This is a genomic window from uncultured Polaribacter sp. (assembly GCF_947503875.1).
Lineage (GTDB): Bacteria > Bacteroidota > Bacteroidia > Flavobacteriales > Flavobacteriaceae > Polaribacter.
Genome location: NZ_CANNFH010000006.1, coordinates 1 through 57,671 on the forward strand (window position 1 = coordinate 1; position 57,671 = coordinate 57,671).

The 57,671-nt window shown below is 29.1% G+C and carries 54 protein-coding genes and 1 tRNA gene (1 of these 55 running past the window's edge); 32 read left to right on the top strand and 23 right to left on the bottom strand.

All coding sequences use genetic code 11. The features are described 5' to 3' along the window. Nucleotides 1-286 precede the first annotated feature (286 nt). Together porQ and cmk are read left to right on the top strand one after the other, a co-directional pair. Nucleotides 287-1,360: a type IX secretion system protein PorQ gene (gene porQ, locus Q0684_RS10665; protein WP_299016435.1), complete on the top strand. Its 1,074-nt coding sequence runs from the start codon at nt 287-289 to the stop codon at nt 1,358-1,360. A gap of 2 nt (nt 1,361-1,362) precedes the next feature. Next, on the top strand, nt 1,363-2,055 hold the full coding sequence (gene cmk, locus Q0684_RS10670) for a (d)CMP kinase (RefSeq protein WP_299016437.1): 693 nt from the start codon (nt 1,363-1,365) through the stop codon (nt 2,053-2,055). Nucleotides 2,056-2,252: 197 nt separating this feature from the next. Here the strand turns inward: cmk and Q0684_RS10675 are convergent, their stop codons facing one another. Further along, complete coding sequence (locus Q0684_RS10675; RefSeq protein WP_299016439.1) at nt 2,253-2,882, bottom strand: 7-carboxy-7-deazaguanine synthase QueE; 630 nt, start codon at nt 2,880-2,882, stop codon at nt 2,253-2,255. A gap of 3 nt (nt 2,883-2,885) precedes the next feature. Then, nucleotides 2,886-3,338: a Rid family detoxifying hydrolase gene (locus tag Q0684_RS10680; RefSeq protein ID WP_299016440.1), complete on the bottom strand. Its 453-nt coding sequence runs from the start codon at nt 3,336-3,338 to the stop codon at nt 2,886-2,888. A gap of 216 nt (nt 3,339-3,554) precedes the next feature. Here Q0684_RS10680 and rpsA point away from each other — a divergent pair, with 216 nt between their 5' ends. The 4 genes from rpsA to Q0684_RS10700 all read left to right on the top strand — a co-directional run bounded on the left by rpsA (nt 3,555) and on the right by Q0684_RS10700 (nt 9,472). Continuing rightward, nucleotides 3,555-5,366 carry a 30S ribosomal protein S1 gene (gene rpsA, locus Q0684_RS10685; protein WP_299016442.1) on the top strand — a complete coding sequence of 604 codons (1,812 nt, stop codon included), beginning with the start codon at nt 3,555-3,557 and terminating at the stop codon, nt 5,364-5,366. A 546-nt stretch (nt 5,367-5,912) separates the two neighbouring features. Beyond that, the gene (locus tag Q0684_RS10690) at nt 5,913-6,464 is read left to right on the top strand and encodes a hypothetical protein (RefSeq protein ID WP_299016444.1); all 552 of its coding nucleotides are present in this window, start codon (nt 5,913-5,915) and stop codon (nt 6,462-6,464) included. 142 nt (nt 6,465-6,606) lie between these two features. After that, entirely contained in the window at nt 6,607-7,995 is a 1,389-nt protein-coding gene (gene glmM, locus Q0684_RS10695; protein ID WP_299016445.1) for a phosphoglucosamine mutase, read from the top strand. A gap of 10 nt (nt 7,996-8,005) precedes the next feature. Continuing rightward, nucleotides 8,006-9,472 (top strand): aminotransferase class V-fold PLP-dependent enzyme, encoded by a 1,467-nt coding sequence (locus tag Q0684_RS10700; protein WP_299016447.1) that lies wholly within the window; start codon nt 8,006-8,008, stop codon nt 9,470-9,472. Here Q0684_RS10700 and Q0684_RS10705 read toward each other — a convergent pair. Continuing rightward, a complete protein-coding gene (locus Q0684_RS10705) occupies nt 9,450-10,361 on the bottom strand; it encodes a lysophospholipid acyltransferase family protein (RefSeq protein WP_299016449.1) in 912 nt (303 codons plus the stop codon). The genes Q0684_RS10700 and Q0684_RS10705 overlap by 23 nt on opposite strands. Before the next feature lie 83 nt (nt 10,362-10,444). Here Q0684_RS10705 and Q0684_RS10710 point away from each other — a divergent pair, with 83 nt between their 5' ends. Further along, complete coding sequence (locus tag Q0684_RS10710) at nt 10,445-11,101, top strand: rhomboid family intramembrane serine protease (RefSeq protein WP_299016451.1); 657 nt, start codon at nt 10,445-10,447, stop codon at nt 11,099-11,101. Between the two features lie 473 nt (nt 11,102-11,574). Here Q0684_RS10710 and Q0684_RS10715 read toward each other — a convergent pair. The 4 genes from Q0684_RS10715 to gcvT form a co-directional block, all read right to left on the bottom strand. Next, nucleotides 11,575-11,647: transfer RNA gene (locus Q0684_RS10715), tRNA-Gly, on the bottom strand. A gap of 154 nt (nt 11,648-11,801) precedes the next feature. Next, nucleotides 11,802-12,800: a metal-dependent hydrolase gene (locus Q0684_RS10720; protein WP_299016453.1), complete on the bottom strand. Its 999-nt coding sequence runs from the start codon at nt 12,798-12,800 to the stop codon at nt 11,802-11,804. A 15-nt stretch (nt 12,801-12,815) separates the two neighbouring features. Further along, a complete protein-coding gene (locus Q0684_RS10725) occupies nt 12,816-13,931 on the bottom strand; it encodes an SDR family oxidoreductase (protein WP_299016455.1) in 1,116 nt (371 codons plus the stop codon). Between the two features lie 110 nt (nt 13,932-14,041). Continuing rightward, nucleotides 14,042-15,127 (bottom strand): glycine cleavage system aminomethyltransferase GcvT, encoded by a 1,086-nt coding sequence (gcvT, locus tag Q0684_RS10730; RefSeq protein WP_299016457.1) that lies wholly within the window; start codon nt 15,125-15,127, stop codon nt 14,042-14,044. 134 nt (nt 15,128-15,261) lie between these two features. Here gcvT and Q0684_RS10735 point away from each other — a divergent pair, with 134 nt between their 5' ends. Together Q0684_RS10735 and Q0684_RS10740 are read left to right on the top strand one after the other, a co-directional pair. Further along, the gene (locus Q0684_RS10735; protein ID WP_299016459.1) at nt 15,262-16,890 is read left to right on the top strand and encodes an aminopeptidase P N-terminal domain-containing protein; all 1,629 of its coding nucleotides are present in this window, start codon (nt 15,262-15,264) and stop codon (nt 16,888-16,890) included. Nucleotides 16,891-16,892: 2 nt separating this feature from the next. Continuing rightward, a complete protein-coding gene (locus Q0684_RS10740) occupies nt 16,893-17,114 on the top strand; it encodes a VF530 family protein (RefSeq protein ID WP_299016461.1) in 222 nt (73 codons plus the stop codon). A gap of 611 nt (nt 17,115-17,725) precedes the next feature. Here the strand turns inward: Q0684_RS10740 and yiaK are convergent. After that, nucleotides 17,726-18,733, bottom strand: coding sequence for a 3-dehydro-L-gulonate 2-dehydrogenase (gene yiaK / locus Q0684_RS10745; protein WP_299016463.1), 1,008 nt, complete (start codon nt 18,731-18,733; stop codon nt 17,726-17,728). Nucleotides 18,734-18,991: 258 nt separating this feature from the next. On the opposite strand from yiaK, the gene Q0684_RS10750 reads away from it, so the two are divergent. From Q0684_RS10750 to Q0684_RS10820, 16 genes are all read left to right on the top strand, one after another. Continuing rightward, on the top strand, nt 18,992-19,987 hold the full coding sequence (locus Q0684_RS10750) for an IS110 family transposase (protein ID WP_299016465.1): 996 nt from the start codon (nt 18,992-18,994) through the stop codon (nt 19,985-19,987). 158 nt (nt 19,988-20,145) lie between these two features. Beyond that, on the top strand, nt 20,146-20,934 hold the full coding sequence (locus Q0684_RS10755; protein ID WP_299016466.1) for a tetratricopeptide repeat protein: 789 nt from the start codon (nt 20,146-20,148) through the stop codon (nt 20,932-20,934). 139 nt (nt 20,935-21,073) lie between these two features. Then, on the top strand, nt 21,074-21,640 hold the full coding sequence (locus tag Q0684_RS10760) for a DUF4274 domain-containing protein (RefSeq protein ID WP_299016468.1): 567 nt from the start codon (nt 21,074-21,076) through the stop codon (nt 21,638-21,640). A gap of 287 nt (nt 21,641-21,927) precedes the next feature. Further along, on the top strand, nt 21,928-22,926 hold the full coding sequence (locus tag Q0684_RS10765; RefSeq protein ID WP_299016469.1) for a Fic/DOC family N-terminal domain-containing protein: 999 nt from the start codon (nt 21,928-21,930) through the stop codon (nt 22,924-22,926). Nucleotides 22,927-23,069: 143 nt separating this feature from the next. After that, the gene (locus tag Q0684_RS10770) at nt 23,070-23,630 is read left to right on the top strand and encodes a hypothetical protein (RefSeq protein ID WP_299016472.1); all 561 of its coding nucleotides are present in this window, start codon (nt 23,070-23,072) and stop codon (nt 23,628-23,630) included. Between the two features lie 5 nt (nt 23,631-23,635). Beyond that, nucleotides 23,636-24,046: a hypothetical protein gene (locus Q0684_RS10775; protein ID WP_299016473.1), complete on the top strand. Its 411-nt coding sequence runs from the start codon at nt 23,636-23,638 to the stop codon at nt 24,044-24,046. 95 nt (nt 24,047-24,141) lie between these two features. Further along, nucleotides 24,142-24,423 (top strand): type II toxin-antitoxin system RelE/ParE family toxin, encoded by a 282-nt coding sequence (locus Q0684_RS10780; RefSeq protein WP_260584645.1) that lies wholly within the window; start codon nt 24,142-24,144, stop codon nt 24,421-24,423. Nucleotides 24,424-24,434: 11 nt separating this feature from the next. Beyond that, on the top strand, nt 24,435-24,737 hold the full coding sequence (locus Q0684_RS10785; protein WP_299016479.1) for a HigA family addiction module antitoxin: 303 nt from the start codon (nt 24,435-24,437) through the stop codon (nt 24,735-24,737). A 697-nt stretch (nt 24,738-25,434) separates the two neighbouring features. Next, the gene (locus Q0684_RS10790) at nt 25,435-26,658 is read left to right on the top strand and encodes a hypothetical protein (RefSeq protein ID WP_299016480.1); all 1,224 of its coding nucleotides are present in this window, start codon (nt 25,435-25,437) and stop codon (nt 26,656-26,658) included. A 294-nt stretch (nt 26,659-26,952) separates the two neighbouring features. Next, the gene (locus Q0684_RS10795) at nt 26,953-27,225 is read left to right on the top strand and encodes a hypothetical protein (protein WP_299016481.1); all 273 of its coding nucleotides are present in this window, start codon (nt 26,953-26,955) and stop codon (nt 27,223-27,225) included. Between the two features lie 268 nt (nt 27,226-27,493). Further along, nucleotides 27,494-27,955 carry a DDE-type integrase/transposase/recombinase gene (locus Q0684_RS10800; protein ID WP_299016482.1) on the top strand — a complete coding sequence of 154 codons (462 nt, stop codon included), beginning with the start codon at nt 27,494-27,496 and terminating at the stop codon, nt 27,953-27,955. Next, nucleotides 27,940-28,194, top strand: coding sequence for a hypothetical protein (locus Q0684_RS13530; RefSeq protein WP_366140209.1), 255 nt, complete (start codon nt 27,940-27,942; stop codon nt 28,192-28,194). Before Q0684_RS10800 ends, Q0684_RS13530 begins: the two co-directional genes overlap by 16 nt. Nucleotides 28,195-28,296: 102 nt before the next feature. Beyond that, on the top strand, nt 28,297-29,664 hold the full coding sequence (locus Q0684_RS10805; RefSeq protein WP_299016484.1) for a dihydroorotase: 1,368 nt from the start codon (nt 28,297-28,299) through the stop codon (nt 29,662-29,664). A 214-nt stretch (nt 29,665-29,878) separates the two neighbouring features. Then, on the top strand, nt 29,879-30,400 hold the full coding sequence (locus Q0684_RS10810; RefSeq protein ID WP_299016486.1) for a hypothetical protein: 522 nt from the start codon (nt 29,879-29,881) through the stop codon (nt 30,398-30,400). Between the two features lie 295 nt (nt 30,401-30,695). Next, nucleotides 30,696-31,970 carry an ornithine--oxo-acid transaminase gene (rocD, locus tag Q0684_RS10815; protein WP_299016488.1) on the top strand — a complete coding sequence of 425 codons (1,275 nt, stop codon included), beginning with the start codon at nt 30,696-30,698 and terminating at the stop codon, nt 31,968-31,970. 120 nt (nt 31,971-32,090) lie between these two features. Then, nucleotides 32,091-32,534: a DUF5362 family protein gene (locus tag Q0684_RS10820; RefSeq protein ID WP_299016490.1), complete on the top strand. Its 444-nt coding sequence runs from the start codon at nt 32,091-32,093 to the stop codon at nt 32,532-32,534. Between the two features lie 9 nt (nt 32,535-32,543). Here Q0684_RS10820 and Q0684_RS10825 read toward each other — a convergent pair whose 3' ends face one another. From Q0684_RS10825 to Q0684_RS10835, 3 genes are all read right to left on the bottom strand, one after another. Further along, nucleotides 32,544-33,263, bottom strand: coding sequence for a MauE/DoxX family redox-associated membrane protein (locus tag Q0684_RS10825; protein WP_299016492.1), 720 nt, complete (start codon nt 33,261-33,263; stop codon nt 32,544-32,546). Between the two features lie 4 nt (nt 33,264-33,267). After that, nucleotides 33,268-35,883 (bottom strand): AsmA-like C-terminal region-containing protein, encoded by a 2,616-nt coding sequence (locus tag Q0684_RS10830; RefSeq protein WP_299016495.1) that lies wholly within the window; start codon nt 35,881-35,883, stop codon nt 33,268-33,270. Between the two features lie 84 nt (nt 35,884-35,967). Next, a complete protein-coding gene (locus Q0684_RS10835; protein WP_299016497.1) occupies nt 35,968-36,291 on the bottom strand; it encodes a YbaB/EbfC family nucleoid-associated protein in 324 nt (107 codons plus the stop codon). A 129-nt stretch (nt 36,292-36,420) separates the two neighbouring features. On the opposite strand from Q0684_RS10835, the gene Q0684_RS10840 reads away from it, so the two are divergent. The 3 genes from Q0684_RS10840 (at nt 36,421) to Q0684_RS10850 (ending at nt 40,963) form a co-directional block, all read left to right on the top strand. Next, nucleotides 36,421-38,517, top strand: a complete 2,097-nt coding sequence (locus Q0684_RS10840; protein ID WP_299016499.1) for a S9 family peptidase — start codon at nt 36,421-36,423, stop codon at nt 38,515-38,517. A gap of 113 nt (nt 38,518-38,630) precedes the next feature. Beyond that, the gene (locus Q0684_RS10845; protein WP_299016501.1) at nt 38,631-39,629 is read left to right on the top strand and encodes a pyridoxal-phosphate dependent enzyme; all 999 of its coding nucleotides are present in this window, start codon (nt 38,631-38,633) and stop codon (nt 39,627-39,629) included. An 83-nt stretch (nt 39,630-39,712) separates the two neighbouring features. After that, the gene (locus Q0684_RS10850; protein WP_299016504.1) at nt 39,713-40,963 is read left to right on the top strand and encodes an aminotransferase class I/II-fold pyridoxal phosphate-dependent enzyme; all 1,251 of its coding nucleotides are present in this window, start codon (nt 39,713-39,715) and stop codon (nt 40,961-40,963) included. Between the two features lie 179 nt (nt 40,964-41,142). Here the strand turns inward: Q0684_RS10850 and arsB are convergent, their stop codons facing one another. From arsB to Q0684_RS10865, 3 genes are read right to left on the bottom strand one after another with little or no spacing between them, the layout of a single operon-like run. Continuing rightward, nucleotides 41,143-42,183, bottom strand: coding sequence for an ACR3 family arsenite efflux transporter (gene arsB / locus Q0684_RS10855; RefSeq protein WP_299016506.1), 1,041 nt, complete (start codon nt 42,181-42,183; stop codon nt 41,143-41,145). Between the two features lie 7 nt (nt 42,184-42,190). Next, the gene (locus Q0684_RS10860) at nt 42,191-42,658 is read right to left on the bottom strand and encodes a DUF6428 family protein (protein WP_299016508.1); all 468 of its coding nucleotides are present in this window, start codon (nt 42,656-42,658) and stop codon (nt 42,191-42,193) included. Between the two features lie 43 nt (nt 42,659-42,701). Beyond that, on the bottom strand, nt 42,702-43,031 hold the full coding sequence (locus Q0684_RS10865; protein WP_299016510.1) for a metalloregulator ArsR/SmtB family transcription factor: 330 nt from the start codon (nt 43,029-43,031) through the stop codon (nt 42,702-42,704). Between the two features lie 248 nt (nt 43,032-43,279). Between Q0684_RS10865 and Q0684_RS10870 the strand changes: the two genes are divergently transcribed. Next, entirely contained in the window at nt 43,280-43,639 is a 360-nt protein-coding gene (locus tag Q0684_RS10870; protein WP_299016512.1) for an SdpI family protein, read from the top strand. Between the two features lie 23 nt (nt 43,640-43,662). On the opposite strand, the gene Q0684_RS10875 is transcribed toward Q0684_RS10870, so the two are convergent. The 7 genes from Q0684_RS10875 to Q0684_RS10905 all read right to left on the bottom strand — a co-directional run bounded on the left by Q0684_RS10875 (nt 43,663) and on the right by Q0684_RS10905 (nt 50,017). After that, nucleotides 43,663-44,295 carry a phospholipase gene (locus Q0684_RS10875; RefSeq protein WP_299016514.1) on the bottom strand — a complete coding sequence of 211 codons (633 nt, stop codon included), beginning with the start codon at nt 44,293-44,295 and terminating at the stop codon, nt 43,663-43,665. Between the two features lie 15 nt (nt 44,296-44,310). Further along, entirely contained in the window at nt 44,311-44,637 is a 327-nt protein-coding gene (locus tag Q0684_RS10880) for a hypothetical protein (protein WP_299016516.1), read from the bottom strand. A 5-nt stretch (nt 44,638-44,642) separates the two neighbouring features. After that, on the bottom strand, nt 44,643-45,902 hold the full coding sequence (locus Q0684_RS10885) for a dihydroorotase (RefSeq protein ID WP_299016518.1): 1,260 nt from the start codon (nt 45,900-45,902) through the stop codon (nt 44,643-44,645). After that, on the bottom strand, nt 45,899-47,836 hold the full coding sequence (locus Q0684_RS10890; protein ID WP_299016520.1) for a BatA domain-containing protein: 1,938 nt from the start codon (nt 47,834-47,836) through the stop codon (nt 45,899-45,901). Before Q0684_RS10890 ends, Q0684_RS10885 begins: the two co-directional genes overlap by 4 nt. A 192-nt stretch (nt 47,837-48,028) precedes the next feature. Continuing rightward, complete coding sequence (locus tag Q0684_RS10895; protein ID WP_299016522.1) at nt 48,029-48,793, bottom strand: TIGR02757 family protein; 765 nt, start codon at nt 48,791-48,793, stop codon at nt 48,029-48,031. Between the two features lie 6 nt (nt 48,794-48,799). Beyond that, nucleotides 48,800-49,342, bottom strand: a complete 543-nt coding sequence (locus Q0684_RS10900) for a CPBP family intramembrane glutamic endopeptidase (protein ID WP_299016524.1) — start codon at nt 49,340-49,342, stop codon at nt 48,800-48,802. Between the two features lie 9 nt (nt 49,343-49,351). Next, entirely contained in the window at nt 49,352-50,017 is a 666-nt protein-coding gene (locus tag Q0684_RS10905; protein ID WP_299016526.1) for an ABC transporter ATP-binding protein, read from the bottom strand. Between the two features lie 376 nt (nt 50,018-50,393). Between Q0684_RS10905 and sucC the strand changes: the two genes are divergently transcribed. Beyond that, a complete protein-coding gene (gene sucC / locus Q0684_RS10910) occupies nt 50,394-51,587 on the top strand; it encodes an ADP-forming succinate--CoA ligase subunit beta (RefSeq protein WP_299016528.1) in 1,194 nt (397 codons plus the stop codon). A gap of 261 nt (nt 51,588-51,848) precedes the next feature. Then, nucleotides 51,849-52,802, top strand: a complete 954-nt coding sequence (locus tag Q0684_RS10915; RefSeq protein ID WP_299016530.1) for a hypothetical protein — start codon at nt 51,849-51,851, stop codon at nt 52,800-52,802. A gap of 275 nt (nt 52,803-53,077) precedes the next feature. Here Q0684_RS10915 and Q0684_RS10920 read toward each other — a convergent pair whose 3' ends face one another. Continuing rightward, nucleotides 53,078-55,987, bottom strand: coding sequence for a hypothetical protein (locus tag Q0684_RS10920; RefSeq protein WP_299016532.1), 2,910 nt, complete (start codon nt 55,985-55,987; stop codon nt 53,078-53,080). Between the two features lie 504 nt (nt 55,988-56,491). Between Q0684_RS10920 and Q0684_RS10925 the strand changes: the two genes are divergently transcribed. Further along, complete coding sequence (locus Q0684_RS10925) at nt 56,492-56,842, top strand: hypothetical protein (protein WP_299016534.1); 351 nt, start codon at nt 56,492-56,494, stop codon at nt 56,840-56,842. Between the two features lie 591 nt (nt 56,843-57,433). Here the strand turns inward: Q0684_RS10925 and Q0684_RS10930 are convergent. Further along, nucleotides 57,434-57,671: the end of a peptidylprolyl isomerase gene (locus Q0684_RS10930; protein WP_299016536.1), read on the bottom strand. It continues 695 nt past the right edge of the window; the window shows 238 of its 933 coding nt (coding positions 696-933); its start codon lies beyond the right edge, outside the window; it ends in the stop codon at nt 57,434-57,436.

The window sequence follows — 57,671 nt, forward strand, 5'->3', positions numbered from 1 at the left end:
TTTATGTGGGAGAGTAGGTCGCCGCCTTTCTTAAACTAAAGTCTCAATTCTTATGAATTGAGACTTTTTTTTTACACTAAAGCTAAATAAAAATTACAAAAACCTACATAAAACTAGAAAATACCATAATTTAAAGTACAATGAATAATTTAAATTTTCTAAGTTAAATTGTTTTGAGATTTTTTACGTTTCATACGATTTTTTTCAAATTTGAACTGACACTTTTCAAAAATAAAATTGATTTAAAGCTTATTTTAAATAAGATATATTCATTTATTTTATAATATTGAACTATTTTTACGTTATTATAATAGATGTAGTTTTAGGCATTTTTATGAAGCACTTACTATTTATACTTTTTATTTTTTGCTCTTTTTTTGGGTATTCTCAAGTTGGTGGGCAGTCTGTTTACCAGTTTTTGAATGTTCCTACATCTGCCAGACAAATTGCATTAGGTGGAGATATTTTTAATACAACAAATGATATTAATCAGCCTATTTGGAATCCTGCTACAGTTGATAACAGCTTAGACCGTAAAATTGGTGTTAATTATTCTAACTATTTGGCTGATATAAACATAGGTTCTTTGGCTTATGCAACTGAACTTTCTAGAAGATTTGGTACTATTTATGCAAACATTACTTATTTGGATTATGGTAACCTCATAGGAGCAGATGAAGACGGTAACGAAACAGGAGATTTTGGAGCAAAGGACATTGCTGTTGCAATTGGCTACGGATATAATGTGCCAAATACTAATTTTTATTTTGGTACGAATATTAAATTTATTTCTTCTAATATTAATACGTTTAGTTCTTTTGGATTGGCTTTAGATTTAGCACTAATGTATAGAAGTGAATACAAACCATACACTTTTACATTGGTTGCAAGAAATATAGGTACACAATTGCGATCTTTTAATGGAGTTATTGAAAAATTACCTTTAGAAATTGCTTTAGGAGGGAGTTATCAATTGGAATATGTGCCTTTAAAATGGTATGCTACAATTGATAATTTACAGCAATGGGATATTTCTGTTGCTAATCCCTCTGATCAAATAATTGATTTAGAAGGTAATATTACAGAAGGAGAAGTTGGTTTTCTAGGAAATGCAATAAGACATTTTGTTATTGGTGCAGAGTTATTTCCGGAAAGTTTAATAAATTTAAGGTTAGGATACAATTTTAGGAGAGCTGCTGAATTAAAATTACAAAATGCACGAAGCTTTAGTGGTATTTCTTTTGGTTTTGGTATTAAAATGAACCGTTTTAAGTTTAATTTTGCAAATTCTAGATTTCATTCTGCTACTAATGTGAGTACATTTAGTTTAGAAATAGATTTAGATAGTAAGAGATTTTGATTATGGAGAATATAACTATTGCTATTGATGGATTTTCATCTACAGGAAAGAGTACAATAGCAAAATTAATTGCAAAAAAGTATAATTATGTATATGTAGACACTGGTGCTATGTATAGAGCTGTTACTTTATTTGCAATGCAAAATAATTTGGTAACTATTGATTTTCTTAAAAAGGAAGATTTAGTTAAACAGCTTGAAAACATTTCTTTGGAATTTATATTTAATAGTGATTTAGGTTATGCTGAAATGTTTTTGAATGGAGAAAATGTGGAAAAAGAAATAAGAACGTTAGCAGTATCTAAATTGGTTAGCAAAGTGGCCACCATTTCTGAAGTTCGAAAGAAATTAGTTTTAGAACAACAGAGATTTGGAGAAAAAGGTGGTGTTGTAATGGATGGAAGAGATATTGGAACTGTAGTTTTTCCGAATGCAGAATTAAAATTATTTATGACGGCTTCTGCGGATAAAAGAGCAACAAGGCGTTACAAAGAATTACTTGATAGAGGTGATAAGGTTTCTTTTGATGATATTTTATTTAATGTTCAAGAGCGTGATAGAATTGACTCTACAAGAGAAGATTCACCATTATTAAAGGCTGAGGATGCAATTGAATTTGATAATTCTGATATGGGTATTGCTGAGCAATTTGAAAGAATGTGTAGCTTGGTAGATCAAAAGATAGCTCAAAACTAATTGTTTGCAAGCGAGTCTAGCCGCGATTGAAACGGCATCCTTTTTATTACTTATTTTAACTCAGTATCGTTTTTTAAAAGTTATTTGTTAATATTATTTTAGTAGATTTATAATTTCAGCAATAATAAAAAGATATAGTGTAAAGCGTGAAATAGCTTCAAAAAAAATAAATTCTTGTTTTTACTAAAATTGCAACACTAAGGGATATTTAAATACTTATGCGTTTGTAAAGAAATTTTCCATTTTGGGTTTTTCATCACATAATCTACAATTTCTTCGGTCATTTTTTCTTTTTTAGACCATTCTGGTTGTAAAAAAAGTTGGCATTTTTCTGATACTTTAGCAGCTTGTTCTTCTGCAAAGTCAAAATCTGATTTGTTATGAATAATCATTTTTAGCTCATCTGCTTCTGGATAAACTTCGGCCAAAGGCAATTTTGTTTTCTTTGGTGAAAGACAAAACCAATCCCATTTTCCAGAAAAAGAATATGCGCCAGAGGTTTCTATATGAGTTTTTATATTATTTTTTTGTAGATTTTCTGTAATGTAATCCATAGACCACATTAAGGGTTCACCACCTGTAATAACTACTGTATTTGCATGTTTTTTAACGTTGTTTATAATGGTGTCTGCTAAAGTTGGTGGGTGCAAATCGGCATTCCAACTTTCTTTAACATCGCACCAATGGCAACCCACATCACAACCTCCAACACGTATAAAGTAAGCGGCAGTTCCTGTATGAGAACCTTCACCTTGTATGGTGTAAAACTCTTCCATTAGAGGTAGCATAATACCTTTATCTACTAAATCTTGTGTTTTTTTATCCATGTTTTACTTTTTGGCAGCAATTACTTCAATTTCAATTTTAGCATTGCCTACTAAATCGGCTGCAAATGTAGTTCTTGCAGGTAAATTATCAGTAAAAAAAGTACGATAAATTTTGTTCATTTTAGAGAAATCATCAATATTAGAAAGTATAACTGTGCATTTTACCACATTATTTAGTGTTAAATTATGTTGTTTTAAAACAGCTTTAATATTTTCTAATGCTTGTTTGGTTTCAGCTGCAGTGCCACCAGTAACTAATTTACCAGTTTTATGGTTTTTGCCAATTTGACCAGTTAAAAAGAATACATTATCTACTTGTACAGCATCTGAAAAAGGTAGATTTTGTCTACTTTTTTCGTGCGATTTGTAAAAATTAACGGTAGATTTAGCTTCTTGCTTGCAGGCAAAACTGATTACTATTAAAAATAGAAAGCATAAATTTTGTAGTTTTCTCATAATATTCTGATTATCAAATGCAAATATAAATACTATTACAGTAAATAAAATACTTGTAAGTAGTTAAAAATCAAATGATTTTTGTAAATTTGCACTCCTTTTTACGAGAACAGATTTGTAGAAGGAGCAAAAAAACAATTATTTATAAAAACATCTCTTTGCGTTTTAATCGTTAAAAATCTGTAAAACAATAAGATACAAAATTAATTTAGACACATGTCTGAAGAAACAAAAAACACTGAAGAGCAAGTAGCTGCTACTGAAGTACAAGAAACAGCAACTCCTGCTGTAGATCCAAAACAATTTTTAGCAGATTTCAATTGGCACAGATACGAAGAAGGTATTGATGAAGTTGATGAGCAAAAATTAGTTGAGTTTGAAAAAGCTTTAGAAGGAACTGTAGGGTTTGTAAACGAGCGTGATGTAATTGAAGGAACTGTAATTAGAATTACAGATAGAGATGCAATTATAGACATTAACTCAAAATCTGAAGGAGTTATTTCTTTAAACGAATTCCGTTACAACCAAGGTTTAGCAGAAGGAGACAAAGTAGAAGTATTGGTTGACAAGAGAGAAGATTCTTCTGGTCAGTTAGTATTATCTCACAAAAAAGCAAGAGTAATTAAAGCTTGGGAAAGAGTTAACAATGCACATGAAACTGGAGAAGTAGTTAATGGGTTTGTTAAGTGCAGAACAAGAGGTGGTATGATTGTAGATGTTTTTGGAATTGAAGCATTTTTACCAGGATCTCAAATTGATGTGAAGCCAATTAGAGATTACGATCAGTATGTAGAAAAAACAATGGAATTTAAGGTTGTAAAAATAAACCACGAATTTAAAAACGTTGTAGTTTCTCATAAAGCGCTTATTGAAGCAGATATTGAATTACAGAAAAAAGAAATCATTGGCCAATTAGAAAAAGGACAAGTATTAGAAGGTATTGTTAAAAATATTACTTCTTATGGTGTGTTTGTAGATTTAGGTGGTGTAGATGGTTTAGTACATATTACAGATTTATCTTGGTCTAGAATTAATCATCCTAATGAGGTTGTAGAATTAGACCAGAAATTAAACGTTGTAATTTTAGATTTTGATGATAACAAATCTAGAATACAGTTAGGTTTAAAACAATTATCTGCACATCCTTGGGAAGCTTTAGACAACGAATTAAAAGTTGGCGATAAAGTTACTGGAGAAGTAGTAGTAATTGCAGATTATGGTGCATTTGTAGAAGTAGAACAAGGAGTAGAAGGGTTAATTCACGTTTCTGAAATGTCTTGGTCTACACACTTACGTTCTGCACAAGACTTTGTAAAAGTTGGCGATAAAGTAGAGGCGCAAGTATTAACTTTAGACAGAGAAGACCGTAAAATGTCTCTTGGTATGAAGCAATTACACCCAGATCCTTGGACAGATATTACAACTAAATACCCAATTGCATCTACACACACAGGTACTGTAAGAAATTACACAAACTTTGGTGTTTTTGTAGAGTTAGAAGAAGGTATAGACGGTTTAGTATACATTTCAGACCTTTCTTGGACTAAGAAAATTAAGCACCCATCAGACTTTGTAACTGTTGGCGATAAATTAGAAGTACAAGTATTAGAATTAGATGTAGAGAACAGAAAATTAAACTTAGGTCATAAGCAAACTCAAGACAATCCTTGGGATTTACATGAAGCTACGTTTGCAATAGGTTCTACACACACTGGTACTATTAAAGACAAGAATGATAAAGGAGCTGTTGTAACACTTTCTGATGGAGTAGAAGGTTTTGCACCAACACGTTTCTTAGAAAAAGAAGACGGTTCTAAGTTAGCTAAAGGAGATACTGTAGAATTTATTGTTACAGAATTTTCTAAAGAATACAGAAGAGTTGTAGTTTCTCATACTTCTATCTTTAGAGAAGAAGAAAAGAGAAATATTAAAGCTGCTGCTAAGAAATCTGCAGATGTAGAAAAAACTACATTAGGAGATATTGGTGGTTTAGCTGCCTTAAAAAAGAAAATGGAAGAAGGTAAATAATTCCTTATTTTTCTTAATATATTTTAAAACCCGATACATTTTTGTATCGGGTTTTTCTTTGTGCTGAACTCGTTTCAGCATCTCTAAATCAAGTAGAAACTATTGTTTTAAATTTTCTATATTCTTAGAGTGATTTTAATTTTTTTAGCAACTAATTTGGGCGTTACCACACAGAAAAAGTGTGGTCGGGCTTTACGCACTCGCTTTGTCCTTGCAGTCCAAGAGCTCAAACAAACGCTTCAATCCCTAACGCGCGTATTTGCCAACAAATAGCTATTATTCCCAATAAATCATAATTAAATTATATTTTGTAAAAAGTTATATTCAGTAAGTATTTTATAATTAAATAATATCTAGGTTTAAAATTTGATTAATTTGTGTAAAGGTTACGTGATATTTTTTTAGTACATTTAATTGTCTTTAAGTACAAACTGATCACTATTAGTTAAAAATTGCTAGCAAAAACAATATTTTAAAAATTGCCTACATTATTTTAAAACTTACAGAAAAAAATGTGTTATTGAATTATGAATTAAAAATCTAAATATGAAAAATAAATATATTATCAGTCTATTAGTATTATTTTCTCTGGTGATATTCATTCGCTGTGAATCAAATAATAAACAAATTCCCACAAACTTAGAAATGGGAGCCTTAGATTTATCAGATTTAAAACTAAATATTAATTTTGGTTTTGGAGAAGAAAAACTTCTTGAAAAACAGAATTTCAAACGTTTTATCGATAGTAATTTTGATGAGATTGCGAAGATGGATAAAGATTTAATATTCTTATTTAAAATTAAGAATGGTAAAACTTTTTATTCTATAAATAATATGGAATCTTTGATAAAGATTGCCAGTAAAGAAAAGGGTATAGCTTTACAAAAAGTACATTCATCAGGATTTTATAATGAAACAGCAACCTGTACTACTTGTAGTGGAAAAAGTTGTATTGAAAAAGCCTTAGTAGATACAGCTGGTGATGAAAAGGAACAAGTGTTTTTTGCCATGACTCCTAGAAAAGTTGGTTTTGTTCAAAAAGGTGTTAGAGTTTGTTATGCCTCAAATATCAATGCTATAGTAGATGCATTAGATTAGAAGCTCGATAACTTTTCTTAATATAAAATACTTATAGACTTTAATGTTTATGAGTTTTTTTATGTATTCTATTTTAACCATTTTTACTTCTCATTTAATAGAATTATCTTTGTTAGAATCAATCGAAAAAAGATAATATTTAATGACATTAATAAAATCAATATCAGGAATTAGAGGAACCATAGGTGGTAAAACTGCCGATAATTTAACACCAATAGATGCCGTTAAATTTGCATCGGCTTATGGTGCTTTTATCAAGAGTAGAAATCCAAATAAAGATCGCATTACAGTTGTTATTGGAAGAGACGCCCGTATTTCTGGTAAAATGATTTCTAGTTTAGTTGCCAATACATTAGTTGGTTTGGGTATTAATGTGATAGATTTAGGTTTATCAACCACACCAACTGTAGAAGTTGCTGTTCCTTTAGAAAAAGCAGACGGAGGTATTATTTTAACAGCATCACACAATCCAAAACAGTGGAATGCCTTAAAACTACTAAACGAAAAAGGAGAATTTTTAAACGGAGCAGAAGGAGAACAAATATTAGCATTAGCAGAAAACGAAGATTTTGAGTTTGCAGACGTAGACGATTTAGGAACGTATACCAAAGACAATACTTATTTGCAAAAACATATAGATGAAGTTCTAAATTTAGAATTAGTAGATGTTGAAGCCATTAAAAAAGCCAACTTTAAAGTGGTTGTAGATGGCGTAAATTCTACAGGAGGTATTTTTATACCTGCCTTGTTAAAAGAATTAAATGTAGAATGTATAGAGTTGTATTGTACTCCAAATGGACAATTTCCTCATAATCCAGAGCCATTAAAAGAACATTTAACAGATATTTCTGAATTGGTTGTAAAAGAAAAAGCAGATTTTGGTATTGTTGTAGATCCAGATGTAGATAGATTGGCTTTAATATCTGAAGACGGTTCTATGTTTGGCGAAGAATATACTTTAGTTGCTTGTGCAGATTATGTTTTAGGTAGATTAGGTGGTGGAAATACTGTTTCTAATTTATCATCTTCAAGAGCATTAAGAGATGTAACCGAAAAACATGGTGGAACATATACAGCATCTGCAGTAGGTGAAGTAAACGTAGTAATTAAAATGAAAGAAACCAATACTGTTATTGGTGGAGAAGGAAATGGAGGTATTATTTACCCAGCTTCTCACTATGGACGAGATTCTTTGGTGGGTGTTGCTTTGTTTTTATCGCATTTAGCGCATAAAAAAGTATCTTGTAAAACACTTAGAGATAGTTACCCAAGTTACTTTATGAGTAAAGAGAAAATGAAATTGACTCCAGAAATTAACGTTGATGCAGTTTTAGAAACTATGGCAAATAAATATGCAACTGAGAATGTAAATACAATTGACGGTGTAAAAATAGATTTTGCAGAGGAATGGATTCACCTAAGAAAATCGAATACAGAACCGATTATTAGAATTTATACAGAAGCAAAATCTCAAGAAAAAGCAGATGCGTTGGCAGAACGTTTTATAAAAGAAATTAAAGCCATAATTTAAACAATATGTGATGAATTTAGAGCAGTATTTTAGTCAGTTTAGAAAAAATATAGTAGGTATAGACCAAACTTTTGTTTCTCCTTATGGAGAACAAAAGTTAGTTTACGCAGATTGGACTGCAAGTGGACGTTTATATAGACCTATAGAAGATAAATTACTGCATAAATTTGGGCCTTTTGTTGCCAACACACATACAGAAACTTCTACTTCTGGTGCTGCTATGACTTTAGCGTATCATGAAGCTAGAAAAATTATAAAACGTCATGTAAATGCAAATGATAATGATGTTTTAATAACATCTGGTTCTGGTATGACAGGAGTTGTCAATAAATTTCAAAGAATTTTAGGTTTAAAAGTTTCAGAAAACTTAAAAAATCATACTACTATTCCAGAAGATATTAAACCTATTGTTTTTATATCGCATATGGAACATCATTCTAACCAAACATCTTGGCTAGAAACTATTGCAGATGTTGTAGTTGTGCCTTGTAATGAAGAAGGTTTAATTTGTTTGCAAATTTTTGAGGATTGCATAAAAGAACATCAACATAGAAAAATAAAAATAGTTTCTATTACCTCTTGCTCTAATGTAACCGGTATAAAAACACCTTATCATAAAGTAGCCAAATTAATACATAGCTATAATGGTTTATGTTTTGTAGATTTTGCTTGTTGTGCGCCATATGTTCATATAAACATGCATCCAGAAAATGAAGATGAACGCTTAGATGCTATCTTTTTTTCACCGCATAAATTTTTGGGTGGTCCTGGAAGCTCAGGAGTTTTAATTTTTAATAAAAGTTTATATAAAAATACGGTGCCAGATAATCCTGGTGGTGGTACTGTAAGTTATACAAATCCTTGGGGACAACATGATTATTTTGATGATGTAGAAACTAGGGAAGATGGAGGTACACCAGCTTTTTTACAAACGATAAAGATTGCTTTAGCAGTGCAAGTAAAAGAGCAAATGGGCACAGTACATATTAAAAATAGAGAAAACGAAATTAATAAAGTTGTTTTTAAAACCTTAGAAAGTTTAAAAGGTGTGCAAATTTTAGCTCCAAATTCTACCAATAGACTTTCTATTTTTTCTTTTTACTTTGAAAAATATCACTTTAATCTGGTAGTAAAACTTTTAAATGATCGTTTTGGAATACAAACTAGAGGTGGCTGCTCTTGTGCTGGTACTTATGGTCATTTTTTACTCAATGTAAATCAAGAAACCTCAAACAAAATTAAAGACCAAATTTTACAAGGTTGTACTACAGAAAAACCAGGTTGGGTACGTTTGTCTTTGCATCCTACAATTACCACAGCAGAGTTAAGTTTTATATGCAATGCTCTTAAAGAATTATCAGAAAATATAGCAGATTGGTCTAAAGACTATAAATATGATGCTATTAAAAATGATTTTGTGCATAAAACTGTAAAACCCTTAGAAAAAGATTTAGTTACTTCTTGGTTTGCGGTTTAATTTTTTGCCACTCTGCAAATCTATCTTTATGCTTAAATCTCTTATGAGACCAAAGGTAAAATTCGGGTTGTGCAAGTATGTTTTTCTCTGTAATTTTTAAATACTTTTCAGTGATTTCGTAGTCTTTATAGTCTTTTGGTGTTTCTGTAATTAACTCAAAATCAATTTCATAATAGCCTCTTTTTACTTTTTTTGCTACATAATTAATTACTACAAAATCAAATTTTTTGGCTAACATTTCTGCGCCAGTGTGTATGGGTACTTTTACGTTTAAAAAATTACTCCAATAAAATGTTTTGTGTAATTGTGGCGATTGATCGCTTAACAAGATATAAGCAGCAGTTATTTTGTTTATTTTATTTTTAGTAATGTTTTTAACAGTTTGTGAGGTTTTATAACCATCTATACCAAACCTTTTTCTGCTTTTTTTAATAGCTTTTTCGTAGTATTTATTTGCAATTCTTGTATAAGCACCTAAAATAGTAGTTTCTAATGCTAAAGGCATGCTTGTAGACCATTCCCAATTTGCCTGGTGTGCACCAACTATAATTATACTTTTACCTTGTTTACCATATTTATCTACTAATTCTGGGTTATTAAATTTGTATCTGGCTCTAATTTGTTTTTCAGAAATAGAAAAATACTTAACGCTTTCTACAATTAAATCGGTAAAATGTTTAAAGAATTTTTTTCTAATATTTATTAATTCTGAATCTGATTTTTCGGGAAATGCCAATTTTAGATTATCTAAAACCACTTGTTTTCTATAACCAAAAACATGATAGATTAAAAAGTAAAAACCATCTGAAATTACATATAATAATGATAAAGGTAACCTTGAAAGCAACCATATTAAAGGGTAAGTAAAGGCAAAAGCTAAAAATTGCATAATGTATTTTGTGTTTTGCAAATATCGTATATAAATTTAAATTGTTCGCTTTTTTACCACTAGGTTTTTAGTATGTTTGTAATATGATAGGCACTATAAATCAAGCAGTTTTAATAATAATTGTGGCCAATGTTCTGGTTTCAATGAAAGGTTTTAAAGATTATCCTTTTTTAAACAAGTACAAATTTCAGGTAAGTAGTATCTTATCTGGGGATAAAATAAGAATGATTACCTCTGGTTTTTTGCACGTAGACTGGATTCATTTAGGCTTTAATATGTATGCATTGTACTTATTTGGTGGTATTGTAGCCAATAGCTTAGGTATGCCATACTTTTTCCTTATTTACTTTGGAAGCTTATTGGCGGGTAATTTATATTCTTTAAACTATCACAAAAAAGAATCTTATTATTCTGCTGTTGGTGCTTCTGGCGCCGTTTCTGGTATTATTTATGCTTCTATATTATTATATCCAGATATGAGTTTGTATTTGTTTTTTATACCGATACCAATTCCTGGTTATATTTTTGGTGTTGGTTATTTGTTGTATTCTATTTATGGTATGAAGAAACAATTGGGAAATATTGGGCATTCTGCGCATTTAGGAGGGGCAATAGGTGGCTTTATTCTAACGTTGATTTTTAATCCAATTTTGTTTACCACCAACACTTTATTGGTCGTTTTGTTAGCAGTTCCTATAGTTTTAGTGATTTTATTTGGCGATAAACTTAGAGACCTATAATCGATAATAATCTAATTTTTGTTATTTTTTTATTTTGTTTTTAATGATGAATAGCTAATTTAAAATTACACTTTTAGTAAACTCAAATGCATAAAAAAAGACTTTATTATTTCTAATAAAGTCTTTGAGCGAAAGACCAGGTTTATCTCGTCTGTGCTCGATATAAACTTCTCACCTTAGTTTATTTATTTTCTTAAAATTATTGTATAAAAAAAGACCTTATCATTTTGATAAAGTCTTTGAGCGAAAGACCAGGTTTATCTCGTCTGCGCTCGATATAAACTTCTCACCTTAGTTTATTTATTTTCTTAAAATTGTTGCATAAAAAAAGACTTTATCATTGCTGATAAAGTCTTTGAGCGAAAGACCAAGTTTATCTCGTCTGCGCTCGATATAAACTTCTCACCTTAGTTTATTTATTTTCTTAAAATTATTGCATAAAAAAAGACCTTATCATTTTGATAAAGTCTTTGAGCGAAAGACCAGGTTCGAACTGGCGACATTCAGCTTGGAAGGCTGACGCTCTACCAACTGAGCTACTTTCGCGTGGTAAAGAGTTGCAAATATAAAATGTTTTTTAACATCTGCAACCATTTTTTTCAATAAAAAAGATTACTGTTATAATAGTGCTAAAAATGAATTACTTAGCGATTTGTAAAATTTAATTTTTAGGATTTATCAAAATATAAATTGACTGTTTTTAGTTTCCTTTAATTCTGGCCCAAAGCTCTTTAATTAGTTTTTTACCATCTCTTTTTGCTTTTTTTTCTTCCGTAAAAAATGGAATTCCATTTTTATCTACTGTAATTTTATACTTGAAGACAAAATTGGTTGCATTTGATGCTAAACTTAAAGTGCCAAATCGTAAATCGTTAAAATAAAGTGTATCATTTTTTTTATTGATGGTAAACCAACCTTTAGAAATAGCAATCATTCTTTGTGTTTTAGGGTGATTTTTTAAATTGCCTAATAAATGATGGTTTTTTTTATATTCTGAAAACTGAATAGGTTTTGTATCAAAAAAAGAAGTATTTCCTATAAGAAAAGCATCTTCTGTTTTTACATTGGCAGTCCATAAAATGGTATTTAACGGACTAGGTTTTGTTTCTAATTCTTGATAAGTTATGTGCTGATTTTTTAATTCGTTTTCAAAATTAGTAAAAGCAATACTTTTTAAAAATATTGTAATTACTAAATAACTACTGCTAAGTAGTAAACCTAAGTTATTGTAAAATCGTCTTTTTTTATGGCCTCTTTTTTTAGAAAGCGCCAGCACTAAACATATCAGAAATGGTAATGTATAAAGCGGGTCTATAACAAACACATTTTTAAAAGCCAAGCGCAAATCTAAAGGCCAAAATAATTGTGTACCCCAAGTGGTTTGTGCATCTAAAATTGGGTGTGTAATAAAAGCCCAAAAGAACAGCCAAGACCAATCTTTTAAATTTTTGTATTTCTCATATGTAGAGACAATAAATGCAAAAACGGGTGCAAATACAACAGAAAAAAAGGTAGAATGTGTAAAACCTCTATGAATTTCTAAAGCAGTTACAGTATCTGTAAAAAGTGTAGCAACAATATCTAAATCTGGTATAGTACCAGCAATTGCACCATATAACATGGCTTTGTTACCTATTTTTTTGCCTAAAACAGCTTCACCAACTGCAGCACCTAATACTATTTGCGTTAAAGAATCCAACTTAATGTATTTGGTTTAATAACTTTTCTTAAACTTTTTTTCTGCAGAAAAGTGAATCAAGTTCATAAAATTATCATGCACACCTAAGGTAATGTCTAGTTGTAATTGATGTATTAATTTTAAAATTTGATCAGATTTAAACTGTAAATCTGGTATAGAAATATAATTTTCGAAAATTGTACCAATCGTTTTATAGTACAATTGCTCGAAAGAATTTAAGTTACTAGGTTTTTCATTTACATATTCATAAGAATTCATATTAAAATACTCTAAAACCTTACCTATGTAATGTTTGTGTAATATCTGTTTAGGATTTACAATATTCAATTCCTTAATAGAAGGATCTAGAAAAGCATGCAAAATAGCTTTAGCCACAAAATCTACAGGTACAATATTTAAACCACTTTTCTTATCAATCCAAATTCTGAAATTATCTATGGATTTGTTAGCATATTTATCGAGAAATATCGCCCAAGCATAAAAAACATCAAACTTAGGAGTTTCAAAAAACGGTTTGTCTATTAAACGACCACAAATAATGCTAGGTCTTAAAATTTGAGATTGTATGTTTTTTTGTGCGCACATTTTTTGCACAAAACGCTCACTTTCGTACTTAGATTTTTCGTACGGATTTCTAAATTTTTCTGCTTTATAATTAGAAATGGTATCGTTCACTTTAGTGTTTTGTATACCAAATGAGAATGCTGTGCTTATGTAAATAAACCGATTTACACTATTTGGTAATTGTTCTAAAAGTTGCTTGGTTACTAGAAAATTTTGAGAATGAACTGTATTTTTAGAATCTGCAGTGCTTGCTAAATTTGTAGAGCCAGCACAATGTATTACTGTATTAAAATTATATTTTTCTAAAGTATTTTTTTGAATTGTAGTTAAATCTTCTGCTATAGGTGTAATTTTTTCCAAACAGTTTTCTAAGCTAAATTGATTTAAAAAATTGGGCCTAGAAGCGTCTTGTAAAATGGCTAGCAAACGTTCTTTTGCAGATTTTTCTCCATTTCTTATAACAACATATAAGTGATTTATTGTTTTTTCTACCAGTGCTTTGTGTATCCACTCAAAAATAATATGACTTCCAACAATTCCTGCACCACCCGTTAATAAACAATTCATAAAATATTTTTCTATATTTTTAAAGTGTAAAAATACTTTTTTAAAAATAAAAAAACCTTAATTCTTAAATTTAAGAACTAAGGTTTGTGTTAATCTTATACGCTTTTATTTTATCCTTTGTAAAAAGGCAATTTTACAATAGTTGCAGGTATTGCTTTCTTACGCACCTGAATGTAAATTTTAGCACCAGATTTGGCAAATAAAGTAGGTACATAACCCAAGCCAATTCCTTTTTGCAAACTAGGGCTCATGGTTCCAGAAGTTACACTTCCTATAATATTACTATTGCCATCTACAATGTTATAACCATGTCTTGGTATGCCTCTTTCATCTAACTCAAAACCAACCAAACGTCTTTCTGGTTTGTCTTCTTTTTGTTTTGCTAAAGCGTCTGAGTTTACAAAATCTTTAGTAAATTTTGTAATCCATCCTAAACCTGCTTCAATAGGAGAGGTGCTATCATCTATATCATTACCATATAAGCAATAGCCCATTTCTGTTCTTAAGGTGTCTCTTGCTGCTAAACCAATAGGTTTAATTCCAAAACCTGCTCCAGCTTCAAAAACTTTGTTCCAAATTTGTGCTACTTCATTGTTTTTACAATAAATCTCAAATCCGCCAGAACCTGTGTAACCAGTTGCAGAAATAATTACATTATCTATTCCTGCAAAATCGCCAATTTTAAATTTGTAAAACGGAATATCTGCCAAGTCTAAAGAAGATAGAGATTGCATGGCATCTATTGCTTTTGGACCTTGAATAGCCAATAAAGAATACGCTTCAGACAAGTCTCTTAAATCTGCATTAAATTCTTTGTTATAATTAGAAATCCAATTCCAATCTTTTTCTATGTTGGAAGCATTTACAACCAATAAATAGGTGTTTTCTTTAATTCTGTAACAAATTAAATCATCTACAATTCCGTTTTCTGTATTAGGAAAACAACTATATTGTGCATCGCCAACAGCTAATTTAGAAGCGTCATTAGAAGTTACTTTTTGTATTAAAGCAAGTGCATTTTCTCCACTAACTAAAAATTCGCCCATGTGACTTACATCAAAAACACCAACAGCATTTCTAACCGTTAAATGTTCTGCAGTAACACCTTCATATTGCACAGGCATATTATAACCTGCAAAAGGAACCATTTTTGCACCTAAAGCAACATGTATATCGTTTAAAGCTATATTCTTCATTTATGTAGATTTCTTAATTTTTGGGCTAAATTATTGAAAAATGTACAATATAGCATCACTAATTTTTTGTTAATTTTTTCCTTTCACAAATTTTTTTCTTTTACTTTTGATAAACATATATAAACTACTTATTAATGCTATTACGTTATTTTTTATTTGTTCTTGGTTTTACATTAACGCTGAATATATCTTCGCAAACACCAACAGATTATTTACCCAAAGAATTTCATAAAAGTAGGCGAGAAGCATTACGCGCCAAAATGCCGGTAAATTCTGTAGCTGTAGTTTTTGCAAATCCGTTAAGAAATAGAGCCAATGATGTAGATTATGTATTTCATCAAGATCCTAATTTTTATTATTTAACAGGTTATAGAGAACCAAATGGGGTTTTAGTGTTATTTTCTGATGATCAGCAAGCTGAAGATGGCACTGTATATAATGAAATGCTATTTGTGCAAAAGAAAGATAAACGTGCAGAACAATGGGATGGAAAACGTTTGGGAATTGAAGGAGCAAAGGAAAGATTGGGTTTTAAAATGGTAATGAATGGCGAAGATTTTAAAAATGCTGGCATCAATTTTAAAGCTTTTGATAGAATTTTTGTTGAGAAATTTAATGATGATTATAGAAATTCGACAAACAATACTGGCGAAATTTATGATTTGGTAATGGCGTTTAAACAGAATGCAGACTACAATCCAAATAATTTTTTATCACCCATAAAAAAACAAATTTACGAGTTGGTAAAATCTACTCCAATAGAAAACAGTGCTAATGTTGCACAAATAATTGGTAGAGCAATTGCTTACGACCCTTCTTTAAAGGAAGATACAGATTTAATGAAATTTAAAGATGCCTCAGAAATAGCCATAAAAAAAGATTTGAAAGAGAAGATTACTTTAAAATTAAACGCCAAAACTAATATAGATATTTCTTTCTTATCTAGTAATTTAGCTACTTTAAGAGAGGTAAAAACTCCCGCAGAAATTAAATTGTTAACCAAGGCAATTCGTATTTCTGCTGTTGGACAAATAGAGGTAATGAAAGCCATGAAACCACACATGTCTGAAATTGAATTGCAAGGAATTCATGAATTCGTTTATAAAAAATATGGTGCAGAATATGAAGGTTACCCAAGTATTGTAGGAGCAGGCAATAATGGTTGTATTTTGCATTATATAGAAAATAGTAAAACTAAAGTTGGTAACGATTTGGTTTTAATGGATTTAGGTGCAGAATATAGAGGTTACACAGCTGATGTTACTAGAACTATACCTGCAAATGGTAAATTTACGAAAGCACAAAAAGCAATTTATAATATTGTTTATGATGCGCAAGAAGCTGGTATTAAAGCCTATACAGTAGGTGAAAGTATGGCTAAACCAAATCAAATTGCAATAGCAGTAGTTAACCAAGGTTTATTAGATTTGGGTATTATTAAAAGTTTAGATGAAAAACATCCTTATTTTCCTCATGGTACATCACATCATATTGGTTTAGATGTGCATGACCCAGGTAATTATGGAAATTTTGAAGAAAATATGGTAGTTACTATGGAACCTGGAATCTATATTCCTGAAGGTAGTAATTGTGATAAAAAATGGTGGGGAATTGGTATAAGAATAGAAGATGATATTTTAGTGACTAAAAATGGACCTGTAAACCTATCTGCAGAAGCCCCAAGAACCGTAAAAGAAATAGAAAAAATGATGGCTAAAAAATCTGTTTTAGATGATTTTGTATTGCCTAATTTAGACGAATAATAATGAGTAAAGAACAACCAAATAACCCTTTGCACGGTATAAAATTAGCTACCATTTTAGAACAACTATTTAAAGAATATGGTTGGGAAGAATTAGGCTATTCTTTAGGTATAAAGGCATTTTTAAATAATCCAACCTATAAATCTTCTTTAAAATTTTTACGAACAACACCTTGGGCTAGAGAAAAAGTAGAACAGTTTTATCTAAAAAATATGTTGAAATAGTTTTAATAGATTTTTAAATTCAATTTAAACTAATTTTAGTAAATGTCTTAGTTAAAATAAAGATGTAAATCTTAATAACTTCGCGGTTTTATGTACCTTCAACTAACTGTTTTGTAAGGTAAATAACAAAGTACTTCTTTAGATTTTCTTTGTTGTTTTAGAAATTACAATAGAAAAAATAGTATTTTTTAATATTGTTTTTCTAAGCCTAAATAATTAATTAAATCAAAAAATATATCATTAAAAACAATTGCAAAAACTATTGTGCAAACAATACTTATCAGTAATATTTTAGAAAAGTATTGCAACTTTTTGTTGCTATTATTTTTAATTATTTTATGAATTGTAAAGGGTAGTACAAACATAAATATTGGGATTCTAAAAATAGGACTTAATTCTGAAGCTTTGCCTTCGAAGACATAAACCAGACAAATTAGGCTAAAAATAGTTATTGATGCTACAAAACCCCACATAAAATCTTTAACAGCTAAGGCTTTTAATTTGAAAAGCTTAATTATTTTGGTTATAGCTATTATTCCAATAATTAAGGCAATAAGTAAAAACGGTAAAAGAATTATTCCCATTAGTTTTAAGTTGTTTTTATTTCAGTCTTACTCTGATTCTAATCTTGTAATTTTATCCCAAATCGTTTCATCTACAAAAATACCTTCTTTTAAATTTTTAGCTCTAGTTTGTGAACTTCGTTCTCCAGGATAGTAAATTTTATTTTCAGGTTGCATTACTTCTACATCGTGAGTAAAATTTATAATTTCATCTAATAACCTATCTTGTAAAACATTGTCGCCAAAAATTTCTGGATAAATGCAAATAAATACTTGAGAAATTCCAGTTTCTATTTCCTTTTTTCCAATTTCATAGGTAGAATTTCCTGCAGATAAAACAGTAGCTAACATATCTAAAACCATAGAAAGTGCAGAGCCTTTCCAATAACCAATAGGCAAGCCACGTTCTTTTTCTAATATTTTTTCAGGATCTTTAGAGAGTTGGTTGTTGTTATCCCAACCACCAAAATGAGGCAGTTTTTCTCCTTTTAATTTATAGTTATTTATGGTACCAAAGGCAAACTGAGAAATGGCCATATCTAAAACTATGTTTCCTTTTTTTCTAGGAATAGAAACCACAAAAGGATTGTTACCAATTCTACTATCTTTTCCACCCCAAGGTGGCATGTTGGGTTGTGTATTTGTAAATAAAATGGAAATACAGTTGGCATTTGCGGCAAGTTTCCCGTAAGTTCCACCACGCATCCAGTGGTTTGTATTGCGCAATGCGACCATGCCCATTCCGTGGTTTTTAGCCAATTCAATTGCTCTATTAGTACATTTAGTAGCATTTATAATTCCTGGTCCTAAATTACCATCCCATCTTTCTATATTGCCAAAAGTGCCTACATTTTCTGCCTCTGAATTAATTTTAATAACTCCTTTTTTTATGTATTCTATAAAAAGAGGTACTCTATTAATTCCATGAGAGTTTACACCATCTAGTGTGCTTTCTGTAAATGTGTTTGCAAGAGTTGTTGCTTTTTCTTGAGTAAATTTATATTTCACAAAAAGGTTTGTAAGTACCTTTTGCATTTTATTTGGTGTAATTCTCATTTGTTTTGCGTTAAATTGAGTGTAAAATTTTGAATATATGATTTAATTGACTCTTAAAGCTTTTTTGTTCCGTTTTAAATTTAAGAAATAAAAATAGATTGACAGAACAAAGTTTATGTTTTTAAAATTAATTAAAATCTGTTTAATTTTGCAAAATTCAATTGGATAAAAGTGTGTGATAAGATTAAAATACACGGTGAAGCATTTGACTTCGACAACATCGATAATCCGCACACTTAAAATTATTAATTTTTTTTAATGAAAACTTTAAAACATATTTTTGGTGTAGATGTTAGTAAAGACAAGTTAGATTTATATTCTAGCTGTAAAGGTAATTTTGTTTTGAGAAACGAGGAGTTAGGTTTTAAGAAATTACTTAAAATTTTACCAGAAAACGCTTTGGTTGTTATAGAGGCTACTGGCTATTATCATTACTTGTTAGCCCAATTTTTAGTTAAACATAATGTAAGTGTTTCTGTTGTTAATCCCTTAAGTGTAAAGCGTTTTATACAGATGAAGCTATCTCAGGTAAAAACGGATAAGAGTGATGCAAAATTTATTTATCAATATGCTTTAACCAACAAAATGCCAGAATATAAGGTTTTATCAGAGGTACAGTTTGAGTGCTTGCAATTATACCGATTATTAGATATTTATGTAAAGCAAAGTACTGCTATTAAAAATAAAATTCATGGTGAAAAAGTATTAGGATTTCCATCAAAAGCAGTGATTGATTCTTTAAAAAGGAATTTAGAATATTTAAAAAATGAAATGACTCTGATAGAAGAGGAGTTGGTTGGCCTAATAAGTACAGAGTATAAAGATCAGTTGGATTTATTAAAAACAATTCCTGGTATTGGTAATAAAACAGCTATGTATTTGATAATTATTTCCAATGGTTTTAGAAAATTTGAGAAGGGAAAACAACTATGTAATTATGCCGGAATTACACCTGCTATTAGGGAATCTGGAAGTAGTGTGAGAGGCAAAAGTAGAATAAGTAAAATGGGGAATAAAAAGTTAAGAAACCTTTTATTTTTAGCTTCTTTTACGGCTAGTAAATACAATAGGGCCTGCAGGGAGTTGTATGAACGGATAATAGCCAAAGGAAAAAGTAAAAAATTAGCAATGATTGCAGTAGCAAACAAGCTTATAAAACAGGCGTTTGCGGTTGTTAAAAAAGGAGTTGTTTATAATGAGAATTATGTATCAAAGCTTTATAATACAGAGAATATTAAGGTTGTTTTAGAGTAAAATTAGTTTGTTGTAATTAAATGGTATGAGATTGTAAACTTTGTTTTAAAGAAGCTTTTACCTACTGATAAACAAAGTAAAAATGTTCTGTTATCCCGTAAATTTTAATGATAATAGGTTATATTTGTAGAGATATAACTAGTTAGGGCACATTTCAAATGAAAAAAATTACGCTAATTTTAATATCATTATTTACAATTTGGAGTTGTGAAAATGACGGTATTTCTGATAAAGATAAAAAGAAGGCAATTGAACTTAATAATCAGGCTGTAGATTTGAGGATTAACGGAAAAATGGAAGAAGCTAAAAAAATCTACGAAAAAGCATTGAAAATTGATGGAACTAATTTGAATATACGTTTTGCATTAATTGGAATTTATGGAGAAGAAAAGGAGACTGAGAAAGCTTTTGAACTTTTAGAAAAACTACCCGAAAAACAGAAAGGCACAGTTTATTATTATCAAGCAAAAGCTGGAATTTTTGAATTAAATGGAGATATTGAAAATGCAAAAATAAATTATGTAAATGCTTATAATTTAAGTGAAATAGGAGAAATTAAAAACGAAAAAGACTTAAACTCTCTTGTAGGTTATGCTATGATTGAGACCTTTTCAGGGCAGAAAGAAAGAGCTGTAGAAAGAATAAATAAAGTACTGAAATTTGACTGGTTAACAGAAAACAATAAAGAATATTTAGAAACTTTTAGAAACGAATTTGAGTTTTATCAAGGTAATGGTGCATTGGAATTTGAAAATAAAACGGAAATTAGGATTTGTACAAAAAATACGGATAGTTTAAAAACTTTATTAAGGAACAATCATATTAATATTTCAGGAGGCAGTAATCCAATTGGAAAAAATAAATTGTCAGAATTGAGAATTAATAGTAAATTTAGAAGTGCGATTGAGAAATTAGGAATAAAAGAATGTGAAAAAAACGTGCCCTAACACCGTGTATAATTTATTGCTATTTAAGGCAATTTTGGAAAGTTTTTGCACACTTTAAATGTAGTAATTATTTACTAACTTTACGCTAAACCAACGCAACAAACCATACACAACAACGTTATGTAACATTTAACCAAAAATGATAATTACACCTTCAAAAGAGAAACTTATAATCGAGAATTTTATCGAATATTCATTTGATAATGACGATTATGACTTTACGCCAGATTTTGAGATTTTTAAAAAATTAAATTCGACTGACCAATATTTTCTGGCTGAAAATTATAATTGGGACGATGGAATTGAAGTTTTGAATTGGATTGTAAATAGTCCAAAATGTGATTTAGGAACTGCAACTCTAATATTTTGGAAAGCTGAACCTGATTATTATACGGAATATAATACTGAAAATATAAGCGAAAGTGATAAAGACATTTTTGATTTACTATTAAACATAATTTCAAAAATTAAAAATCGTGAATTTAAAAAAAGGCGATTTGAATTTATTCCTTCAGAATACAATGTTGCCGAATTTAAAAGTGAGTATGATATTTGGAAATTACCGAATGAATTAAAAACTGGAAATAAAGGAATTTTACCAATTAGTGTGAGTAGAATTAAATCAATAATTTGGAATTACCAACGAAATAAAAGACTAAAAAAACGAGAGAAACGAAAAGCAAAAAGGAGAAAAAACGTTACATAACAGCATGTATAAAAAATTGCTATATTTCGCTTAATTAAAGGTTAGTTGTTTTTTAGTTGCAACTATTTTCCTGCGGAAAATACTCGCACACTTTAAACGCAACTTTCCATACACATTCACGTTGTACTTAATGCGGGACAAAAAGTCGCATATTGAATTTAATTGAACTATTTTTTGTATTTTTGGTACATATGTAATTTACAAGAGATAAAATGTCCCAAATCAATAAACTTGCAAAACTTCCACCGAAAAGAGAAAAAGTAGAAACTATTGAAATTCTTCGTCAATTGAGTAAATCCTCAAATTCATTAGGAGAATTAAAAGGAATTGCCAAAACTATTCCTAATCAAGAAATGCTGATTAATGCTGTTGTCTTACAAGAAGCTAAAGATAGTTCTGAAATAGAAAATATTATTACAACACAAGATGAATTATATAAAGCTTTAGCTACAAACACAAAACAAGCAACTCAAGTTAAAGAAGTTATAAATTACAGAAGTGCTATTTTTTCTGGTTTTGAATTAGTTAAGAAACAAGGATTTTTAAAGTTAAAAGATATAGAAACTATTCAAAAAACCATTATCGAAAATAATGCTGGAATTCGCTCAATGGCTGGAACTGTGCTAAAAAACGATAAAACTGGAGAAATTGTCTATACACCACCACAAGAAAAAGACGAAATATTGGATTTATTAAGTAATTTCTTAGAACATTTTAATGTTAAACAAAACGATTTAAATCCATTAATTAATTTAGCTATTTTACATTATCAGTTTGAAAGTATTCATCCTTTTTATGACGGAAATGGAAGAGCAGGAAGAATACTAAATATTTTATACCTAATTCTAAATGACCTTTTAGATATTCCTATTTTATATTTAAGTTCATATATCAACGAAAATAAAGCGGATTATTACCGTTTACTAAACACAGTTAACAATAAAGATGAATGGTCTAAATATATAATCTATATGCTAAAAGCTATTGAAATAACATCAAATAGAACTATTGAAAAAATAAATTCAATTAAAATATTGTTGGATAAAACTATATTATTTGCTCAAGAAAAGGAACCTAAAATTTATAGAAAAGAATTAATTGAATTACTCTTTGAACAACCTTATTCTAAAATAGAATTTGTTGTAGAAAAATTAAATGTAGAAAGAAAAGCGGCTTCACGCTATTTAAAAAAAATGGAAGATATTGGAATATTAACTTCTCAAAAAATTGGAAGAGAAAGTGTTTACGTAAATACAAAATTGATAGAAATATTGAAAAAGCACTAAGTACAACACCGTGTATAATTCATTGCTAGTTATAGTCTACTTACGAAAGTCCTCGCGGACTTTCTATCTGTGATTTATTTGCTAACTTTAGTGCTTAAACCACGCAACGAAATCATACACAAAACCGTTGTACAACATAAAGAATGAAAAATAAATCCGTTATAATAATTATATTTTTTGCTTTCAGTTTGACTATATATTCTCAACAATCTGAAAAATACCTTGAATTGACAAAAAACTTGAAACCAATTGATTCCGTAATTAAAATTAAAAAATATAGAAACGGAAAAACTAAACAGATTTCTAAATTTTTAGTCTACGAAAATGGAGAATATAATTACGATTTAATGAGTGATAAACAGCAGTTATTTAATAAAAAAGGAGAATTGATTTTTGAACAATTATATGACAGTTTTGGAATCCTATTGTATCAAAAGCAATTTAATGAATTTGGAGAAATTTATAAAATAATCGAAACAAACCGAATTGAATTAAAAAAGAATATTTCAGTTGAAGAATTATTTACCACTAACAAAAATATAATAATTGAGAGTTTTGAGAAAGAATTTAATAATACGGAAAAAGGAGAAAAACTGAAATTGTGGAAAGCTGGAAAAAGATTGAATGGAAAAAAAATTGGCGAATGGAAAATTTATAATCTTTGTGACAATACATCGAAAATAAAGAAGTATAAAGACAATTAAAAGTTATGAAAAACGTATTTAAAATAATAACTGGAACAACTATTTTAATAATGATTGTTTGGTTTTCACATCCTAATTATCCTAATAATTGGAATAAAATTAAAATTAGTGATTCCAGAATTAAAATGGAAAATCAAATTGGAAAATCTCTGACATCTGAATATTATGATATAAAAGGAGATATTTATATTTCTGAAACTTTTTTAGGTTGGTATAGACTTGATATACATTCAGACAAAAATGAAAATATTGGAATGATAAATATTAAATTTTATTTAGGAACGAAAGAACATTATAAATGGTGGAATTTAAAAAACGTTGTACAACAGCGTATAAATTTTATTGCTATTTTTAGCTTATTTGGGAAAGGTTTCGCACACTTTAATTTTAGTAAATATTTACTAACTTTACGCTAAATCAACGCAACAAATCTTATACAATCACGTTAGGCAACATTTGGTGGAACGAAAAAAAACACATACCTTTGACGTTAGTAACGTAAAACAAGAATATGATAATTTCTTTTGGAACGAAAGAAACTGAAAAAATTTGGAATGGAATTCGAGTAAAGAAATTGCCGAACGAAATTCAAAATGTAGGTAGGAGAAAAATGAGAATGCTTAATAACTCACAAGATATTGCTGATTTAAGAATTCCACCATCAAACCGACTTGAAAAGTTAACAGGAAATCTGAAAGAATATTATAGTATTAGAATTAATAAACAATGGAGAATCATCTTTATTTGGAACAACGGAAACGCAAGTGAAGTTGAAATAGTTGATTATCACTAAAAAAGAAAATTATGGAAAAATTAGCAAATATTCATCCAGGAGAAATTTTATTTCACGAATTTCTTGAGCCTCTTGAAATTTCTGCATATAGACTTTCAAAAGACTTGAAAATTCCTCAAACAAGAATTTCTGAAATTATAAAAGGAAATCGAAGAGTTACAGCGGATACAGCTTTAAGGTTAAGTAAATATTTTGGAAATTCTGCAAAATTTTGGTTAGGAATCCAAGATGACTTTGATATTGAAAATCAAAAGGAAATTAAAGAAGCTGAATTGAAAAATATAAAACATTACGAAAACAACAACGTTGCCTAACAACGTGTATAATTCATTGCTAGTTATAGCCTACTTACGAAAGTCCTCGCGGACTTTCTATCTGTGATTTATTTGCTAACTTTAGTGCTTAAACACGCAACGAAATCATACACAAACACGTTACCAAAAATAGCTCACTCACTCAAATGTTGAATTGAAAATAGTGAATGAAAACTAAAAAAAGTGAAATTTAAAATCGCTTAAACAACCTCTCAACAATCGGAATTTTCCCAAAGTTTGCGGAATTTCTAAAAACGTGAAAAATTACTCAAACGCTGAAAACAAAATTGCGGAATTATCACTCAAATGTTGAATTGAGCAAAATACGGAAAACCAAAATTGCTCAATTTTTTCTTAAAATGGGGAATTTAAAATGGCAGAATAATCACTCGAATGTTGAATTTAGCAACCTAGATATTTATTATAAGTGGAATTGAACTAAAACAGGAATTAAAAATGTGGAATTATCTCTCAAACGTGAAAAATAAAAAAAATGAGAAATTAATGAAATCTGAAATTCCTAATAAAAATCACTACTTTTGGTAACAGCGTGTATAGTTTATTGCTATTTATGGCAACTTTGGAAAGTTTCTGTTGACTTCAAATGTATTAAATTTTCACTAACTTTACGTTATATCAACGCAACAAACCATACACAATCAAGTTGTGCAAAATATCCAAACCCGAAACTAATTGAATGAATTTAACAGAAAGATACCCAAAAGTAGTTTTAGAAGAAGTAGAAGAAAATAGAGTTCACATAAAAAACTTATGGAATGATGACAGTTTTTTATTGCGATTTAATAAAGATACTGATTTAACTTTTTTGAATAGTTTGTACTTTCCTGAAGAACTTATGGCTTCTTACTCAATTGAAAAAGGAATTATAGAAGTTTACGCATTTCCATTAGACCCAAATGAAGAATTGGTAAAGCGAAGTTTTACTTTCAATTATAAAGGGAATTCATATTTATGTAATTGGGAAAAACCTACAGAAGACTTTGAAAAAATAGCAACAGCTTTTAGAGAAGATAAAGAAGAAAGCAAAACTTCTTACAGAAACTTAAGACAATTTCGAGATTATTATAGAAAAGATGAATTACCTGATTTTTTATCTAAATATTTTAAAGATAAGGAACCGTTTAACTTCTTCATAAAAGGAAACTTTAAACCCATAGAAAACGAAATCGTGGAATTTTGTCGACATCTAAACTTTTATATGTCATATTTTGACAGATTAACACCCAACGTTCAGATATTTCAAAAGAGTTATAAAAAAGAAAACTTTAAAGTTCCTTGTTATTCATTATTCGATACTTTTCCAGATACAATAAATGGTACAGAAATAGATAACATTCTTTTAGAAATAATAACAGTTGCAAATAGCACAACAGATAATAGATTGAGTTTTATATTTTATTATCAAATTTTAGAATATGCATCATATTATTATTTAAAATCAGATATTAAACACAAATTAACAACACTATTAAAAAAACCAGATATATCTTATAATTCAGAAGAATATAGTAAAACTATAATTGAAGAATTTAAAAATCATTTTAAAAACAATGATGATAAAGCGAAATTAGAAATGCTAATATCTGAACACGTTAAACTGAAAGATTTGAAAATCGAACTAGAAGATAATATTGAATATTTTAGTAGAAAATTAGAATTTGAAGGTGGATTTAAGTTAGACCCAATAATGAAAAATGAATTAACTGGAATTGAACAATTACCTGAAAATACAATAAAAATAATTAAAGAAAATATTGTCAGTATTAGAAATAGTCTTGTACATTTAAGAGAATCTCGTGAAAATAAAGTTATACTTCCGACTGCAAAAAATGACGATTTATTGACACCATATCTTTATGTTTTAAGAAGAATATCTGAAAAAATAATAATTGAAAGATAAATACTTTGCACAACAGCGTATAAATTTTATTGCTATTTTTGGCTTACTTGGGAAAGATTTCGCACACTTTAAATGTAGTAAATTTTCACTAACTTTACGCTAAACCAACGCAACAACTCATACACAACAACGTTGTACACCATTTACGAAAATGTACTTTCCTGAAATAGGTTGACTAAAAATTAAACACTTAATTATAGTCAGTTACGAAAACGCAAAAAGAACACTGGCAGAGAAGAAAGTACTAAAAAGTAACATTAGAAACCAAATTATTTGTCGTTGACCAAATTCAAAATGGTCAAATCTCAAGAAACTTTGCTTCCAAAAAATAGGATGTTCCAAGAACAACGATTGGTTATTTGGATAAAAAAATACAATACTTTAGTGCAACAAAACACAGGTATGAGTAAAAACGATGAAATAAAAAAAATGAAGGAAAAAACTGAAAAATTTGAGTTTGTAAAAGACTTTCGGCAAGATATTTTTGCTAATATGGAAATTTTTAGAGGCGTGGATATGTCAAAAAAGTCATTACCCAAAACACCTTCCTGCCGGCAGGCAGATTAGCAAAAGAAATAGCGCTAAAGAAGAAAAACCGTTTAAAACAAAGTGGTTCTATGGATGTTTTGGGATTAGTAAACAAGCCTTTTGCAAAAGACTTAAAAGCCAACAAAAACAACAAATCAATCAACAAAAAATAGTTGTGTTAGTGTTAAATTATAGAAAGTCAGTTGGTATGAGAACAGCTGGAATCAAGCTCTATAGCGAACTAAAATAAGATTTTATAACCAATGATATTAAAATTGGTAGAGACAAGTTTTACAACGTTTTAAGAATGTACAATTTTCTTGTTCCAAAGTTAAAAAACTATATAACAACAACAGACTCTAAACATCAGTTTAGAAAATACAAAAACCTAATTAAAGATAAAGTACCCACTAGACCAGAGCAGTTGTGGGTTAGCGATATTACCTATATAAAAACAGAAAACGGACATAACTATTTAGCAATCGTAACAGACGCATATTCTAAGCAAATTATGGGCTATAAATTAGCAAATCATATGAGAACATCACTTTGTACAGAGGCACTCGCTATGGCTATTAAAAATAGAAAATATCCTAATAAAGGGTTGATACATCATTCTGATAGAGGTTTTCAATATTGTAATCCTAAATATACTCAGTTTGCTGAGAAAAATGGAATTACAATGAGTATGACTGAGCAATATGACCCTTATGAACCTGCCTGCCGGCAGGCAGAAATGCAATTGCAGAACGTATTAATAGAACTTTAAAATATGAATATGGTTTAAGACAAACGCTTAAAAATACAGATATAGCAAAGAAAACAGCGATGCAAGCAGTGTATATTTACAATCATTTAAGAGCACATTGTAGTCTAAAATTAAGAAAACCAAGCGAAGTACATCAAAATCCAAATATCAAATACAAGTCATATCGAAAAAATAAACTAAATTTGACGAATTTGAAATTTAAGCAACAACTTAGTTCAAATTATTTTTTACCGTTCTAAACGGCCAAAAAAGATAGTTTGGAAGGTATAAAAAAGACCAAAAAATTGTCATCCTATATCAGTATAATTAAGAAAACCAACAACCTTAACAGAACTTGAAAAATGAATCAGCATATTTTAATAAAAAAACCTACAATAGTAAATGAAGGAAAGTCATTTGTGGCAGATGTACTTTTAATTGACGGACTAATTGATAAAATTGGAGATATTGACATTGAATCAAATTATAAAATAATTGACGGAGCAGGGAAATACCTTTTTCCAGGAATTATTGACGGACAAGTTCATTTTAGAGACCCTGGCCTTACACATAAAGGCGATTTATATACCGAAAGTAAATCTGCCATTGCTGGTGGAGTTACTTCTTTTATTGATATGCCAAATACAGTTCCGAATATTTTAACGGTTAAAAGTCTTAAAGAAAAATTTGAAATTGCTTCAAAAAAATCTTTAGCAAATTACTCATTTTTTCTTGGTGTAAACGGAGATAATATTGACGAAGTTATAAAGATGGATACTAGTCAATTTATTGGTGTTTCAGATGACGGATTATATTTTACAAAAAAGGGTAATCTTTTGGCTGATAGTCCAGAAAAAATGGAAAAACTTTTTGCTAACTGTAAATCGATTATAGCCATTCATTCAGAAAAAGAAGAAATTGTAGAGGCAAATGAACAGGCTTTCAGAGAAAAATATGGAGAGGACATTCCTGCAAAATTTCATCCAGTTATTAGGAGTACTCAAGGCTGTTTTGAGGCTACTAAACGTGCAATTGAAATAGCAAAAAAACACAATGCGAGACTGCACATTTTACATTTAACAACTGAAGCAGAAACCCACCTTTTTCAAAATGACACTCCGTTAAAAGACAAAAAAATAACTACTGAGGTTTCAGTACATCATCTATGGTTTTCAGAAAAAGATTATGACCGACTTGGAATGCTTATAAAGTGGAATCCAGCAATAAAATCAGAAAAGGACAGAAAAGGTTTATTAAAAGCACTTCTTGACGACAAGATTGACCTTATAACTACTGACCACGCACCACACACTTTAGAAGAAAAAGAAAAACCTTATTTTCAATCTATGTCAGGTGCACCAATGGTTCAGCATACTTTAAATTGTATGTTGGAATTTTACAAACAAGGTCTGATTTCTTTAGAAAAAATAGTGGAGAAAATGTGCCATAATCCAGCAATTTTATACAGTATGACAAAGAGAGGATTTATCCGAGAAGGTTATTTTGCAGACTTGACCTTGGTGGATTTGAACAGCAAATGGACAGTCACTAAAGATAATATTTTGTATAAATGCGGTTGGTCACCATTAATAGGAACGACTTTTCAAACGAAAATAAAACAAACATTTGTGAACGGAAATTTAGTTTACGACGATGGTGAATTTTTTGAGCAAGAAAAAGGAAAAGAAATTGAATTTGGTAGTAGAAATGACGAAAACACTACCGCTTAAAATGTATAAAAAAATAGGGTAAAAAGTGCTTTGTCGAAAAGTCTATGTGTATTTGCAAGTCGCCAAATTTTTAAATTTGATATAATTAAAATGAGAGAAGATAATTAACAAAATTTAAAAATTTCGCTTTAGTTTAATCCGAAAAGTAACGCTTACAACTGTTTTATTTTTATTGCATTAGACCTTTGAGCAAGGCATTAAATGAAAATTTAGAATGAAAAAGAAAATTTTAGGAATATTGGTTTTATTTGCAACGATATTTTTTAGTTGTAAAGGGACAATAAATACGGTGAGATATTCGGAGAATAGTCCGAAAAAATTTAAACGTGCATTTATAATTTCATTAGAAAATTCTGAATATATAAAATTCAAGTTTGGTAATTTTACTTACGCAGGATATTTGCCATCAAAAGACGATAAAGCTAAGAAAGTTGAGGTTATTGGAAATACAGACACAATAATAAAACGAGAATTAGAAAAACGTGGAATTTTAGCTGTAATTGGAAAAAAAGGAGACGAACCTGAAAATTTTGACTTAATAGTAAAATACAAAGATAAATGGAGGTGGGATTTTAAAAAGATATTAGATGAACTTGAAATTTCTTTTATCTCTCCAAAAGGAAATAAAGTTATTGCAAAATCGCATTTTAGTATTTACAAAAATAAAGAATTACATAACTTCCCAACACCAGAAAAAGAGGTGCCAAAAATGATTAAAGAATTAATCGGAAAATAAAAAACGTTTCTATAAATGTAAAGGATTTAGAAAAAGGTAAATTAGTACCGAAAGATTTGAGTAATGATGCTAATCAAACCACTAATGAGTTTATGCGTATTATTGAATATTTCTAAAATTTAAAACGCACTACAACACCATATATTTTATTCAGAGATATCATTAATATCCTTAAAAAATATTATTTTTGTACAACTTCGAGGATGATTTCTTTCCCACGCTGAATTTCTAGTACTTTCTAGAAAGATAAAGGTAGAACAGGAATGTTTTAGTTTAAACATTTAAAAATAATAAAATGACTGTTTTAGATAATTTAAGTTCGCAAAAGGCGATAGATTTAGAGAACAAATATGGTGCACACAACTATCATCCATTACCAGTAGTTTTAAGTAGAGGAGAAGGAGTACATGTTTGGGATGTTGAAGGAAAAAAATATTATGATTTTCTATCAGCATATTCTGCTGTAAACCAAGGGCATTGTCATCCAAAAATTGTAGCTGCAATGATAAAGCAGACGCAAACATTAACATTAACATCTCGTGCATTTTATAACGATATGTTAGGAAAGTACGAGAAATTTGCATCTGAATATTTTGGTTTTGATAAGTTACTACCAATGAATACTGGTGCAGAAGCTGTAGAAACCGCCTTAAAAATTGCAAGAAAGTGGGCTTATGAAGTTAAGGGAATAGATGAAAATAAAGCAGAAATTATAGTTTGTGAAAACAACTTTCATGGCAGAACAACCACAATTATCTCTTTCTCTAACGATCCTGTAGCTCGCAAAAATTTTGGTCCTTATACTCAGGGGTTTATTAAGATAGAATATGATAATTTAAAGGAGTTACAAAAAGCACTCGAAAACAACTCAAACATTGCTGCGTTTTTGGTAGAACCAATACAAGGTGAAGCAGGAGTTTATGTACCTTCTAAAGGGTATCTTTCTGCTGCTAAAGCATTGTGCGAAAAACATAATGTGTTGTTTATTGCAGATGAAGTACAAACGGGAATTGCAAGAACAGGTCGTTTATTGGCAACTTGTGGTAATTGTTCTTGTAAAGATAAAAACTGTTCTGGTACGCCAGAAGTAAAACCAGATATTTTAATTCTTGGAAAAGCCCTTTCTGGAGGTGCATACCCAGTGTCTGCAGTATTAGCAAATAACCAAATAATGAATGTAATTAGACCAGGAAATCATGGGTCTACTTTTGGAGGCAATCCTGTAGCTGCTGCTGTTGCTATGGCTGCTTTAGAGGTAGTAGCTGAAGAGAATTTAGCGATTAATGCAGATAAATTGGGTGAAATTTTTAGAAAAGAAATTGCTGTGTTTTGTAAAACAAATGCCTTAGTAAAATCTGTTAGGGGTAAAGGTTTGTTAAATGCAATTTTAATAAATGATACAGAAGATAGTGCTACAGCTTGGGATATTTGTATAAAGTTAAGAGATAATGGTTTATTAGCAAAACCAACACACGGTAATATTATTAGGTTTGCGCCACCTCTTATAATTACAGAGGCTCAGCTTAGAGATTGTATTGCAATAATTAAAAAAACAATCACAGATTTTTAATAATTTTAATTTTATTTAATAATATAAGCCACAAGTTCTATTTATGAATTTGTGGTTTTTTGTTAAAAAAAAATATTTACTTTTGATTACACTAGGAATTAACTCACTAAAAAATAAATAATGAAAAATGCAATAACAGAATTAGAGGAATTAACATTAAACTCAGCATCTAAAAGCTTTTTAAAAGAAACTGCAAAATGGACCTATTTTCTATCTATTATGGGGTTTATTTTTGTAGGATTAATGGTGATTTTTAGTTTTTTTGCTGGAGTTATTTTTAATAACCTTCCTAATATGGAGCAAATGCCTTTTGATATAGGGCCAGTTATGACAGTTACTTATTTAATTTTTGCAGTTATTTACTTTTTTCCAATATTATATTTATATCAGTTTTCTGTAAAAATGAGAAAAGCATTGCAATCTAAAGGTGATGAGGATTTGGCATTAGCCTTAGAAAAATTAAAATCACACTACAAGTTTGTTGGTGTATTTACAATTATTATTATTTCTATTTACCTTTTATTTTTTGTTTTAGGTATTGCAGGCGCTGCCTTTTTTGCTTAATTTTTATTTCTAAAAAAGGAGCATAGCAAAGGCCATAAAAATCATAATGGTGTTCTCTATTAATGTAGCCTGGGTCATTGGAAGTTTTAAAGCTGTGCCTAAACAAGCACATTGAATTTCTCTTTTTTTTAAGAGTGTTTTGGTTACTCCAATAGTTGTAATTCCTAAAATTAGTATAGTGGTTATAATTGCAACATCAACTTGAAAGCGCATTAAAAAAAATAGCCCTAAAATTGTTTCTAAAAACGGATAAATTTTACCATAAATATGTGCCTTTTTAGCTAAAGGGTCATACATTTTAAAAGAAGTAACAAAACCTTTTAAGTCTAACATTTTAAAGAAACTAAAAACAACAAAAAATAAACCCATAAAATCTAACATTACTTCTTTTGTGTTCCAACTTTTATAATTTAATAATACACAAGACACTGTAATGTAGAATAAAATAAGAAAAAGAGGTTTTAATTGCTTTAGTTTAGAAGGTTTATTTAATTCATCTTTGCCACTAGAAAAAATAGCTTTTTCTTTCTTAAAAGTTATGTTATATTTCTCTGATAATATGTTTTGAAATTCTTTTATTTCAATTTTTTTGTTACTAAAAACTGTTGCTTCTTTTTCTTCTAGATTTATAGTTACCTCTTTAACATCAGGTACACTTTCTAAATATTTAAGAACTGTATTTTTACAGTTTTGGCATGTCATTCCTAAAATTTGATAGGTGTTTTTCATATATCTAGTTTACCGTATCTTTTTTCTTCTTACTAAAAAGACCATTTAAAACATTTTTTACCTTTTCTTTTGCCGCTTCTTTTACAGTCTCTTTGCCTTTAATAGAATCTTTTTCATTTTCTTTTTTACTACCTAAAATGTTAAAAAGCTTATTTTTACCTTTATCAACTAAGCTAGCTTTTTGTTTTGCTACAAGCTGTTTTACTAAACTTGTGGTTGCTTGTTTAATATTAGTATTAAAATTAGGGCTAGAAAAGCTACCTGTTAAAGTTGCGTTTATAGGAATGCTCTTAATTTCACTGGCGTCTTTTGCGTTTAATTTAGCCAATATAGAGGTAACTGAATTTCCTAAATATTGCACAGGTACATCAAAAGTAATATTATAATTCATATTATTATCAAAGCCATGTGTGCCATCTATATTCATACCAATATCTTTATACTTTATAGCTAATGGAGCAACATTTACTTGCCCATTTTTAAACGTAAGCAATGCTTTTAAATCTTTTAAATTTAGTTTATTCATATCTAAAAAATCTATCTTAGAACCAACAGCATTTAAAACTTTAGATTTATTTGAGTTTAATTTTGGATTTAAAAGTGTACCAATTAGATCTCCAGAAATACTTTGCAAATCTGGTGTTAAATCATCTTTTAAAAAGCCTTGCACATTTAATTTAGTATTTATTTTACCTTCTATAATTTTAGCAATAGGAGCTATAGCTTTTAACATTTCTAAATTGCCAAAAGCTTTATTAATACTTAATTTATTCAGGTCTAAATTCATGTTAAATTTAGACTTTTCTCCTTTAGTATTTACCTTACCACTAAAACCAATGTTACCACTAAATGCATCTGTGTTTACATTTTTTAAACTTATGGTCTCTTCTTTTATCAATAATGCGCCATTTACATTAGCCAATTTAATATTATCATATAAAACGTTATTTGCTTTTGCATTTATTGTAATGTCTAAAAATTCAGGGATTTTTAATGCGCTTGTTGGTTCGTTATCCTTAGTTTCTTTGGTGTTAGACATAAAGTCATCAACTTTAATATTGTTAGAATTTAAGTTGAAACTACCTTGCAATTTTTTGTCTTTGAATAAAAAACCGTAAAAATTATCTAGTTTTCCTTTTAAATCAACATCAGAGCTTCCTGTTTTTGCTTTAAAATCTTCTAATTTAATAGTATTTGTATTAAATGTTACTGTTGTGTTGTCTATAAAAAAAGGATTTGCAACATCATCTCCTTCGTATTTAAAATTTGATAAAGAAATCTGTCCTTCGTTTTTTATGTTTTGATAGTTTTCTTTTTCAATAGAATTCATATCAAAATTAGTAATAACATCTGCTTTAAGTATTCCTTGCAATTCTTTTTCTAATGCAACAGGGTAAACTTTGCTTATGTTTTTTAGGTTTATTATGCCTTTAGCTTTTAGTTTAATTAATGCGTTTGTAGTAAAATTAGCAATACTTCCGTTTGCGTTAAACACATCTTCATCTATTTTAAAAGAAGAATTATTTAAATTAATATAGGTGTCTTTAGGAAACCCAGTTTTGTTAATAATAGATGCATCAATATTTATATTAGTTACAGCTTTAGGTAAATCTGCATATTTAAACCTAGCATTTTTAGAACTTAATGTAATATTTAAGTTAGGTATTTTTGTTTCAGAAAGTGTGCCTTTTACAATACCATTTAAATTGAAATTACCAGAAGTAGTAATAGATGCTAAGTTACCTGCATATTTTTTAGGTAGTAAGGCCAAAACATTTTTAAAAGAGGAATTTGGGGTTTTAAAATTTATGTCATACAATTGGGCATTTTCCAATAATTGCATAAATCCATCAAATTGCAATGGTAATTCATTTATATAACCCGTGTTTTCTTTAAAGGTAAATTTAGAATTTTCTATATCTAAGCCTAAAATAGCATCTAATTTTACAGGAACTTCTTTTAAATAATTACTGTTTTCCATATAAAATGAAATATTAGCAGCACTTTTGGTATCTAAATCTAAAATAGCATTAGCAAAATTTCCTTTACCAGTATGGTAAATGCTATCTGCTACAAGCTTAATTTTAGAATTTACATCAAAATAAGTGAATTTTAAATTGCTTGCACTGTAAGATTCTATATTTAAAGCTAAAGCACTTTCTGTATTTTGTGTTTTGGTAACTTCTGTTGTTTTTGCAATATCATAATTACCTAAATTGTCTTTATTAAATAAGATGTTAACAATACTGTTTTCTGCTACAATATCTTTAATACTTAAAGTTTCTGTTTCATTTTTAAACAGTTCGGTAATTTCTAGGTTAATATCTAACTTTTCAGAAAAGAATAAAGTATCTCCTAAAAATGGTGCTTTATTAATTATAGCTATATCGTTTATTCTTAAACTTGCGTTGGGGAAATCTCTAAATAAACTTAAGTCTGTTTCTTTAAAGCTAAGCGTTGCATTTATATTGTTGTTAGCTGTACTTTTTATCATAGCCACAATTTTATCTTTAAATAAAAACGGAATAGATACTAAGCCAATAACCAATAAAAATATGGCAACTAATAACCATTTTATTATTTTTTTTGACGAACTTTTTTTCTTCTTTTCTGTATTCATTTTTAGGTTGATTTGTGGTCCAAAACAAAAATACCTCTTTTACAAGAGGTATTTTTGTTAAGATACTATTAAATAAGCTATTGGTTATTTAAACATATCCATACCAGGTATGTTTGGCATTCCTGCTTTTGCAGCAATTGCCATTTCATTTTCATTAATTTGTGTTGCTTTATTAATGGCCTTGTTTAAGGTTAAAATAAGATAATCTTCTAATTCTTCAGCATCATTAAGTAACGATTCGTCTATGCTTATCGTTTTAATTTGCCTGTTTGCCGTTAAAGTAACTTTAATTTTATTGTCTGTAGAATTTTCATCTACTAAAACAGTATCTAGTCTTTTTTTAGTTACTTCTACTTTTTGTTGGGCATCTTTTAATTTACCCATCATTCCAGAAATATCTCCAAACATAATCTTATATTTTTTCTATTAATTTAAGTAAACAAATTTAATAAAATAGATTCTAAAAAAATGAATAAAATATTTCTAAAAACATGGTTTTTAAGCCTTATTTTTGCAATCGCTTGTAAAAATAAGAATATGAAAAGTACAGATGCAAAAATACCAGTTGCAGAAAAACAACCTATAGAATTAGAAAAACACGGAGATATTAGAACAGACAATTATTTTTGGATGCGTTTAAGTGACCAACAAAAGTTGGGCGAGGTAAAAGATGCACAAACACAAAAAGTAATTAATTATTTAGAGCAAGAAAATACTTATTATGAAGAGGTAACACAATATACCAAAAATTTCGAAGAAAAATTATTTGAAGAAATGAAAGGTAGAATTAAAGAAGATGATTCTTCTGTACCTTATAAAGATAATGGCTATTTCTATATTACAAGCTATCAAAAAGGGATGCAATACCCAATCTATACCCGTAAAAAAGAAAATTTACAAGCCCAGGAAGAAGTTTTGTTTAACGTAAACGAAATGGCAAAGGGTTTTGATTATTTTCAACTAGGTGGTTTAAACATTTCTCCAGATAATAAATTAGCCGTTTTTGCAACAGATACAGTAAGTAGAAGACAATATTTTTTAAGGATTAAGAACTTAGAAACAGGTGAAATTTATAAAGATATTATAGAAAATACAAGTGGTGGTTCTGTTTGGGCAAATGATAATAAAACCATTTTTTACACCAAAAAAGACCCAGTTACTTTAAGAAGTGTAAAAATATTTAGACATGTTTTAGGCACACCAACTGCTGAAGATGTTCTTGTTTATCACGAAAAAGATGAAACGTTTGGAACTTATGTTACCAAATCAAAATCAGATAAATACATTATAATAGGTTCTCATAGCACAGTTTCTACAGAGGCGCAATTTTTAGATGCGAATAACCCAACAGGTAATTTGCAAATGTTGCAGCCAAGGCAAAGAGATTTAGAGTATAGTGTTTCTCACTTTAAAGACCATTTTTATTTATTAACTAATAAAGACAATGCTACCAATTTTAAGTTGATGAAAACTCCAGTATCTGCCACAACAAAAGAGAATTGGGTAGATGTTATTCCTCATAGAGAAGATACGCTTTTAGAAGATTTTTCTATATTTAAAGAGTATTTGGTTTTAGAAGAACGTGCGAATGGTTTAAATAAAATACGCATAAAACGTTGGGATAATAAAGAGGATTATTATTTGCCTTTTAATGAAGAAACCTACGCTGTTGGTGTTTATAATAATCCAGAATTTGATACAGATATTATTAGATATAGGTATAATTCTTTTACAACGCCAAGCTCTATTATAGATTTTAACATGGCAGATAAATCTAAAGAGATTAAAAAAGAGCAAGAAGTTTTAGGAGGTAAATTCAATAAAGAAAACTATAAAAGTGAGCGTGTTTGGGCAACAGCAAGAGACGGCAAAAAAGTAGCTATATCTTTAGTTTATCATAAAAATACTGCATTAAATAAACATACACCTTTATTACAATATGCTTATGGTTCTTATGGTTATACTATTTCAGACGGATTTTCTACTACCAGATTAAGTTTATTAGATAGAGGTTTTGTGTATGCTATTGCACATATTAGGGGAAGTGAGTATTTAGGAAGAGATTGGTACGAAGATGGTAAAATGCTACACAAAAAAAATACATTTAACGATTTTGTAGATTGTTCTAAATATTTAATAGCAAATAATTATACATCTGATGCACATTTGTATGCAATGGGAGGTTCTGCAGGAGGTTTGTTAATGGGTGCAATTGCAAATATGAATGCTGAATTATACAATGGTATTATAGCAGCAGTTCCATTTGTAGACGTTATTTCTACAATGATAGATGATTCTATTCCTTTAACCACAGGTGAATATGACGAATGGGGAAATCCTAATGATAAGACCTATTATGAGTATATAAAATCATATTCTCCTTATGATCAAGTGGAAGCAAAAGCTTACCCAAATATGCTAGTTACCACAGGTTATCACGATAGCCAGGTGCAATATTGGGAGCCTGCAAAATGGGTAGCGAAATTAAGAGAATTAAAAACAGATACCAATCTTTTAATGCTTAGAACTAATATGGAAGCAGGGCATGGAGGAGCATCTGGACGTTTTGATGCTTTAAAAGAAACAGCAAAAGACTATACATTCTTTTTAGCTTTAGAAAATAAATTAGACTAAGGTTTCATAAAGCATTAAATTCAATTTTATTATTCAAACTGAAAATGTATTTTTGTAGTAGGAAAAGATAAACCTTATAGTAATAACTTAAAGGTTTTTTATGAAATTGTAGAATGACAAGTAATCCGAATATACACAATAGTTTACTGGAATTGGTTGGAGACACACCAATTGTAAAACTTCAAAAAATAACACAAAATTTAAAAGGAAAGTACTATGCAAAATTAGAATCCTTTAATCCTGGCCACTCTTCTAAAGACAGAATTGCTTTACATATAATTAATGATGCAGAAAAAAAAGGTATTCTAAAAAAAGGAGCAACTATTGTAGAAACAACCTCAGGTAACACAGGCTTTTCTTTAGCAATGACTAGTATTGTAAAAGGTTACAAATGTATTTTAGCAGTTTCAGACAAAGCTTCACAAGACAAAATAGATTTATTAAAAACAATGGGAGCAGAGGTGCATGTTTGTCCTGCTAATGTCCCTTCAGATGATTCTAGATCTTATTACGAAGTAGCTAAAACCATTCATAAAAAAACAGAAAATTCCGTTTATATCAATCAATATTTTAATGAGCTAAATATAGAAGCGCATTATAGAACTACAGGGCCAGAAATTTGGAAACAAACTCAGGGTAAAATAACCCATTTAATAGCCGCAAGCGGAACAGGAGGGACCATTTCTGGTACAGGGAAATATTTAAAAGAACAAAATCCTGCTATTAAAATTTTAGGCGTAGATGCTGTTGGATCTGTTTTAAAGAAATATCACGAAACAGGAGAATTAGATACTAACGAAATAAAACCTTATAAAATAGAGGGTTTGGGTAAGGCTTTAATACCTACAGCAACAGATTTTGATGTAATTGATGTTTATGAAAAAGTGGCAGATAAAGCAGCTGCATTTACAGCAAGAGAAATTATAAAAACAGAAGGTATTTTTCCTGGCTATACTTGTGGTGCAGTTATGCAGGCTACTAAGCAATACGCAGCTAAAAATTATTTTACAGAAGATAGCTTTGTGGTACTTATTTTTCCCGATCATGGCTCTAGGTATTTAAACAAAATTTACAATGATTCTTGGATGCAAGAGCAAGGGTTTTTAGACTAAATAGTAATACCACCAACTAACATCTCTAAATTGCGAAAGCGATTAAATTTTTTTAAATTTGCTTCCTCAAAAAAAACAGAATAATGACAACAGATTTATTTGACAGAATCATAAAAGACAAGGGGCCACTAGGGAAATGGGCAGACCAAGCAGAAGGCTACTACGTATTCCCAAAATTAGAAGGACCTATTTCTAACAGAATGTCTTTTAATGGTAAAAAAGTAGTTACTTGGAGTATAAATGACTATTTAGGACTGGCAAATCATCCAGAGGTTTTAAAAATAGATGGAGAGGCAGCTTTAGAGCATGGTATGGCTTACCCAATGGGTGCAAGAATGATGTCTGGCCACACACCATTGCACGAACAATTAGAGGAAGAATGTGCTGCATTTGTAGATAAAGAAAAAGCATATTTATTAAACTTTGGTTATCAAGGTATTATGTCTGCAATAGACGCTTTGGTTACTAAAAACGATGTTATTGTGTATGATATAGATACGCATGCTTGTATAATAGACGGTGTTCGTTTACATGCAGGTAAACGCTTTGTTTATAAGCATAACGATATGGAAAGTTTTGAGAAAAACATTAAACGTGCCAAAAGAATGGCAGAGAAAACAGGAGGAGGAATCTTAGTGATTTCTGAAGGTGTTTTTGGAATGCGAGGAGAACAAGGGCGTTTAAAAGAAATTGTAGCTTTTAAAGAAGAATACAACTTTAGATTGTTAGTAGATGATGCACATGGTTTTGGAACTTTAGGAGAAGGAGGAAGAGGTACTGGTTTTGAGCAAGGTGTACAAGATGACATTGATGTATATTTTGCAACTTTTGCAAAATCTATGGCGGGTATTGGTGCTTTTTTAGCAGGAAATAAAGATGTAATTCAGTTTTTACAGTATAATTTACGTTCGCAAATGTTTGCAAAATCATTACCAATGGCAATGGTTAAAGGCGCATTAAAACGTTTAGATATGATACGTACAATGCCAGAATTAAAAGAAAAACTTTGGGAAAACACCAATGCTTTACAATCTGGTTTGCGTGCTGCAGGTTTCGATTTAGGAACAACACAAACGTGTATTACTCCTGTTTTCTTAAAAGGAGATATACCAGAGGCAATGGCAATGGTGAATGATTTACGCGAAAATCACGGAATTTTTTGTTCAATTGTAGTATATCCTGTAATACCTAAAGGATTAATAATTTTAAGATTAATACCTACAGCAACGCATACGCAAGAAGATATAGACGAAACAATTGCTGCCTTTTCTGCAATTAGAGCAAAATTAGAAAATGGTACGTATAAAAAAATTGCTGAAGCTTTAGTTTCTTAAATAGAAACAATAGTTTTAGCAAACAGAATTGGCTGACTTAAAAGTATGAAGTATTGCTAATTTTTGATAGAAATGCAATGAAATTAAAAAACGTATTCAATTAAATTTGAATACGTTTTTAAATTTATACAGATAAGATAAAACAATAAGATGAAATTACTTTTAAGGCGATTTATATTTTAATTTGTTGTTTTAAAATATTTCTTTTTTAGCCAAAAGGAAACTTTAACTAATAAAATTAGTGCAGGCACTTCTACTAATGGTCCTATTACGCCTGTAAAAGCTTGTCCAGAATTTAAACCAAAAACGGCAATAGCTACTGCAATGGCAAGTTCAAAGTTGTTACCAGCAGCAGTAAAAGCTACAGCTGCAGTTTTATTATAAGTTGCGCCAGTTGCTTTTGTAAAAAAGAAACCTATTACAAACATTATTGTAAAGTAAATTAGTAATGGTACTGCAATAATTAATACATCTAAAGGAATAGCCACAATAAGCTCTCCTTTTAAAGAAAACATTATTAGAATTGTAAAAAGTAGCGCAATTAAAGTTAACGGAGAAATTGTGGGAATAAATTTTTCTGTATACCACTGTTCTCCTTTTAATTTTACTAAAATTAATCTACTAAAAATACCTAAAACAAAAGGTATACCTAAATAAATAGCAACACTTTCTGCAATTGTTTGTATAGAAATATCTATAATTGCTCCTTCAAAACCAAAGTATGGTGGTAAAATGGTTATAAATAACCAAGCATAAAAAGAGTAGGCAAATACTTGAAAAATACTATTAAGTGCAACTAAACCTGCACCATATTCACTGCTACCTTCTGCTAAATCATTCCAAACTAAAACCATAGCAATACATCTTGCCAAACCAATTAAAATAAGCCCTACCATATATTCTGGGTAATCTTGCAGAAAAATAATGGCTAATAAAAACATTAAAACGGGTCCAATAATCCAATTTAAAATTAGAGAGATAGATAATATTTTCAGGTCTTTAAATATTTTAGGTAAAAGTGCATAGTTTACTTTCGCCAAAGGCGGATACATCATTAAAATTAAACCTATGGCAATAGGAACATTTGTAGTACCTTTATTAAAAGAGTTTACAAAATCTGGTAATTTGGGAAAAAAGTATCCAAAGCCTACACCTAAAATCATGGCTATAAAAATCCATAACGTTAGGTTTTTGTCTAAAAAACTTAATTTTTTTTTCATAACTTATTTAGCAGCAATTACTATTTGGGTCGCAAGCATTTGCCTGCGTTAAATTTGAAATTCTAATTCTAGGTTTTTTTTGAGGAATGCCACATGCATCTTCTGCTAAACAAGCAGTTTGTTTAGAAGTTAATAAAAAAGTATCGTTTTTAAAATCTAACCCAAATTTACCAATAGTCTCTGCTTGGTATTCTACTTCAATTTCTAGATCTTCTATTTTTAGAATTTTCTCAGAAAGTTCTATAATGCTCATTAACTTTTCTGGGTGTAATCTATGATTGTAGTCGTTAGCGTTCCATAATTGAAAATTGGCAACTTCTTCTTTGCGCATAACCCCACCACAATCAATAAAATTTTTAGTTATTTTACCAACTTCAGTTACGTGAAAATGGCTAGGAACCAATTCTCCATTAGGCAATTGAAAAGCAATAGTTTTTAATGTTTTTAATGTTTGTTTTACTTCAGATAATTTCATTTTATGCTATTTTTAGTGAGGTAATTAAAAGGTACGTTTGGTATTAACAGCAATTCAGGTTTTTTAAATCTTGATTTAAAAATTGCTCCATAACTGTTTTCATGCTCGTCCATTTTTCTGAATTAATGCAATAACAAACACTTGTACCACTTATGTTTCCTTTAATTAAATTTAACTTTTTTAATTCTTTTAAATGTTGGGATATTGTTGGTTGTGCTAAACCAATTTCTTTTACTAAGTCTCCACAAACGCAGCTATTCAATTGAAAAAGATGTTCTAAAATGGCAACTCTTGCAGGATGCCCAAAGACTTTTGCAAAATCTGCAATTTGGTTCTGCAAGTCTGTAAATTTTTCTGTTTTTGTAAGACCCATAATTTTATCAATTACTATATTGCAATATTACGATTAATAAATTAAATCAAATCTTAAAAATAAAGAAATGTAATAAAAGTTTAAAGTAAATGTATTTTGAGTAGTTTAAATTTTAGTAGAATTTTCATAATTCAATTTTTAAACTTTACAGATTGTGAGTGGCATATTTTTAGTTTCAAACTTTTAAAAGTATACAGAAAATTAACTTATCTTAGAATTATAATCCTTAAGGAGCTTGATTTAACGTTATGGAGAATCTAAATATTTATTATTTCCCTTTAATTGTTGGAGGAATTTTTGTTTTTGTAGGTGTCATCTTAAAAATATTTGCACCAAAAGAACGTAGTTTTCTTTTTGGTTATAGAACACCTAGTTCAATGAAATCTAATGAGCATTGGGTATTTGCTCAGGAGTATTCATCAACAAAAAGCTTACAGATTGGTTTATTTTTATGGTTAGTTGTTTTAATTAACTTTTTTGTAGATACACAATACTATTTCAGCACAAAGCACCAATTAATTTTAGTTTTTATTGCTGTTCTATACTTATTTATAACTACAGAATTTGCTATTTGCAGAAAATTTAAAAGTGTAGGTAATAAAAATTAAGGTTGTAACATCACCCAATTAATTTACAAACGCTCTTCAATCCACTTTTTAAAGCTAAAAAAGTTTTGTGGTGCAACACCATGGCCAGCATTGTACTCAGAATATTCATTTTTAAAACCTAAATTATCTAAAAATGGTTTTGAGTTTCTTGCCCACTCTACTGGCAAAACTTGGTCTACAGAACCATGACTGCAGTAATAATCTGTATTAATTTCTTTAGAAATTTCTGCTGGTAATAACTCTTTATTAATATAACCACTTAAGGCAATTACATGATTTATTTTGTTTGGATAGTAAAAACTTAAAGAATAGCTTAAAATTGCACCTTGACTAAACCCTAGCAAGAATATTTGCTCTGTTTGATATTTCAATTTTATTTCATCAATAAAAATAGCAATTTTATCTATAGATTCTTTTGCTTCTTTTAAATCTGAGAACTTACCATTTATATCATCAAAATTAATAGAGTACCAAGCATATGCGCTAAAGCTCATAGGTAAAGGCGCTTGTGCGCTTACAATTGTTAATTCTTCTGGTAATTCTTTTGCAAAAGAAAATAGGTCTTGCTCATTACTTCCATAACCGTGTAGTAAAATAAGTAAAGGTTTCTTTTTAGCAGCTATTTTAGGTTCTCTAACTATATAATGTAAACTCATTTCTGTAAACTCTATTTAAATATTTTTAAACCATTCTTGAAATTTTTCTCCAAATAATGGTACCAATTTTAACTCTTCTTGTACGGCACTAATTATACCTAAAACAAAAAGAACCAAAACTCCAATTTTACCAATATTACCAGCAGTAGTTCCAAAATATGCGAAAACGATCCATTTATTAGCAAAATATAAAATATGTAAACCTAAACTTTGTCTAATATGAAAGCTAGCAAAATAATTGTTGTTTTGTCTGTTTGTGAAAAATGCATAGAGTAAGCCAATTATTGTTATATAACTTACTGTACCAAGTGTTTTACCCTCTTTAAACGTTTGGTTTATCATCCTTGTTATTCGTTTAAAATTAACTGATTATTCGCAAAAACACCATACACTTTACCTTTTACTTTTTTGTTGATAAAAGGACTGTTTTTTGAAGTTGAAAGTATATTGTCTTTCTTAAAAACATAATTTTCAAACGGATTAAAGAACGAAAGTTCTGCAGGATTTCCTTCCTTAATTTTAACTTCACTTAAGCCAAAAATAGCCCTTGGTTTGTTGGTAATGTTTTCTATATAATCCTCTAAGTTAAATACTGTGTTTAAGGCTCCAAATGCACTTTCTAAACCAATAACACCGTCTTTTGCCTGGCTAAATTCTACCTTTTTATGTTCTATGTCTATAGGGTTATGGTCGGAGGTAATCACGTCTATAACACCAGATTTTACCGCTTTTTGCAATGCATCAACATCTTTAGTTGTTCTTAAAGGTGGGTTGGTTTTAAAATTACTATCAAAACCATGCAGCTCTATATCTGACAGTGTTAAATGATGTACAGCAACACTACAGGTAATATTTAATTTTTTCTTTTTAGCCTCTTTAATTAGGTCAACAGATTTTGCTGTAGTAATGGTAGGTATGTGTAATTTACCACCAGTATATTCTAATAAATACAAGTCTCTAGCAATTTGTATATGTTCTGCTAAAGCAGGAATTCCCTTTAAGCCCAACTTTGTGCTATTTATGCCTTCGTTTGCAATACCTTCTCCTGCAATTGCATTGTTTTTAGGAAAACTTAAAACTAATCCATTAAAATTCTGTGCATACAATAATGCAATTTTCATTAGATTGTCATTAGCAATTGGTTTGTTATAATCTGCAAACGCAATGGCTCCAGATTGCTGCATATCATACAGTTCTGCCATTTCTTCGCCTTTACTGCCTGCAGTTAACGCTGCAATTGGGTGTAAAGAGGTAGCGTTATTGGCTGCCTTATGTATTAAAAATTCTACGCTAGATTTATTGTCTATTACTGGGTTGGTATTTGCATTTATTGCAATTGCAGTAAATCCGCTTTTAGCGGCTACTTTTAAGCCATTATCAATAGTTTCGCGTTCCTCAAAACCAGGTTCTCCAAAAGATACACTAGCATCAAACCAACCACAAGAAACATGTAAATTTTCTTTTTCTACTATTTGATAATTTTCTTTTGATGTTATGGAATCTGCTATTTTTTTAATAGAACCATTTTCTATTAAAATATCTTTTTTCTGCTGATGGTAAGTGCTTGAGGAATCTATAATCGTTGCCGATTTAATAAGCGTAATCATGATTTAAAGAATTTTAAGATAAAAATTTCTAATAACAAAGATACAACTGCTAAGCCTAAAAACCATTTCCAAAGCCATTGAACTTCATTATTTTTAGTTATTTTTTTAAAAACATTTGCAATAGAAGATGAGATTTCTATACTCTTGTTTTGTTCTTGCAGTGTTTTTAAGTCTATATACTTTAACAAACTCTCTTCTTTAGGATTGTTAAAAGCTAAGTTTTGTAGGGTAAAATCTTCTTTTAAAACACTATAAAACCCGGCAGTTAATGGTTGCTCTTTTGTTATTATAGCTACTTTATTTTGATAGGTTTTCTGTAACGGAATAAACTTTTCTTTTGTACCTGATAAAGTTAAAATTTCATCTTTCCCTATTTTTGTATCAATTTCGATATTATTTTCCTTTTGTAGTCTGTATGCTATTTTTGGATATTTAAAACTCATTTTACCCAAATTGTAAAAGATGGGTACAATTAAAGGAGAGTTTAAAAAATTACTATTTTTCTTATTAAGAGCACCTGTAACATAGTAAAAGTTGTTTTTTAGTTCGCTAATAAATGCAGTGTTATTTTCTAGACTTACCAAAGCAATCGTTTTACCAGAAATAGGGTAGTGGCTTTTAAGGTTTGGGTATTGAAAGTTATTTACCTGCTTAGAAAAAACCTTATCAAAAACAGGATGGTTGTAATTAATTTTTGTGATTTTTAATGGGATAGATGTCTTGTTTTGTAATGCATTTAAGTTGCATTTTTTTAGAAAATTATTGTAAGAATTTAGTGAGATTTCTTCATTAGGAATTAGAATAATATTGCCTCCATTTTTGTGAAATTGCTGTAAGCTTTTAGCTAGTATTTCAGGGATGTTTTTTAGCTCGTTTAAAACTATTAATTGTTGTTTTTCTATGCTACTATAATTTAGATTTAATAGCGATACTTTAGTTAAATTAAACTCGTTTTTTGTGTAAATTTTTGCGAGGTAATCTAGGTTTTCTCCTATGGCTAAAATGTTGGTTTTTGTTTGGTTATTAATGGTAAAAAAATAACGATTATCAAAGCTGAAAGTATCGCTAAAATTTACTTCTAATTTTCCTAGGAATTCAGGTTCGTTTTGTATAGTAAATTTTATTGTTTTTTGTTCATCTTTGTCAATAAAGAAAGACTGTTTACTTAGTAGTTTTTCTTTGTTAAAAAGGGCAAGTGGTACATTATCTATTTTGCTACCTTGGTTTTTAATTATAGTGTTTACAACAAAATTGGTGTTATTCGCATCGCTTACAAAAACACTATCAATAGAAATATTATTTTTAACAGTAGGTGTTAATTGAATTGCTTTAAAACTAGGTGTTACATCTGTAAACTTATCTGTGTAAAGTCCCTGAAAATCAGATATTAATATATTTTTATTTAAAGTTTTGGTTTTATTTTTTTCTTCTTGCTTTATTTTTAAGAAAACGGTGTTTAGGTTTAATGTTTTGGTTGTATTTTCTATATTTAGTAGTGTATTTTTTAATTCATCTTTAGTAATATTTTTATAGAAATTTGTATTTGTTAATAAAGAGTAAGAGATTTCTTTTTGCGTATTTTCTATAATTTCTTGTGCTGCTATTTTTAATAAGTCTCCTTTTTCTCCTTTAGTATTTGTGCTTAAAGAGTTGTCTAAATAAATAAAATTATGTTGCTTTTCTTCTGCTTTTTTGTTCCCAAAATAAGGTTGAGCAAATGCTAAAATAATAGCACTAAATAAAAGCAATCTGGTAGCCAAAATAAGCCACTTTTTTATTTGAGAACTTTTACGGGTATGTTGCTCTAATTTTTTTAAAAAAGCAACATTTGTAAATGGTACTTTTATAAATTTTTGTAACTGAAAAAGATGTACTAAAATTGGTGTAATTAGTAAGCTTAAAAAATATAAAATTTCTGGATTTTTAAATTGCATTCCACTTTATTTTTTTATGTTTTTTGTCTTAGAGATATTGATTGTAAAATTTGTGTAATTACTTGTTTTTTAAATTTGTTTTTCATTATTTTAAATACCTTAAAAAGTATATCTAATATGCTACATTTTACCTTTTAAAAAAGTCTAAATTATTACAATTAACTTAATTAGTAGTCTGTTGTTAACTTCTAATTAAAAATTTTCGAAAACGCCTAAACCAAAAAGCGCAAAATCATATTTTACGGGATCTAATTTATCTAATTTTCGTAAGTTTTTATCTAATTCAGCAACCGCTTTCCAATCGTTTTGTTTTCTTGTTAGTAGTTTTAGTTTTCTTGCTACATTTCCAGAATGTACATCTAAAGGACAAGACAAATGTGCAGGGTTGTGTGTTTTCCAAACTCCAAAATCTACGCCAGTTTTATCATTTCTAACCATCCACCTTAAAAACATGTTAATGCGTTTTGCTGCAGAATTTTTTAAAGGATCAGAAATGTGCTTTTGTGTTCTCTGTTCATGAGGGACTTCAAAAAAGATTTGCTTAAAATTATGAATAGCAGTTTGGTAAGTGGTGGTGGTGTCTTTTATAGATAAAGCACTTTCTAGACCATCGTGATGTATGTAAATGTGTTTTAATGATTTTACAAATTGCTGAAAATCGATAAAATTAAATGTTCTATGCACAAAATTCTCAAAACTTTTTAGGTCTTTATTGGTATGATTTATTATAAAATCATGAGGAGATTGTTCTAACAACTCCATCATTTTATTGGCGTTTCTAATAATCATTGTGCGGTTTCCCCAAGAAATAATGGCCGTTAAAAAGGCGGCAATTTCTATATCTTCTTTTTTGGTAAACAAATGCGGAATTTGAATGGGATCTGACTCTATAAAGTTGGGTTTATTATACAACGCTACTTTCTCATCTAAGAATATCTTTAAATCGGCTTTTTTCATTTGTAATTATTCTAAAAAACTAACAGAAATTAAAATTCCATTGTAAGCTGCATGCAATAACATGGCCCAAATTAAGCCAAAACGCACTCTTATAAAACCTAAATAAAGACCAAGTAGTGCTTGTGGTAATACCAATAAAGGTGATAATAGGATAACATTTGTGGTTATTTCAAAATTAGAAATATGCACAAAACCAAACATTATAGCAAATATGTAAAATGCATTTTTAAATGCAATTTTATTTTTAAATAGTGTAAGTGGTGCTCTAAAAATGGTTTCTTCTATTAAAGGCGCTAAAACTACCACAAATAAAAATATTTTTAGGTTACTCATATCAGTAAACATTTCTTGTATTTTATGGGTATCTAAATCTATAAGATTTAGCATTTCTAGTAAAGCAAATAAAGGCGAAATTACAATACCTGTTATTAAACTGAGTAGAAGTAGATGAAAAAATATGTTTAACCTGTAATTAATGTTTTGGTTCGTATCTTTTTCTAAAACAGGGTTTTTTATGTAACCTAAAAGTGTATTTAGTGTTTGTTTCATAGCCTTTTTTTAAGATGAAGCTATTTTACCATCAATCATTGTTAATTTGCGATCTGCCATTGTTGCCAACTCTTCATTATGAGTAACTAAGACAAATGTTTGCCCAAATTGGTCTCTTAATTTAAAAAATAATTCATGTAAATTTTTAGCAGATTTACTATCTAAATTTCCACTAGGCTCATCAGCTAGAATCACAGATGGATTATTAATTAATGCTCTAGCAACAGCTACACGTTGCTGCTCGCCACCAGAAAGTTCATTTGGTTTATGGTTTATTCTATGTGATAATCCTAAAAATGCTAAGATTTCTTTAGCACTTTTTTCTGTCTCTAATTTCGTTTTTTTAGCAATATATGCAGGTATACAAACGTTTTCTAAAGCGGTAAATTCAGGCAATAACTGATGAAATTGAAAAATAAAACCAATGTGTTTATTTCTAAAAGCAGAAATTTCTTTATCAGAGAGGTTTTTCAGTGAAATATTATTTAAAGCAAGTTCAAAGTCATTTTCTTTTAAAGGTTTGTCTAACGTTCCTAAAATTTGTAATAATGTTGTTTTACCTGCTCCAGAAGGGCCAACTATAGCTACAACTTCTCCTTTTTTTATATCTAAATCAACGCCTTTTAAAACTTCAACTTCACCGTAATATTTGTGTATATTTTTACAAATTATCATGCTTTTTAATTTGTAACGAAATTATAAAAAAGAAATCAGAATTACATAGTAGTACTTCTGATTTCTAAACTCAAAAACTTAAAATAATTCAAAAAAATAATATTAAAAATATATTTTATGTATTGGTCTATAAATTTCTGTAAAACTTACAAGTATCGTTACTTTAATTTTGTGACTTGATAAAAATGTTTGTTGGAACGCAAAATAATTAGGAAAAAATTTTAAGAATTGTTGTTTTGAGAGTAGTAAGTGCTTGTTAATGTTAAAGAATTCATAAAGAATACATTTCGTTTTATTTTTAAGTTTTTTTATGAGTGAGATTACAGAATATTATATCTGAATTTGTATTTTTGCCTTCGTTTTAAATATTAAAAGGATGAATTTACACGAATATCAAGGAAAAGAAATATTAAATAGCTTTGGAGTTAGAATTCAAAGAGGAATTGTAGCAAATACGCCAGAAGAAGCGGTTGCAGCAGCAAAAAAATTAACAGAAGATACTGGTACAGGTTGGCATGTTATAAAAGCTCAGGTGCATGCAGGTGGCCGTGGTAAAGGTGGTGGAGTTAAACTAGCTAAAAACTTAGATGAAGTAAAAAGTATTTCTAATGATATTTTAGGTATGATGTTGATTACCCCACAAACTTCAGCAGAAGGAAAGTTGGTAAATCAAGTCTTAATAGCAGAAGATGTTTACTATCCAGGAGATGAAGAGCCAGATGAATATTATATGTCTGTTTTATTAAACAGAGCAACTGGTAAAAACATGATTATGTATTCTACTGAAGGTGGAATGGATATTGAAACTGTTGCAGAAGAAACGCCACATTTAATTTTTACAGAAGAAGTAGATCCTTTATTAGGATTAATGCCTTTTCAAGCGCGTAAGGTAGCTTTTAATTTAGGTCTATCTGGTGTTGCTTTTAAAGAAATGACAAAATTTGTTACTAATTTATATAAAGCATATATAGGTTCAGACTCTTCTATGTTTGAAATTAACCCAGTATTAAAAACATCTGACTCTAAAATTATGGCGGTAGATGCCAAAGTTTCTTTAGATGAAAATGCGTTATATAGACACAAAGATTACGCAGCAATGCGCGATTTAAGAGAAGAAAACCCAATTGAAGTTGAAGCGAAAGCTGCAGGTTTAAATTATGTAGATTTAGATGGTAATGTGGGGTGTATGGTAAACGGAGCAGGTTTAGCTATGGGGACTATGGATTTAATTAAAGAATCTGGAGGTGAACCAGCAAACTTTTTAGATGTTGGTGGTACAGCAGATGCAGCAAGAGTTGAAACTGCGTTTGGTATTATATTAAAAGATCCAGCTGTAAAAGCAATTTTAGTAAACATTTTTGGTGGTATTGTGCGTTGTGACAGGGTTGCACAAGGTGTTGTAGATGCTTATAAGAATATGGGAGACAAAATTACAGTGCCAATTATATGTAGATTACAAGGTACAAACGCAGTAGAAGCAAAACAGCTAATAGACAATTCTGGAATGGAAATTATTTCTGCTACAGAATTTCAAGAAGCAGCAGATAAAGTAAGTGAAGTTTTAGGCTAGACAGCTCTAAAATACATAACCTTATTGTAAAAAAAGCCTCGTGAAAACGAGGCTTTTTTTATTAAAATTTTAAAATGTTAAAAAAACTTTAAATTTTTTAGTTTATTTTGTTTTTAATAAAAACTCTTTATTCTAGTGTTTTTATTATGGTTTTATTAGTAATTTAAGAGTATTATTAAACCATAACAGGACAGTACAGGACATCATAACATAATGTCATTTCTATTTTTGTTTAAAAATATATACTAAATTAACTAAAATATGAAAAATTTTAACATTAAAGTAGGGGTGTTAGGAATTGTATTGTCTCTTGGAACTTTTTATTCTTGTCAGCAAGAAGATGAATTATTAAATGAAGAACTGTCTTCTGGGAAAGAAGTAGCTTTAGAAGATGAGTATGCAGCAAAAGGTACTTGTGACCCCAATGAATTTAAGCTTATAGATGCCATATCAGGTACGGATTATAATGATGCTGTAAGTACGCAGATTGACGATAGAAGCTGTTCTTTTGATTATAGACAGTCTTCATACGGTTCTAGCTTTAATTGGGGAGGTTATAGGTTGAGAGCTTCTAATAACCAACCAGGAAAATTGCAAGTTAGAATGGAACGTTCTACAAGACAGACAAACTATGCTAATGGTAAATATATTGATTTGTCTGGTACAGTAAGAATATTAAACGCAGGTTTGGTTAACGGACCTTATGCTCCAAACGATCTTAGAGATAAAAATGGAACTTACATTGCACAAGTAAAGGGTAAGCATACCAATTTAAGAACTGACCTAAATGAGTCTAGAGATCCTGCAATTGTTTTATTTATTGCAAAACCTAAAAGATTCAATAATGGAACTGGAAGTGTGATTAGAGATAGCAACGGGAAAATAAAAGAGTTTGTTATTTATGCAGAACTTGTAAGAAAAAGAGGGGGGTCTTCAAATTCTGGAAGACGACTTATAAAAATTACAACAGTTAAACGTAATAGAGATTTTAATGTTAACATTAGAACAGAATTTTATAATAGTGGTAGTACAAAAAGACAGCGAGTAAGAGTGAATATTAACGGTGTTGCAAAAACATTTGAAATTTCAGTTCAGAATACAGCAGGTCAATCAGCAGAACCAACAGAAATGAGAATTCGCATGGGAGCTTATAGATGTGTTGGAGGAGGAGCAGAAATTTTATGGAAAGATGATTTAAGTGTATCTAGAAATTAAAATTACTACTTTTAAAAAAAATTAAAACCAAAACAAATCATTGTTTTGGTTTTTTTGTTTTCAGAAAATTTTAAATATTCTTCATATCGTTGTTAGTGAATAAGTAAACATATAAGATGAGCTAATGCTAGCTTTAAACGTAGAAATAAATAATTAAGAAATTTATTGTTTATGATAATAACCTCAAAACGAATGAAAATTTGTTTTGAGGTTTTTTTCTTATTATTTATTTAAAGAGTATCAATTTTGAAATTACTTAAAAGCTCATAAAGATTTTATTTAGTATTGTTATTGATTAGTTTCTGATTTACTTTATAAGAGGTTTCATAATAGCCTAATTTTCCATCTTCATTAATACTTTCTATGATAACTAACATTTCTCCAATATTATCATCGGCATAAAACTCCACTTTAGCAGTTCCGTTTTTGTTTATTTTTAAATTGGGTTGCCAAAAAACGGTGGATCTTAAATCTGGAACTTCCCAGTCTTTTTTGGTTACGTTTTCGTGTTTTGGAGCATAAAACTCTTTCTCAATTGAAAAACTTGGTAATGTATTTTTAAAGATGCCTTTTGTTTCTGTAATTCCAAATAATCCTTTGCCAGGGTAGGTATAAATATTTAAAAATGAATAATTGGGTGTTGCTATCGGAACTTGATCAAATACATCACTTAGATATATTGCAGGAAGTTTAGGGTTTTTAATAATTTCAACACTTTTAATTTCTTCAATTGGAATATTTTCTAGAATGGGATAATTTTCAATATGAACTGGTTTTCCATCTATAATTACAAACGTAAATAAAGACTCATCAACATGAGCATATCTAAATCTTTCACCATTAATTGTGGGAACTGGTTTTCTCGCATATGTAAAGTCAACTATAGAGAGAATTACTCCATTTTCTATTGAAAAACCTAAATCTGTTCCAATAGCTGGTACTGTTTTTACCTCATCATCCATAACCTGTGGTAATGGAATATCTATAATACTTATGTCATCAGGAAACTTAAATAAAAGTAAGCTAAAAAGCCCAGACATCCATTTTTCATTTTTTTCTATTAACTTTTCGTTTTCAATAATAACATCAGGTTCTCCATGTTCATCAGTCATTTTCTTTTGAATAGGAGATAGTATCCTTGTTTTAACAATAATTTCATCTAAAACAAAACCATTTTTATCTACACTAAACGGATTTTCTTTAACAAACCTTTTTCTATTTTCTTTTACATATATATTAAATTCATCTGCAAGTTGTAGCTTTTCTTGTTTTTCAAAATTTATTTTTAAAGGAGTGGGTTTATCTATAGCAATGGTCAATTCTTTCTTTCTTCCTTTATGGTTTTTAGTTTGTATTAAATATTTTAAATCGTCTTTAAAGACATCTTGCAAATCAAAAATAAATCTACCCACACTATCTATAGTGGTAACATTAGCTTGAAGATTTTTTTTATCTAAAGTCATTAAAGTGAGTTCTATTGGTTTTTTACGCTTTCTTTTACGCTTTTTATACTGTTCAATAGTCCCAGAAATTTGCAAGTTTTTTTCAGGTTGTTTTTTAAAATAAACGTCTTCTTTTGTTGGTTTAAAGATATAATTTCGCCAACCTTGGGTTAGTAGTAAAGCATCCATTGCATAAAAACGATGTTTGTTTTGGCTATCAAAATAAAAATTAGGTTGCTCAATTTTTCCTTTTAATTCAGATTCTAGTAAAAAGTAAGACAATATATTTCCCCTTTGCAATTGCATCTCACCCAGCTGTTTTTTGTTTAATACTAAAAAAGATGTATTTGTGTTTTTGCCGTCTTTAATATTAAGGTCAAAAGTAACTTTGTCTCGTTGTTTATATTCCTTTTTATCGGCTTTAGCATTAACGTTTAATCGATTGCTATTTTCTTTAAAATTAAAAACCAAGCGTTCACAAATCGGTTGGTTATTTTTGTTAAATACGGTAAACGTTACAATTCCCTCTGGGAATAAACTTTTCTTAAAAGCCATTTTTACCTTTTCGTTTATAAATTGCATTTTAGAGTTGAAATAAGTGATACCTCTCGCTTGCACTTTAACAAACAAACTATCAGTTTTAGAAAAGTTAGAACGAACTAATAACTTAAAAAAATCTTGACTAGAATTTACTGTTAATACATATCCTTTTTCATATATTTTAGGCAATTGAAATTTGTAAGTAGTGCTTTTGTTATTAAGAATTTCTGCATAATAAGTTTTGTTTTTATCAGGTTTTAATTGATAAAAGCCCATTCCTAATAGATTGCTTTTAAACTCAGTAACAATTAAATTATTTTCATCTTTAATGATTCCTTTAACAGGAAGGCCTTCATTTTTATAATCTAAAGCTTTAAAAGCAATATTACTTGTTAGGCCATGCACTAGTTTGCCACCTTCAGGAAAAAATTGTAAATCGATAAAATTTTTATCAATGGCTATGGTTTTACTGTGTGAATTAAAGGTGATAAAATTGTTGTTTTTAACTCGAATTGAATCTAATTGAATATCAATTTTAGCTTTAACAGCACCATTAGTAAGCGGGTAGCTAAATGTGTATTCTTTGTTTTTATCTTCTTTAATTAATACCGAATCTTTTTTGCCATTAATAGTTAAAAGTACTTTTAGTTTTCCTTTAAATCTAGGGTTTATAATTTTTGGAAACACTTTTGCGGAAAGTTCTAATTGTTTGTTGGCTTTTTCTGAAATAACAACATTTCTAATTACTTTTTTATCATAAGCTGTTTTTGTGGGTTTGTAAATATCAATGTATTGTTTGTTTGTAAAGTTTTCTTTAAAATTTTTGTTCCATTTGGTGTACGCGCGTACCATGTATTTACCAGGTAGCAAAGGTTCTATGGTTTTTAGATCAAAAAAATTATTTCCAATACCGTTTTCTAATTTTAGGATTTTAGAAGCTATAATTTTTTCATCAAAATTAATAAGTTGTACGTGCAATACATTACTTAAAATTGTGTTTTTTTGGTTTATATTGGTTACAATTCCTTTAAACCATATATTTTGATCACTTGTAAAAATTGTACTGTTTAATTGTAGGTATATTTTTTCTGCGTATGCAATTTTATCAATATCTATAGTATCTTTTTTAATTTGCGCTTTCGCGTTATTCTGCAGTAGGATACTAAAAGAAATAAATATATAATACAAGTAGGATTTTTTCATAACTAACTTTTTAGAAAGCAATTTTTTAAATTTACAAAAAAACAATTCTTTTTAAAGTGTTGTACTGAAATTAATTAACTGTTTTGAAAAAAAATATGAATTAAAAGAGTTTACTAAATTTGGTGTTTAGTTTTACATAAACTTTTTTACAAATAAGTACTTATAAAAATTTCTGTAATAACACTAAATGAACTTAATTTTCACAAATTAGATTTTTTAAAAAAAGTATTACAGAATTCGTAACAATTTATTTGTCAGGTGTAATAATAGTGAGCTACTTCTTTTAAAAGACATCAATAATTACAAGTAAAGCCAATTCTTTTTAGCTGTTTAATAATTAAAATATGAATAATATGTAATTTTAATGTTTATTTAATGTAAATAATTTATTTTTATGGTGTTTTTTGATTATTTTTTTAAGGAATTTATAACATTTAGAAGTTTTATTCCTTCGTATTTTTGCGGCAGTTTTAAAATAGACAAATAAAATAAATAAAAAACAAAATGAATACTTTAAAAATTAAAACAGTAGTAGTAGCCTTTTTATTAGGGTTTAGTACTTTAGTAGCCGCATCAAATGAAGGGCCATCTTTTGATAAAAAGGAGGTAAAAACAACAATTACAAAAGATGTACAAAAGCTTTTAAAAAATTCCGAATTAACTTTAGCTGATACAGAAAAAGCGACGGTAAAAATTATGATTAATAGTAAGAACGAAATTGTAGTTTTATCTGTAGATACCAATAACAGTGCAGTAGATGCTTTTGTAAAAAGGAGATTAAATTATAAGAAAGTCTCTACTAAAACAGCTTCAGAAATATTTATATTACCAATTAAAGTGTTGGGAGCTAGATAGTTTAATTGTTTTTTTAAAATAAAAGAGTCATATAAAAATCATATTTTTGTATGACTTTTTTTTGTGTATTATTTTTGGTTTAACAATACTTAAATAGTCTTTTAAATTTGTAAGTTTAAAACAATATTTAAAGAATAATACTAATTTAGTTTATTTAGACTTGCGCTGCGGAGTACTGCCGTTAATTGAACTTAAAAAGCTATAGAGTTTGACAAATTTTATAACGATAAAACGTTTTTAGTTAAAAAGATAAAATCTAAAGCCGCTGTATTATACAAAAAGAGAGAAATTTAAACCTTTAAATAAGTGGACTGCTGCCCAAAGAAAATACATGCAAAAAGCAAATTAGTGCGTATCAAAATAGTTTAAAAAAGTTAGGTTTTGCATTAGAATCTAGAGTAGATATTAGTGCTATAATTTTAAAATTGCAAAAGGAATATAAAATACATAAACAACGTTAGAATTAATAACACTATCAAGTTAAGAAGAAATTAAAACTAAACTGTTCTTTATCTTTGTATTAAATAAAAAAATAACCATCAAAAACTATATAGTTTTTGAGGGTTATTTTTTTATAACTTAATTTAATGTTTATTTCACATCCATTAACTCAACATCAAATATAAGTGTTGCATCTGGTGGAATTACACCTCCTGCACCAGCAGAACCATAAGCTAAATCAGATGGAATTACAAAACGAGCTTTGTCTCCAACTTGTAATAGTTGTATGCCTTCATCCCATCCAGAAATAACTTGACCAACACCTACATTAAAGTCTATTGGTTGCTTTCTTTTGTAAGAAGAATCAAAAACGGTACCGTCTAATAGC

What these genes read in the sequence shown, in the direction of transcription:
- sucC (WP_299016528.1), top strand. Translation starts at nt 50,394, where the DNA reads ATGAATTTACACGAATATCAAGGAAAAGAAATATTAAATAGCTTTGGA.
- Q0684_RS10705 (WP_299016449.1), bottom strand. Translation starts at nt 10,361, where the DNA reads ATGCAATTTTTAGCTTTTGCCTTTACTTACCCTTTAATATGGTTGCTT.
- Q0684_RS10800 (WP_299016482.1), top strand. Translation starts at nt 27,494, where the DNA reads ATGTACAATTTTCTTGTTCCAAAGTTAAAAAACTATATAACAACAACA.
- Q0684_RS10880 (WP_299016516.1), bottom strand. Translation starts at nt 44,637, where the DNA reads ATGATAAACCAAACGTTTAAAGAGGGTAAAACACTTGGTACAGTAAGT.
- gcvT (WP_299016457.1), bottom strand. Translation starts at nt 15,127, where the DNA reads ATGAAGAATATAGCTTTAAACGATATACATGTTGCTTTAGGTGCAAAA.
- Q0684_RS10850 (WP_299016504.1), top strand. Translation starts at nt 39,713, where the DNA reads ATGACAACAGATTTATTTGACAGAATCATAAAAGACAAGGGGCCACTA.
- Q0684_RS10740 (WP_299016461.1), top strand. Translation starts at nt 16,893, where the DNA reads ATGAGTAAAGAACAACCAAATAACCCTTTGCACGGTATAAAATTAGCT.
- Q0684_RS10915 (WP_299016530.1), top strand. Translation starts at nt 51,849, where the DNA reads ATGAAAAATTTTAACATTAAAGTAGGGGTGTTAGGAATTGTATTGTCT.
- Q0684_RS10790 (WP_299016480.1), top strand. Translation starts at nt 25,435, where the DNA reads ATGAATTTAACAGAAAGATACCCAAAAGTAGTTTTAGAAGAAGTAGAA.
- Q0684_RS10795 (WP_299016481.1), top strand. Translation starts at nt 26,953, where the DNA reads ATGGTCAAATCTCAAGAAACTTTGCTTCCAAAAAATAGGATGTTCCAA.
- yiaK (WP_299016463.1), bottom strand. Translation starts at nt 18,733, where the DNA reads ATGAGAATTACACCAAATAAAATGCAAAAGGTACTTACAAACCTTTTT.
- Q0684_RS10755 (WP_299016466.1), top strand. Translation starts at nt 20,146, where the DNA reads ATGAAAAAAATTACGCTAATTTTAATATCATTATTTACAATTTGGAGT.
- Q0684_RS10885 (WP_299016518.1), bottom strand. Translation starts at nt 45,902, where the DNA reads ATGATTACGCTTATTAAATCGGCAACGATTATAGATTCCTCAAGCACT.
- Q0684_RS10925 (WP_299016534.1), top strand. Translation starts at nt 56,492, where the DNA reads ATGAATACTTTAAAAATTAAAACAGTAGTAGTAGCCTTTTTATTAGGG.
- Q0684_RS10810 (WP_299016486.1), top strand. Translation starts at nt 29,879, where the DNA reads ATGAAAAAGAAAATTTTAGGAATATTGGTTTTATTTGCAACGATATTT.
- Q0684_RS10905 (WP_299016526.1), bottom strand. Translation starts at nt 50,017, where the DNA reads ATGATAATTTGTAAAAATATACACAAATATTACGGTGAAGTTGAAGTT.
- Q0684_RS10775 (WP_299016473.1), top strand. Translation starts at nt 23,636, where the DNA reads ATGAAAAACGTATTTAAAATAATAACTGGAACAACTATTTTAATAATG.
- Q0684_RS10830 (WP_299016495.1), bottom strand. Translation starts at nt 35,883, where the DNA reads ATGAATACAGAAAAGAAGAAAAAAAGTTCGTCAAAAAAAATAATAAAA.
- Q0684_RS10760 (WP_299016468.1), top strand. Translation starts at nt 21,074, where the DNA reads ATGATAATTACACCTTCAAAAGAGAAACTTATAATCGAGAATTTTATC.
- Q0684_RS10825 (WP_299016492.1), bottom strand. Translation starts at nt 33,263, where the DNA reads ATGAAAAACACCTATCAAATTTTAGGAATGACATGCCAAAACTGTAAA.
- Q0684_RS10865 (WP_299016510.1), bottom strand. Translation starts at nt 43,031, where the DNA reads ATGGGTCTTACAAAAACAGAAAAATTTACAGACTTGCAGAACCAAATT.
- Q0684_RS10805 (WP_299016484.1), top strand. Translation starts at nt 28,297, where the DNA reads ATGAATCAGCATATTTTAATAAAAAAACCTACAATAGTAAATGAAGGA.
- Q0684_RS10780 (WP_260584645.1), top strand. Translation starts at nt 24,142, where the DNA reads ATGATAATTTCTTTTGGAACGAAAGAAACTGAAAAAATTTGGAATGGA.
- Q0684_RS10870 (WP_299016512.1), top strand. Translation starts at nt 43,280, where the DNA reads ATGGAGAATCTAAATATTTATTATTTCCCTTTAATTGTTGGAGGAATT.
- Q0684_RS10690 (WP_299016444.1), top strand. Translation starts at nt 5,913, where the DNA reads ATGAAAAATAAATATATTATCAGTCTATTAGTATTATTTTCTCTGGTG.
- Q0684_RS10895 (WP_299016522.1), bottom strand. Translation starts at nt 48,793, where the DNA reads ATGAAAAAAGCCGATTTAAAGATATTCTTAGATGAGAAAGTAGCGTTG.
- arsB (WP_299016506.1), bottom strand. Translation starts at nt 42,183, where the DNA reads ATGAAAAAAAAATTAAGTTTTTTAGACAAAAACCTAACGTTATGGATT.
- Q0684_RS10900 (WP_299016524.1), bottom strand. Translation starts at nt 49,342, where the DNA reads ATGAAACAAACACTAAATACACTTTTAGGTTACATAAAAAACCCTGTT.
- Q0684_RS10750 (WP_299016465.1), top strand. Translation starts at nt 18,992, where the DNA reads ATGAAAACTTTAAAACATATTTTTGGTGTAGATGTTAGTAAAGACAAG.
- Q0684_RS10820 (WP_299016490.1), top strand. Translation starts at nt 32,091, where the DNA reads ATGAAAAATGCAATAACAGAATTAGAGGAATTAACATTAAACTCAGCA.
- Q0684_RS10680 (WP_299016440.1), bottom strand. Translation starts at nt 3,338, where the DNA reads ATGAGAAAACTACAAAATTTATGCTTTCTATTTTTAATAGTAATCAGT.
- Q0684_RS10785 (WP_299016479.1), top strand. Translation starts at nt 24,435, where the DNA reads ATGGAAAAATTAGCAAATATTCATCCAGGAGAAATTTTATTTCACGAA.
- Q0684_RS10770 (WP_299016472.1), top strand. Translation starts at nt 23,070, where the DNA reads ATGAAAAATAAATCCGTTATAATAATTATATTTTTTGCTTTCAGTTTG.
- Q0684_RS10700 (WP_299016447.1), top strand. Translation starts at nt 8,006, where the DNA reads ATGAATTTAGAGCAGTATTTTAGTCAGTTTAGAAAAAATATAGTAGGT.
- Q0684_RS10675 (WP_299016439.1), bottom strand. Translation starts at nt 2,882, where the DNA reads ATGGATAAAAAAACACAAGATTTAGTAGATAAAGGTATTATGCTACCT.
- Q0684_RS10835 (WP_299016497.1), bottom strand. Translation starts at nt 36,291, where the DNA reads ATGTTTGGAGATATTTCTGGAATGATGGGTAAATTAAAAGATGCCCAA.
- glmM (WP_299016445.1), top strand. Translation starts at nt 6,607, where the DNA reads ATGACATTAATAAAATCAATATCAGGAATTAGAGGAACCATAGGTGGT.
- Q0684_RS10840 (WP_299016499.1), top strand. Translation starts at nt 36,421, where the DNA reads ATGAAAAGTACAGATGCAAAAATACCAGTTGCAGAAAAACAACCTATA.
- rpsA (WP_299016442.1), top strand. Translation starts at nt 3,555, where the DNA reads ATGTCTGAAGAAACAAAAAACACTGAAGAGCAAGTAGCTGCTACTGAA.
- Q0684_RS10890 (WP_299016520.1), bottom strand. Translation starts at nt 47,836, where the DNA reads ATGCAATTTAAAAATCCAGAAATTTTATATTTTTTAAGCTTACTAATT.
- Q0684_RS10845 (WP_299016501.1), top strand. Translation starts at nt 38,631, where the DNA reads ATGACAAGTAATCCGAATATACACAATAGTTTACTGGAATTGGTTGGA.
- Q0684_RS10725 (WP_299016455.1), bottom strand. Translation starts at nt 13,931, where the DNA reads ATGAATTGTTTATTAACGGGTGGTGCAGGAATTGTTGGAAGTCATATT.
- Q0684_RS10735 (WP_299016459.1), top strand. Translation starts at nt 15,262, where the DNA reads ATGCTATTACGTTATTTTTTATTTGTTCTTGGTTTTACATTAACGCTG.
- rocD (WP_299016488.1), top strand. Translation starts at nt 30,696, where the DNA reads ATGACTGTTTTAGATAATTTAAGTTCGCAAAAGGCGATAGATTTAGAG.
- Q0684_RS10920 (WP_299016532.1), bottom strand. Translation starts at nt 55,987, where the DNA reads ATGAAAAAATCCTACTTGTATTATATATTTATTTCTTTTAGTATCCTA.
- Q0684_RS10710 (WP_299016451.1), top strand. Translation starts at nt 10,445, where the DNA reads ATGATAGGCACTATAAATCAAGCAGTTTTAATAATAATTGTGGCCAAT.
- Q0684_RS10860 (WP_299016508.1), bottom strand. Translation starts at nt 42,658, where the DNA reads ATGAAATTATCTGAAGTAAAACAAACATTAAAAACATTAAAAACTATT.
- cmk (WP_299016437.1), top strand. Translation starts at nt 1,363, where the DNA reads ATGGAGAATATAACTATTGCTATTGATGGATTTTCATCTACAGGAAAG.
- Q0684_RS10875 (WP_299016514.1), bottom strand. Translation starts at nt 44,295, where the DNA reads ATGAGTTTACATTATATAGTTAGAGAACCTAAAATAGCTGCTAAAAAG.